Source organism: Nocardia salmonicida NBRC 13393 (assembly GCF_001613085.1).
Taxonomy (GTDB): Bacteria; Actinomycetota; Actinomycetes; order Mycobacteriales; family Mycobacteriaceae; genus Nocardia; species Nocardia salmonicida.
The window spans coordinates 1-55871 of sequence record NZ_BDBR01000017.1; the positions used below are offsets into that span (position 1 = coordinate 1).

A 55871-nucleotide genomic window follows, 5' to 3' on the forward strand; every position below is an offset into this window, starting at 1 on the left:
GCAGGCGCCACGACGGCAGGGGCCGCGGGCCCGGCGACGGCAGGGGCGGGGGCCACGGGCGTACCCGGCAGACCGATGCCCGAGGACGAGGATCCGGGCAGACCGGGGGCACCCGACGACGAGTTGCCGAGGCCGGTACCACTGGACGAGGAACCGCCGAGGCCGGGCCCGGTCGGCGAGGTGGCCGCCGGGTCACCGGGAACCTTCAGTCCGTCGCCGAGCCACTGGCCGTAGTCGTCGAGCTGATCGCCGACCTGGCCGACCTGCACGTCGACCTTCATCTGCGAGGTCGCCCATACTCCGTCGAGCCCGACGTGGACGTCGACCTGCCAGTCGGTGGTCACCATCGCGCCGACACCGTCGAACATGCCGTCCAGGTTGCCGATTCCGTCGAACATGCCGTTGGAGCCGCCTGGACTGCCCCCGGGCATACCGACGCTGTCATAGCCGGGGATGCCGAAACCCTGTCCGGGCAGGCCGTCGTAGCCCGGAATGCCGATGCCACCGCCCGGCAGACCGTCGAAACCGGGCAGGCCGTTGCCGACGCCGGGCAGGTCGAAACCGGGGAGGTCGAAGCCCGGGTCCGGAGTGGTGCCAGGTTGCGGGTGCGGGTTGTCGTTGTATCCGGGCCCGACCGGGGTGTGCCCGTAGCCGGGAATGCCGATGCCGCTGGACGACTCGTCGTTGGCGGGGATCCGGAACTCACGATCACCATCGGAGCCGGGAATCTCTGGGCGCCAGCCGGATTCGTCCGGCGCGGCGACCATCGAGACATCGGGATTCGTCGGCGTGAAGAAGGGCGTGTGCGGCACCACGGGGGCAGGTAGGGGCTCGACGGCCAGATCGGGGAAGGTCACGATCGGGCTCGGTGCGTCCGGGCTCGGATCGGTGGGCACGGTCTGCTGTGACCAGCCCGCGTACCGGCTGTCGGCATTACTGGTGCCCGGTTCACGCGAAGTTCCGTTGGCGGCGACCAACGCACCACCGGTGACGTAGGCGCCCGCCCTGGCCACCCTGGCTACGCCGTTGGCGATCCGGTAGGCCGTGTCCGACCCCTCTTCGCGCGCGGCACCGTCGTCGAAAGGCAGATCACGCGTCATCAAAGCTCCAACACTCGCATCGCTGTAGTTCCCCACCACAACAGCGGCGAAGTGAGGCCCATCCAACACTATTTTCCGAACCTCGGCCTGTCATTTCGTGCAGGCCGGTTGGTACTCACCTTATGGCGAACAACATGTTTCGGCGAGCCCGGGGAATCAGGGGCGCCGACATCCCAAGAGAACTCTAACGATTGCTCAACGGAGTGTGAAGTTCGGCGCCATAACGTCGGGGCTCGCCGGCCGAGGGGCCGGTGAAACTCCCAGTCAGGAGCCCGACCATGACCGTATTCTCGACCCGCAATCGCCGCGCGGCCCTCGCGCTGCTCGGTGGCGCCGCCGTGATCACCGCCACCTCGGCGGGCATCGCGACCGCCGATGCGGGCGCACCGTCGCACGGCGGTGAGCGCACGACGATCATCTGCACCGATCCGGGCGGCGGCGTGCCGGACCTGCCGCCGCTGCCGGACGGTCCGGACATCGGTTTCCACGACGCTGTTCCCGCCCAGCCGCGCGTCGAATTCCGCCACGTCGCACCCGGTGAGCCGGGCCGGGGGCAGTCGCGTCCCGCGCCGGGCAACCTCGGGCCGCAGGTGGACGGTCCGGTCGAGTGCACGCGGATCGACCCCGACGGAGGGCGGACCATCGTGATCGCGCCGCGCGAGTTCTCCGAGACGGTGCCCACGCCGGGTAGCGGCTCCGCCGACTCGACCCCCGCGCACCCTTTCTGACCAGCGAAAACAATGACCGACACTAGGGTGAGTGCATGACCGGACAGCAGATCTTGGTCGTCGACGACGAGGTCCGCGTGCTCGCGTCATTGCGGCGCGGCCTCGAGCTCTCCGGGTTCGACGTGATCACCGCACCCGACGGCGCTCGCGCGCTCACCCTGGTGGGGTCCGCCGCGCCGGACGCCATGGTGCTCGACGTGAACATGCCAGAACTCGACGGCGTCGGTGTGGTCACCGCCTTGCGCGCGATGGGCAACGACATCCCGATCTGTGTGCTCAGCGCGCGCAGCGCGGTCACCGATCGGATCGCGGCACTCGAACGCGGCGCCGACGACTACCTCACCAAACCGTTCGATCTGGGCGAGTTGGTCGCCCGGCTGCGCGCGCTGTTGCGTCGCAGACCGGTGACAGCGGCCGGCACGGCCGACACGATCCAGGTCGGCGAGGTGATGATCGATCTGGCCGGGCATCGGGTGCACGCGGGTTCGGCGCCGGTCGACCTCACCAAACGCGAGTTCGAACTGCTGGCGATGCTCGCGCGCAATGCCGGGATCGTGCTAGAGCGCGAACAGATCCTGTCGACCGTGTGGGGTTACGACTTCAGCACCGACACCAATGTGGTCGATGTGTTCGTCTCGTATCTGCGCCGCAAGCTGGAGGCCGACGGCGTCGCGCGGGTGGTGCACACTGTGCGCGGGGTCGGATTCGTGCTGCGGGATCAGCCGTGAAGGCCTCGTGGTCGTTGCGGGTCCGGGTGGCGCTGGTGTCGGCCGTGGTCGCCGCGATCGTGGCGGTCACCCTCGGCCTGACCTATGGCGCGTTGCTGAAGGTGGCGGGTACCAGCCAGCTCGATCAGACCGTGTCCAGCATGCGGGTGCAGGTCGCGCAACGATTCGACGGTGATCCGGAAAATCCAGGAGCTCCGTCCCTACCCGGACCCCCGGTCCCCGCACCGCCCTTCCCCCGTGAACACACGATCGTGGTCCCCGGCAGCCCGACGGACCAGTCGCTCGCGCAGGTGCAGGGCGCGCCGGGGCTGGTGGTCCGGCTCGACCCCGATCGCGAACTCGTCGCCGCCGCCATCACCCGCAGCCAGCTGATCGGGCTCGGCATCGGCGTGGCCGGGGTGATCGCCGCCGCCGTATTGGGTTGGGTGCTGGCCGGATTCGCCGCCCGCCCACTGCGCAGGCTGGCCACCGCCACCCACGAGATCGACACACTCGACGAGTTGCCACCGCTGTCCGGACGCGGCGCCAAGGAAGCCGAAGAACTCTCCGACGCGATCAACCGGATGCTCGCGCGTCTGGAGACCGCGCACGGCGAGACCCGGCAGGCGCTGGCGAGTGCCCGCGACTTCGCCGCCGTCTGCGCCCACGAACTACGCACCCCACTCACCGCCATGCGCACCGACCTGCAGGTGCTGGCGGGCACCGAATTGCCCGCCGCCCAGCGCGGCGCCGTGCTGGCCGACGTACTGGCCGCCGAGGGCCAGATCGAGCGCACCCTCACAGATCTGGAACGTCTGGCCGTCGGCGAGCTCACCGATCATGACGCGTTCGAAGATTTCGAACTGTGTGAAACCCTCGACCGCGCGGTGCAGAACGCGTGCCGCGCGAACCCCGGCGTCGAGGTCGCGCTCGCCGCCTGTGACCCGGTTCCGGTCCACGGGTTGCCCGGCGGGATCATGCTGATCGTGACCAATGCCGTAGCCAACGCGGTGCTGCACGGGCACGCCACCGAGGTCACCGTCGCCGCGCGGACCACCGGGAACGGCGCCGAGATCACCATCGACGACAACGGCGCCGGCATTCCGGAACACCTGTCCCCCACCGCTTTCGACCGTTTCGCCAAACGCCCCGGCTCCCCCGGTTCCGGCCTCGGCCTCGCGCTGGTTCGCCAGCAGGCCGAACTGCATTCCGGCACAGCCGAACTAGACCGCAGCCCGCTCGGCGGCGTCCGCTTGCGGGTGGAAATAGCTCAGGCGCCGGTGAGCACCGGCGCCTGAGAGTCGTTCTGGGACTTGCCTACTTACTTCTTCGGCTTGTCCGAATCCGAGGACAGTGCCGCCACGAAGGCTTCCTGGGGGACCTCGACGCGACCGATGGTCTTCATGCGCTTCTTGCCCTCCTTCTGCTTTTCGAGGAGCTTGCGCTTACGGCTGATATCGCCGCCGTAGCACTTGGCGAGAACGTCCTTGCGGATCGCCCGAATGTTCTCGCGGGCAATGATCTTCGCGCCGATCGCGGCCTGGATCGGCACCTCGAACTGCTGACGCGGGATCAGTTCGCGCAGCTTGCTCGTCATCTTGTGGCCGTAGGCCTGTGCGGCGTCGCGGTGCACGATCGCGCTGAACGCGTCGACGGCCTCGCCCTGCAGCAGGATGTCGACCTTCACCAGATCGGCTTCCTGCTCGCCCGCCTCTTCGTAATCGAGGCTGGCGTAGCCGCGGGTGCGCGACTTCAGCAGGTCGAAGAAGTCGAAGATGATCTCGGCCATCGGCATGGTGTAGCGCAGCTCGACGCGGGTCTCGGACAGATAGTCCATGCCGCCCAGCTCGCCGCGGCGCTGCTGGCACAGCTCCATGATCGAGCCGATGAACTCACTCGGCGAGATGACGGTGCACTTCACGATGGGTTCGTACACGTGCCGCGACTTGCCCTCCGGCCAGTACGACGGGTTGGTGACGACGTGTTCGGTGCCGTCCTCCATCTCCACCCGGTACACCACGTTGGGCGCGGTGGAGATGAGCTCGAGTCCGAACTCGCGCTGCAACCGCTCGCGGGTGATCTCCATGTGCAGCAGACCGAGGAAGCCACAGCGGAAACCGAAGCCGAGTGCCACCGAGGTTTCCGGCTCGTAGGTGAGCGCGGCGTCGTTGAGCTGCAGCTTGTCCAGCGCGTCACGCAGATCCGGGTAGTCGGAGCCGTCGACCGGGTACAGACCGGAGTACACCATCGGGCGCGGCTCGCGGTAGCCGGTGAGGGCTTCGGTGGCGCCGTTGCGGGCGCTGGTGACGGTATCGCCGACCTTCGACTGACGCACGTCCTTCACGCCGGTGATCAGGTAGCCCACCTCGCCGACGCCGAGACCCTGGGTGGGCTTGGGTTCGGGCGAGACGATGCCGACCTCGAGCAACTCGTGGGTCGCGCCGGTCGACATCATCTTGATCTTCTCGCGCGGGGAGATCTTGCCGTCGACCACGCGGATGTAGGTGACCACGCCCCGGTAGGTGTCGTAGACCGAGTCGAAGATCATCGCGCGGGCCGGTGCGTCGGCGTCGCCCACGGGGGCGGGGACGGCCTCGATCACCTTGTCCAGCAGTTCGGTCACGCCGACGCCGGTCTTGCCCGAGACGCGCAGCACGTCGCCCGGCTCGCAGCCGACGATGTGGGCCAGCTCGGCGGCGTAGCGATCGGGATCCGCGGCGGGCAGATCGATCTTGTTCAGCACGGGAATGATCGTGAGATCCTTCTCCAGCGCCAGATACAGGTTCGCGAGCGTCTGCGCCTCGATGCCCTGGGCGGCGTCGACCAGCAGGATCGCGCCTTCACAGGCCTCCAGCGCGCGGGAGACCTCGTAGGTGAAGTCGACGTGGCCCGGGGTATCGATCAGGTGCAGGACGTAGTCGGTGCCGTCGACCTGCCACGGCAACCGCACGTTCTGCGCCTTGATCGTGATGCCGCGCTCACGCTCGATATCCATCCGGTCCAGGTACTGGGCGCGCATGGCCCGCTCCTCGACCACACCGGTCAGCTGCAACATCCGATCGGCCAGGGTCGACTTGCCATGGTCGATGTGGGCGATGATGCAGAAGTTCCGGATCCGGGCGGGATCGGTGAACGTCGTGTCGACAAAGCTAGGCACGGGTCTCCTGGTCACAAGTGGGATTCGGCGTTGTCCATGATCCCACGGGGCTAGGCAGCCTCTGCCCGCAGGTCCGATGCCATCCCATTCTCATCCCATCGCTTCGCAGTAATGTCCTGGAGCGCTTCGTCCATGTCTTCCCTCAGAGCATCTTCCTGGCCGGGCCACAGGTGGACGTAAACCTTCCAGGTCATATTCGGAGAGGAGTGTCCTAGGAGTTCGCTGACCGTCTTTACATCACGGCCCTTGAAGATTAGCCGCGATGCGAAATAGTGGCGCAGGTCGTGCCATGACCAGCCCGTCCCGAGCCCTGCTTTGTCACACGCTCGACGGAAGTTGCCACCGAGCAAGGTGGCATACCAGCGACCACCTCGCGGCGCGGCGAAGATCAATTCGCCGGGACCACGGCTGTGAGCATCGTCGGCGAGGTAGGCGGCGAGGGTTTCCACAGCCGACTTGGACAGCGGGATGGTGCGGCGCGACGACTTGGTCTTGGGCGTGATCGGTTCCTTTTTGGGGCTGCGTGCAGCCTGCTGGACCACGTTGAGCTCTCGCCGCACGAAGTTCACGTCCTGGACGCGGAGGCCAGCGACTTCGCTGACCCGCAGGCCAGTCAGCGCGCTCAGCAGGATCATGATGGAGACGGTCTCGGAGGCGTGTTCCCGAACGCGACTGATTAGCTGTGGCGTGAGGAGCTCTGTAGCAGTCGGGCCTTTCAGCCCCTCTTCGTAGTCATCCCCGTCGAGCCTGAACTTCCTGGCCGCATTCTTAACAATCAGCTCATCGTCCACTGCGATTTGCAGAAGAGTCGTCAGATGCTGGAGGTACAACGAGGCAGTCGATAGCTGGACCGACTTTCCCTTACACCATGGTCGCCCGGTGAGGAGTAAGTCAGTCCAGTCACGGATATCACTGCGTTGAATCTGCGCCAGGCCGAGCTTTGCGAGAGGCCCCAGGTTGTTGATGAATTGCTGCCGAGCCTTAAACGTTCCATCCTTACGGGCACGGTCTCGCCATTTCTCGGCATACGATTTAATATTCTGCTTACCGAGGTCGGGATTAATATACTCACCGTCACGAAGCTTCGCCTCGATCTTGCTCTTGAAGTACTCGGCCGTGTCCGGAATATCAAAACGACCACGCTTGTCGAAGGTTTTCGAGTCAGGTATCCCGTTCTGATCCTCCCAACGAACGATGTACCGCTTTACCTTCTTCTTTGGGCCACCCCGCGGGCCCATCACGATTTCACGGACCTGGATACTTGCCATCTCTACGCTCTCGGGATCGAATTATCTTCCGCGCCTCCCTTGGATCGAGGCGCAGCAAACTATTGATTGCCAACCGAACATCCGTCTACCGAGAAAAGTTAGCCGACAGATAGCTGAACCTCGCCCTGCGTACGCGCTCCGACCCCCCCGTAGACCTATCGTCGTAGGGGGGTCGGAGATACCGGTCTCAACCGAGAACGAGTGTCCTTATGCAGCTCGCCGAGTGCGGCTGGTTTTTAGGAGATCCTGCTCCCACTCTTCGATGTCACTCAGCCGATATCGCCGGTACCGGCCGACCTTTATGTAGCGAGGACCTTTTCCGGCTGATGCCCATACGGATATCGTCTTCACTGGGACCTGAAACCGCCGGGCAAGATCTTCGGTGGTGAGCCATACCTCATCGGCGGTCATAAAACCGCTTCCTTCGCGAATCGATTCGCACACACATCGCCGTCACGCCACCTGACGGACGCCGTCGGCGGATCAGCGGCCGTGACTACTGATCGACCGGATGCGATAGCTGCACGAAGGGCCGTCTTCACCGGTCCGATTGCGACAAGAACGGCAGGCTGGCCTACCGCGATCCGGTTGACGTCAAGCTCATTAGTCGGCGGCAGTGAGGTGATGTCGTACTTACCGACGTTCAAGCCTGGCGAGAATTGGAAACCTAGCGCTCCGCGATACGACCGCCGGAGGGTTTCGAGGTACCGGTTTTCTACGTGCAATGGCTCGCCTGAATCTCCCAGACGGACAAGCTCATCAGGGTCGAGTGCCTGAATCATGCACACTGCCGCAAACAGGACATCCGGGTGATGGCGGGGCAGCTCCAACGTCGGCACGACGAGGACGAGCCTGCTTGCGGCGATGCCGGGCGGTCTCAACCTTCGCCGACTGGGATCAAAGATCGAAACGTTGCTGTCGGAGTGGGTTTTCATTTCATACCTGAGCTGTGTGGATGATGGCGACGATTGCGCGGGAGATCCCGAGTAGCGCGTGTGCGCCATTTGCAAGAACGCGTCAGCGAGGCCCCTGCGTCGATCAGGCAAGCCTCCGCCGATGCCTCAACTTGGAAGCGATCAGGCAACGTGACGACGGACATTGGCCTGGGCGATTTGCCGTCGAAGTTTCGCTTCGGCTCGTAGTCGGTCCTCCCACGCGATGATGTCGGCCAGGGCATAGCGGCGGATACGTCCCGGCTTGATGAAGTCGGGACCGGTGCCGGTGTAGGCCCAGTTGTCCAGCGTGCAGACCTCGACCTTGAGGCGTAACGCGACTTCCTTGCTCGTCAGCCAGATGTCGTTGGTGTTGTCCATTGCCTGTTTCCTTAGTTGAAGTGGTAGTCGGGTGACGCCTGTGAGCTAGCTCGGTACTGAGCAGGCTCCACTACACGGGCGTCACATCAGGGCCTGACATGTGGCTACCTGTCGCTGCAGCGCCATAGTACGCAGTTTGGTGCACAGTTTCAACCAACTAAGTACACACTCTCGGTACTATTCATATGTAGTTAACCGTTCCCGCGCCTGGATATGACGCAGGTAACTACGGATATCCCGACTAGGAAGTACCGACTCAGGTCATGTAGTATCGACAGCAATGTGGGTACAGCAGCCCGTTCTGCGAGCCCTTCTACACAGAGTCGAGGCGATGACTACACGACACCCCGAGTACCTAGGCCAAGTAGTGCAGGCACGGCGTGAAGAGCTGGGCTTGTCCAAGCAGGCGGTTCATGCGGCCGTCGGGCTGAACCCGAGGACGATCGACAAGATCGAAAGCGGCCAGGCCGGGCGAATCCGCAACGACACATTGCCCAGGCTGGACACGGTGCTGCAATGGAAGGACGGCTCCGCAGCGGACGCCTTCACCAAGCGCCTACCCCCAAGAGTCACCGACGTCGCCGACGCGCCCCAGCCGACGTCAAAGGTGCTCTACGTTCCGATCCCGGCCAACTTGTTCCAGGACACTGTGGCGATGGCACAGAGGGTGACCGAGGTCGCGGGTGATGATGAACGTCTCGCACCGCTGGTCGAAGGCATGAACACCATCGCTGACCGCATGCTGAGGGCGTGGACTATCGCCGATATCGAGCATCAGCGCTTCGACGGGACACTGAGCGCGGCCACCATCGAGATGCTGTTGGGCCACTATCTGCGCCGCGCTCCCCAGGCACCCACCGCCGACGATCACACAGAGTTGTTGTATCTGCGCTGGCTACTGGAGCGGCTGCCGGAATCGGAGTCCGAGCGCGCCGAGGAGTTCGCGCAGCGGTGGTCACAGATGCAGCAGACACTTTCGGCAACCCGACGGATCAACCGGTGAGGACTCTCATGGCACTGCCGTTAGCTGGGAAGATCGACCGCATGATCGCCTATTCGCACCGATGGGACGAACCGGCGATGAACAACGAGCAGATCGCCGCCGCGCTGACCGAGACGCTGGGGCGCATGGTGACGCCCGGGGACATCGCGGCTCTGCGCACCGGTGCGGTCCTGGAGGTCACGCGCGAGGTCGCGGACGCGCTGTGTGCACTATGCGGTGTCACCGATGTGGCCTACCTGCTGCCGGTCGGCGACGAGGATGTGGATATCGATTTGCGGCTACAGCTGTGGACCCTGGCGCGTGATCGCGGGGTGCAGCACGTTGCGGCACGAGCGTTGACACAGGACAAGCTCAGGGAGCTGATCGCCGATCTGCGAGCACTTCCTGCCCGCACGCGGTAATTCAGCCCCTGCGCTGGTCATTCGATGCGGCGGAACCCGACCTTCAGGTTCGCCGGGCGTAGCGTCAGATTCTCCTCGACATCGAGTTCGCCGTGTGCGGTGAGTTCGTAATCGCGCACCAACGAGGCGATCAGCAGTTTCGCTTCGTGTAGCGCGAACGCCTGGCCGATGCACGCGCGCGGGCCGGTGCCGAACGGTCGATATGCCCAGGGTTTCGGCCGGAATCCACCCATCCAGCGATCGGGGCGGAACTCGTTCGCGTCGCTCCCCCACACAGCCGGATCGCGCTGCACCGCCAACAGCAGCACGAACACCCATTCGCCCGCGGCGATGGGGTATCCGCCGAGCGTGGTGTCCTGGCGCGCTTCGCGGAAGAATCCCGGCGCGATGGGCCACAGTCGTAGCGCTTCGGCGATCACCGCATCGGTGACCTCGAGCTTGGCCACGTCCTCGTAGGCGATGCGGCCGTTGGTGGTCAGCGCGGTGGCCTCAGCGCGTACCCGCGCGGCCAGCTCCGGATCATTGGCCAGGAAGTGCGTCACGAAGGCCAATAGGTTGCCCGTGGTCTCGTGCCCGGCGACAAAAAGCGTCAACACCTGCTCGACGAGGTTGTCATCGGGCAGCGCCGGCCCGTCGACGGGGTACATCATGCGATCGAGCAGATCCGGGTACCGCTGGCCGGACTGTCGCCGCGCTTCGATCACCTCGGACACCACGCCCTTCATGAACGCGACATCCCGGTCGTTCTGGCGGGCGCGCTTGCCGCCGGTCAGCTTGCCCACCAACGGGATTGCCGATTCCTGAGCGTAGGCGAAGACCCGCGTCAGCGCGTCGGCGAACGGGTTGCGACCGTTCCCGCGGTCGGCGAACGCGCCGACTGAGTAGCCGAACCCAGCCAGCCCGATCGCCTCCAGCGCGACATCGCCCATCATCGCGGCAGTGTCATCGACGGTGCAGCCCTGCCCGAGCCACTGCGCGGTCTGCTCCGCCACGTGCACGAAGGCATCGTGGTAATCAGCAAGCGCGGCGGGCACGAATCCCTGAATCAGCGCCTCGTGCCCACGTTTCCACTCCATCGAATCATTCGAAGCGGTGAAAAGACCGTTCCCGGCGATGGCGCGTAGCTTCTCGTACGGGCGGGCGAAATGGCGCTGCCACGACTTCTCATCGATGACCTCGCGCATGAGGTCCGACGACCCGGCGAAGGTCAGATGGATTCCCCCGACGAACGTGCGCCGATACAACGGCCCCAGCTGGCTGAACTGCCACAGCGTCTTCTGGTTCGGGCGTTTGCGATCCATACCCAGCACGTCGCCCAGGATCGGCACCCGCTTTGGCGGATGCGGAATACTCTGCGCCGCAGTAGTTTTCGTCATGGTCATACGGTTACCTCTCCGGGATGCGGTTCTGTGGCCTGGTCAGGGCCGGGACGGGTCCTGCTCCAATGGCGGGCGATCTTGAGTACGAACGCTTCGTTTCCCACCCATTCCGGCGCGGTCGCGTCCTGGTAGTGGTGGCCCTCTTCGCCCGCGTCCAGGGCGGCGCGCAGCGCCTGGCACACCTGGGACGGGTCCGGGCGCGGGCCCAGACCGGCGAGATAGGGAGCGGCCGAGATCATCGTGTCTTCGATCTCGATCCGCATGCGGTGTTCGGTCACCTGGGGCAGCGTTTTGCGCGCTTTGACGTGCAGACGCATTTCTGGGCGAGCATCCATCATGTCCGCCCACATCGGCTCGAGAACCGCGATATTGCGCGAGGCGGGATCGCGGCGCAGCCGGATCGCCAGGGACGTGGCGATCGAGGGCAAAGCCAGCAGCATCAGCAGCGCGACCGGGGCCAGGAACAACAGATCATTGGTGCCCGCCCGATCGACGGTGAGTTCGTTCTGCACTCCTGCGGTGATCAACCAACCGGTAAGGATTCGAGTCCAGGCGTCGATCTGGGAGACGGCGATACAGACGATGAGGACACCCGCGAACACCGCGCGTGCGAGGCTCTGGCGCCAATGCCACACCAAACTCACGGCGGTGACCAAAATCATCAGCTCGGCGAGCACGGTAGGCAGCGAATAGGTCGTCAAGTAGACCCCGGGCCGCCAGCCCGAAAGCTCCTCGACCGCGATATTGGCCGTACGCGCAGGGGCCGAGATCCACGCCAGCGCGACGACGAGCACCGCGACGCCGACCCAGATCAGCACTATGGTGCTGTCGCGCACGGGTTTTCGCGCGTGCCACAACAGTCCGATCCACACGAGAGCGCCAGCCGCGCACAGTGCAGCCGCGTGGGTGGCAAGGCGGATGTCAGCGAGTGCGATCCAGCGTGTCAGCACCGATTGAACGGCGCGGTCCCGCAGCAGCGCGGTAAACCAGAACGACATCGCCAGCGTCGCCAATGCCCAGTCAAGGCTCAGGCGTTCGATGAGCACCGTCATGCGGGCCACGACCACGACTGCGATCCAGATCAGCAGCGCGGTCGCGACCGGTTCGGACAGCGAGGACGTGGCTTCGGCGACGAGTAGGGGGCTTGGGTGGGGACTCATCGCCACATCAGTTCGATTACAGATGCCGCGCGGTGGCGCGCGCCGCTGATGTCATCGGGCCGCCCGCGGCTCATCCCTGCAAGATGGGTTCCCAGCCATTCGGCTTCGCGCTCCGCGGTGGAGTCGAAGTGGCTCCGGTGCATGATCTCGCGAACTCGTAGCGGGTCCAGGCCATCGGCCAGCGACGAGTCGGTCACCTCGAATTGGTCGTCACCCCTGTGTTCGAGCAGGACGTGACCGACCTCGTGCATGATCTCCTGCCGCTGCCCGCGAGGTGATCTCGCGGGGTCGTACTTGACGACGAGCTCCTGCTGCGTGACCCACAGGGCGCCGCATCGCGACACCGACGGCACGTGCACCCGCCATGGGTCCAAGACGATCCGCTTGCCGAGACGCCCGGACAGGTACCTCGCGAACTCCCCGACCGTCCAAGGTGGCGTTAGAGGGATTCCGTCCAAGATGCTCTGTAACCGGCTCTCATCCACCGCAGTCCCGACCTCCAGGTTCTGTACACGATCTCCATCTGTGCACCCAACAGCGCACGCTTATAGAAGCGACCGTTCAACTAATAGCTCCCCAACATAATAGCTGGTACATAGCTGACACGCTCTGGCGATGTCTACAGCAGAAGCCCAGCCATAGAGCAGGCCGACGAGCTGACGCGACCACGGCACCGCAGTGATGACCTGGCAATTTCCACCAGAGAGCCGCGACGACAACCAGTGAATCAGCGTGCGAGATATCACATGGTTAGCCAGGGTTTCGATCCACATAACGAGAGCCGCTGGCCGCCCCCTGGGCTGATTTCGGTTTCGACAACCCCAATGCGTGATCTATATCACTCAATCCAACGTGATCGAGCCTGATCGAAGTTGGCCGTAGTAGCCCGTGCCGGATAGTTGCCATTACTTCGATTTACCCCTCTGAACTGCACATTGTCCGTTTGCCTAAGACCATTTACCTTCATTTCGCGGCCGGAAATCGGTCGCTGAACTGCAAGTGAGGGAGAAGTGCCGATGTGGGAGCGACCTAGTCGACAGGCTGCCGACTAGGCAGTCGCCCGCATCCTTCCGCGCGGCGCTACCAGCCGTCAGCGATAGCGATTCCGCGCGGTCACCGGATGACCCGCAGCACCAATTCAGCGCACATCCATACCTGGAATCGCCATGCCCACTTGCCTTTTGAAATGGAGCATCAACATGTCCACAATCCCGACAATGACCGTGCACGTGGAATTTCCCGGCGGCGCACGATTTTTCTACGATTTGCCCGCCTTTGAAATCGAGGAGTTCGTGACAGCGGCACGCCGAGTCGGCGCATCCGCGAGCATCGTGGGCAAATCGTCCCCGCGCGTCCTGTCGAGCGTGCCCGAGCAGGCCGCCGCATGACCGCGAACAATGTCGAACCCGACGCCAACCGCACTGCACCGATCTGGGATTGCGCCGTCGCGCACGGGGGGAAGAACGCCCGGATGACGGGACTGCTCGGACCGGGCACCGGCCTTGCGCGGGTCGCGATGACCTCGGCGGTAGCAGCGGCAATTGTCCTGGCCGCGAACTCGGCGTTGGCCCAAGCCGCGCCGACGCAGCAGCCCGGCCTTGCTGGTCCTGCAACAACGCAACCGGGTTTCGAGACCCGACCGACCGCTCCGGTCCATCCTCCTGCCGAGCAGTCCCCGTTGGGCAGAGCAATTCCCGCGCCCGCGCTACCGACCGATCCGAGTCAGTATCGCGACCCGCGACCGTCCACCGATCAGGGAACTGGCCCTGCGCTACCTCAGCAGCAGTCGAGCCCGCAGCGACTACACCAGCCCGCGCCAGAACCGGACCTGCCGGTCGTGGTGGAGCCCGCGCCGATCCCAGTCGAGCCGCCGAAGGTGATCACTCCTCCTGCCCCGGAGAAACTCGGGCTCGGTGATCTGACCATCGACCGCCCGGATTGGGTGCCCGCCGATGTGGCGTGGAAGGTCAACGGCCACGTCGCCCTCGCCCAGCGCGACACCAACGCCGCCCTTCAATCGGCGGGGATCAGCGCCTCCCGCGCCGACGTCATGTCAACCGCGATGGTCCTGGGCGGTGCGAGCGGACTCGGCATCGGCGCAATCACTCTGGGAGTTCCCGCTGCGGCGATCGGAGCGGTCGGCGGCGGTCTCGTCGGAGCTGCGATCGGCGGTGCTGCCGGTGCTGCGGCAGGCACGCTGGTCCCGGTGCCCATCGTCGGTGTCGTCCCCTCCGCGATGGCGGGAACCGCGCTGGGCGCGGCGACCGGCGCAGCGGTCGGCGCTGCGGTTCTCGGCGTCCCCGCTGCAGTCGCCGGTGGTGCGGCTGGCGGGGCAGTTGGCGCTCTGGTCGGCGGAGTGGCGACGGCGGGCGACGGCTCGGACTTCGTCGCCCCGCCGGAAGAAGTCCCCGGTCCCGGTGCACCCGACCTGTCGCTGCACGATCAGCTGCGCGCGGGCGCCGATACCGCACGATGCGCGGGCGAATCGGCGGTGGACTGGGTCCAGACCCAACCCGGTGGGGTCGAGGCTGTTCACACGGTCGCCTCCGCGCTCGAAAGTGGCGTGCAGGCGTGGCAGAACGAGCCGATGGCCGCGCCGGTCGATGCCGCGTTCGCCGAGGTGGCCTCTGATGCCCTCTCCGCTGCCCGTTCTACGCCGGGAACCTCGGGCGTCGCCGACGCGGTCACCTCGACGATCGGCGAGCAGGCTCCGTTCGAGTCCGGCCAGCTCGGTCCGCTGACCGAAGCGGCCAACGGTGCACTCACCGCCGCGCAGGGACTGGTGCGGTGATGTCGGCCGCGACGATCGGGCGGCGATCCGCGTGCACAGTGATGCTGGCGGTGGTGCTGACATCGGCTGCCTCGGTGCCCGCCTGGGCTGATCCCGAACCGGCACCGACGGCGACCGACTGCTCGGATGTGATCACGTTGGCGGTACCCGGCACCTGGGAGACCAGTGCCGACGCCGACCGTAACGTCGTACCGGGCATGCTCGGCCAGATCACCGGGCCGCTCCTGACGGCCTTGAATTCCACACCGCCCGCTGCGGCGGAGACGGTGCCGAAGCAGGCGGCCGGGTCCTCGTCGACCCGGAGCACCGCGACGAGCGCACCGAGGCCCAACGCGACGTCCGTGCGCGCCGAACAGGTGCCGTACGTGGCGCAGGTGGGCGGTCCGATCGCTGGCATCGCGACGGGAAATCCGTTGACACTCAGTCAGTCTCGCGCCAACGGCAAGTCAGCGCTTGAGGCGCGGGCCACGGAGTTGGCGCAAGCGTGCCCGTTGTCGAAGTTCGTCATTCTGGGCTATAGCCAGGGTGCGCTGATCGCGGGCGACTTCCTGTCCGAGGTTGGCAACCGCCGGGGCGTGGTCGACCCCGCGCGCATCCTGGCCGGCGGGTTGCTGTCGGACCCGAAACGTTCGGCGTCGACTGCTTCTTCCGCTTCCGATGGCGCCCCGTCGACGTCGTCGGTGAACACGAAGTCGTCGTCGGTGGTCGAAACGTTGGTCGGTGCCGACCCGGGCGGCGAGGGTGTCCTCGGTCAGCGCGACGGCGGGATGGGCGTGCTCGCAGAGCGAGTGACCACGATGTGCGCGCCCAACGACACGATTTGCTCGCTCTCGGGTAAGTCCAAGGTCGTCGCCGCAGTGGTACCGCTGCTCAACATCACGCCCGAGGATCTGCCGAACTATGCGATCGGCCGCGGCCTGGAGCTGGTCAAGAACGTCGCCGAGGCCGATCCACAGGTCATCGCGAAGGCCGCCAGTTCTGTGATCACCGAGCTGACGAAACTCGGTGTGGTCGCGGCGACTTCACCGTACTCGCTGCCGCTCACCCTGGCGGAGATGGTGTTTTCCTCGACGATGCTCGATGACGTCGCCCAGGTCATCAATATGCCCGAGTTCGATGCGCTGGTCAGCCTGACCAAACCCGACGAACTCGTTCAGCAGGCATCACAGGCCGTGTCCTATCTCCTACTGGACGCGCACCGGTCCTATGCGAGCAACTACACGGTCAATGACAGCGGCGACACCGCCGCGCAATGGATCGTGAAATGGCTGACCGCGAAGATTCAGGCCGGTCTCTGAATCGGTGACCACCTTTCCGCTTACGCCCGGCATCAGCGCGTCGGGCGTAAGCGGAAGAACCTAGCGACCGCAATTCTCTCGGCACCCGATGCCGAATAAATACCACTTCACCGTATTCCCAGTGAATACAGCCTTTCACGAAACATGCCCAAGGAGGTGTATCGCGATGAAATCAGTATCGAAATCGGTAGCGCTCTTGATGGCGCTCTTCATGATTCCGGTGCTGGTTGTCGCGATATTCATCGACAGCGACCGGGACAATCCGAGTTTCGCTCAAGGAAAACTTGCGACCGGCACTGTTCCACCCGAATTCGAGGCGTGGGTCATCCGGGCGGGCACTCTGTGCGAGGAGATCTCGGCCCCGCTCATCGCCGCCCAGATCGAGCAGGAATCGGGTTGGAACCCCAACGCGGTCTCCCCGGCCGGCGCCCAGGGCCTGTCGCAGTTCATGCCCTACACCTGGCCGTCCTATGGCGTCGATGCCGACGGCAACGGCGTGATCTCTGCCTTCGATCCGGCCGACGCGATCATGGCGCAGGCGAAATTCGACTGCGACACCGTCGCGCAGGCCAAGCAGGACCTGGCCAGCGGACGGATCAAGGGCGACCTGATCGACATCGTGCTCGCCGCCTACAACTGCGGGTATGGCTGTGTGATATCCGCTGGCGGGCCCCAGATCGTCAATGGGGAGACGGAGGGATACGCGCCTGGGGTCAAAGCCAAGATGGCCAAATACACCCAGTTCGGCACCGTCGAACTCACCCATTGCAGTCAGTTCCGCCCCGGCGCAGTCTTCGGCACGAACGTGGCCGCCGCGGCACTGTGCTGGCTGGGCACACCGTATGCGTGGGGCGGCGGCACTCTCGACGGGCCGTCACAGGGAATTCGAGACGGCGGCGTCGCCGATTCATTCGGCGACTACGAGAAAGTCGGCTTCGACTGCTCAGGGCTTGTCCTGTACGCCGTGGGGCAAGCGAGCGGCAAATCTATTCAACTTCCCCACTACACCACCTCCATCCTCAATGACACACGCGGCCACCCCGTGGACGAGGACGACATCCAGCCGGGCGACATCGTTTTTCCGAGCGGCGAAAATCCGCAACATGTCGCCATCGCGCTCGGCGGCGGACAAATGGTCGAAGCCCCCCAATCAGGTGATCAGGTGAAAATCTCCCCCTTATCGAATTTGGGGCCAGGAATCGAAATCAGACGAGTCGGAGCAGGAATCCAAAGACAATGATGCCGAAAATTACTTGGACGATGCAGGCTGTCGCATTGGCCGGGGCGGCGCTGGCAGTGGCGGCATGCTCCACGGGCCAGGCTAACCACAACGCGCCGACAACCACCCCGACACCGACGACTCCGGTCGCGACCCCGACCGAAACCACCTCGCGAGTTCCGGTAAGGCCGCCCTCGACACCGCTGGCGGTTCCGACCGCACTTCCCGTCGAGGTCGGCCCCGTCGAAGATACCGACGTCGATGCGGTCGCGGTCGCCGTGGCGCGGATCTGGTACGGGTGGGACACCACCCGCGATCTGTCTCCGCACGACGCCAAGCTGCGCGCGGCCCCGTTGCTCGAACCCCGGCTCACACAGCTGCTGCGCGACTATCCACCGATATCTGGCCCGGGAGCAGACTGGCTCGACCTGACCGCACATTCAGCGGTACTGAGCGTGCCCGCTGGCGGCGTGCGCCCCGGCGCGGAGGTCGGCGCGCCCGCCGACACCGCGATCTCCGCGACGCGACTACTCGAAGTCACCCAGAGGGTGAGCACCTCGAACGGGCCCCTTCCGGAGCGTCACTTGGTGGTCGGGCTCGCGCTGGTCAAGGTCGACGCCGGTTGGCGCGTGTCCCAGGTGGGCGCGCGATGAGCGCGCGACCGCGGCGCCCGGTGGTCGGTGGAATCGCCGGTGGCGTCGGCACGACCACGGTGGCGCATCTGCTCGACGGCATCGATGTCGGCGTCGTCGAAGCCAACGGCACCCAGGCCGTTGACGTCCTGGTGACCCGCGCGACCGCCGTCACGGTGAGCTGGGCCATCGCCACCGCCCAGCAGATGCCCATGCGCCCGGTCCTGGTCGTCGTCGCCGACAGCGAGGGTCGCTGGCCTTCGGTTGTCCGGCGCCGACTGAAGATGGCCGCCACCAATCTGAATACCCCGGTGCTGCGGCTCGGCTGGTTTTCACCGCTGGCCGCCAGTGACAACCCCTGGGACCTGCTGTCCACCGGCGTCTTCGACGCCGACCGCAAGACGTATCGGTGGGCCGAACCCGCCCGCAAGTTCCGCGACGAGCTGGTTCAGGCGGTGCGCACCGCCATTGATCGCGAAACCCCCACCACCACAGCCACCTCCGAGCCGTCCCCCATCGACGAGGACGAGCACGAGCGTCCCGTCCTGCGGGTGTCTTGACCCATCACGAGAAGGAAATCCCCATGTCCACATTGCTACTGGCCGCCGACTGGTTGGCGCAAGTCCCCAATCCACCCGCGAAGGAACTGCCCGGCGAATTGGGCAATCGCGTCAACGACACGCTCGGCTACGCCAAATCCCTCTGCTACGCACTGGCTTTCGCCGGACTGCTCGCGGTGGCCGGAATGTTGTTCGTCGGCCAGCGCGGTCGCAGCGACGCCGCCAAGAACGCTCTCGGACACCTGCCGATGGTAATCCTCGGCATCGTCATCACCGGCGGCGCGGGCGGCATCATCGAGGCGTTTCGGTGAAATTGGCGCTCTTGGCGTTCGCGCTCACCGCGACCCTGATCACTGTGGGTGCCGGAGTCGTACACGCTCAGCCGCCGACAACCACACCGGCCCCGCCGACCAGTCAGCAGCTCAGTCCCCAGAGTCCGGGTGGCGGCGGCACCGGAGAGCAGATTCCCATCCGCGACCCCACCACCGGCGGCGTGCAATGGGACCGATTCGGTGGAGATCCCGCCGACGCTCCCGAGGACCTGGATTCCTTCATCGCCGACTCGCTCGGCTGGATGCGCACCCTCGCCCTCGCCTGCGCGGTCGGCGGCGTGCTGATCACCGCCGCGGTGCTGATGGTGGGGATACGCGGGCGCTCCGAGCAAGCCAAGAAGGCCCTGCACTCGCTGCCGGTCGTGCTCGTCGCCACCGTCCTGTCCGGGTCGGCCTACACCGTCATCAACGCATTTCTTTGAAAGAGATTGAGCACCAATGTCTTTGACTACTTCCGAGTTCCGCGACACCGCTGGCTTGGCGAAAGCGCGCCGCGCGTATCTGATCGGGTCGATCAGCGCGGCGGCACTCGCCGTTGTCGGCGCGCTCGCCCTTGTCGGCGTGGGCTTCCACGGCGAGACCGATGCCCCAGGCGACGCAATCGCAACAGCCGCGCCGACCGTGATGACAACCGCCGCGAAGGGTTCGCTGGTCCCCCCGATCCCCGTCACCCACTCCCCTGCCGACCCGGACTGGCTGACCGCCTCGCCCCAGGGGCTGTCTTGGCAGCGCGTCGACGGCGTGCCACTGCCGTTCACCGGGTCGGATGGGCCCTCCCGCATCGACGGGGCGGTCGCGACCGGTTACGCCCGCACCCCGCAAGGCGCGACCGTCGCGGCACTGCAGATCGGCATGCGACTTCTCTACTCCCCCGATTTCGCCCGCGTCCTCGACATCCAGACCGCGATCTCGGCCGCCGACCGTACCCAGATCCTCACCGCCCGTATCAGCCAGCCTCGGCTGGACCCTGCCGCCGTGCAGGCCAGCACTGTGCAGCCCGCCGGCTTCAAGGTCGGCGGCTACACCGGCGACGCCGCAACCATCTATTACGCCTACCCCCGCGCCTCCGGCTCCTACCGAATCACCCGTCAAGCGGTGGTGTGGCGCGACGGCGATTGGCGCTACAGCAACGAGCTGAGCGCCCCGGCCCTGCCAGAAACGGCAGACCTGACCGGATTCACCCCGCTGTAGCAAGGAAACCCTGATGTTCACCACCCGAGAATTCGCCGAACACCCCGCACCCCGCGACCCACGCCCGCGACGGCGCTGGTTGCCGGTGGCCGTCGCCGCCGTACTGGTCGCAGTCGCCGCAATCATCGCGGTCGCCGTAATACGCGACCAGCCAAACGATTTCGCGACACCACTCGCGCCAGACGCACTCACCACCACGACACCACCACGCGAGCTGGACTGGAAGTTGATCAATGGCGTCCGCCTGCCCTTCGGCGCGGACGGGCCCACCGAGATCGATGGTCCGCGCGCCCACGGCTACACCCACACCCCGCAGGGCGCACTCGTCGCAGCGTGGCAGATCGCCACACGGGTTCTGACCGACACCCGCTACGAGCAGTTACTCGGTACCCAGGTGCGCGCCGACCTCGGCCAGCAACAGCAGGCACGCAACGCGGTCACCCAGACCCGCAATCTGTCCGCCGAAGAGTTCGAAGCAGCCTTCCGTCAGCCGGTCGCCTTCCAATTCGCCACCTACACACCGATGTTCGCGCGGATCTACTTCGCAGTGCCGTCCAACAAGGGTGGTTATGACTTCGTGCGCCGCGCCACACTCTGGGACGGCACCGACTGGGTCTACCAGGTCGATTCGGGCCTCCCCGAACTGCCGAACTCGACGGGCCTAACAGGGTTCACGACCTTCCATGACAGGGCAGGGCGATGAGCACGAACACCTGGTCGATTCTGCGGCCCATAGCGCTCGTGGGAATGCTGCTGGCGCTGATGATGGGCCCAGCGGCATTGGTCTCGGCCGAGCCGCCGCCACCGAACATGCCACAGAAACTCTCCGAACTCAGCTCCGAGCAGAAGAGCTGGCGCGACACCGACGGCGTGATCTGGTGCTCGCAGCACCCCCAGTTCCCTGGATGCGAGAACAAACCCGACACCGGTTACCTCTACCCGAACGACGACACCGCGTTCCGAGCTCAAATCAACAACGGCGCAACACAAACCACGATCGACCTGAACCCGGGCAGGGTCGCCGACAACACGATCGGCAAGGCGGTGGACTCGGCGTTCGGTAAGGCTGCCGAATCCATCGGAAAGTTCAGCGGTGACCTGCTGGTCGAGTCGATGACCTGGTGGATCGGTACCGACTCGATCAGCCTGTCCTATGCGGGCGTGATGGCGGACAAGGCACCGGTCCAGAAAGTCGTGTTCTTCATCATGATGGCCGGAATCCTCACCGGCTCCATGGTGATGATGGTGACCCGCCGCACCGAACCAGGCGCACAAATCCTGCTCGGCGGAGTCAAATACATCGTCATCTCCTCGATGGCGCTGATCGTGCTCTCCGGCGCGATCCACGCCGGAGACGACTTCGCCCACCAGATCATCGACACCGACGCCAACCAGTTCGGCCAACGAGTCCAAGCCATGCTGGGCACCTCCACCATCGGCAATCCAGGCGGCGTGCTACTGCTGGGCATCGTCGCCTTCCTCCTCGGCGCGATCCAGTGGGTGATGGGCTTCATCCGCCAAGCTGGAGTCGTCGTCTTGTACAACCTCATTCTCTTCGCGGCTGCTGGACAGCTCACCACGTGGGGCCGGAATTGGTTCCCCCGCATCGCCGCGACCTGTGTGGCGCTGGTGCTCTACAAGCCCATGGCCGCCTACATATACAGCCTCGGCTTCGGGCTCATCGGCCAGGAACAGTCACTGACCACTCTGGTCACCGGCCTGATGGTGGTCGCGCTCGCGGTGATCGCCTTACCCGCACTGCTGAAGTTCTTCGACTTCATGGGCATGAATGTGAGCGGAGGTTCCGGTGCACTCGGCCTCGCGGTGGGCGGGCTGGCGGGCGGCGCGCTCGGTGCTGCCGCAGCCATGGGCGGGAACGGTTCGGGTTCTTCCTCTGGTGGGGATGGATTCGCCAGCTTCATGTCCGCGACCGGTCCCGGCGGAGGCGAACCCGACCCGTCACCGGGCAATGGGGGCACCTCGGCGCTGACTGCTGGTGGTGGACAGGCCCAGTTGGAATCCGGGTCTTCGCCCAAGGCCCTCGGCACTGGCAGTTCCGGGCTCGAACTCGAAGCCGGCCCGAGCTCGCAGCCAGAGAATCCCGACGCCTCTGGCACACCCGCCGCACCCAACGGCAGCGGCGGAAGCGGCATCGACGTCGCCGGTGCCACCGATGCCGGTGGAGCCGTTGCGGCCGGGGGCGGTTCCTCCGCTGCCGCAGGAGCGGGCGCGGCTGCTACCGGCGGAGCCTCCATGGCGATCCAAGCAGGGCTCTCAGCGGCGAGTTCGGCCGCTGAAGCCGCCGACGATGTCGGCTCGGAAATGACCGGCGACGACCTCGGACCGGAGCGGCCATGAGCACCAACACATCTCACCCGATCAGCACACATCAGCACGCCGCACGACAGGCGGCACACGTTAGGGACACACAATGAACGACACACCCGGCTACAGCGGATTCCGCGAAGTCAAAGGCTTCGGGATGGGGCGTCTCGGAACCAGCGGCACGGCCATCATCCTGGCCACCGTGGTGGGACTCGCCTTCACCACGTTCATCGACCTGTTCCTGGCCTTCATCGGACTGTTCATCGCCATCCCCGTGCTGGCCCTGACGATCGTCCCGGTGGGCGACTCACAACGTACCGTCGTCGAGCACCTGACCTGGAATGTGCGGGCGTGGTGGGGTAACCGGCACAACAGCGACGCCTACGCCGCCGACGTCCTCGAAGAGGTCCCGCGCGGGGAGAACCTGCCCGGCGTGCTGGCCCCGCTGATGCCGTTGACTGTCGAAGACGGTCGCGGCGGCACACAGTGCCTGATCTGGAACAGGCGCACCGGCATCCTGTCGGCGGTGTTGAAGGTGTCCCCGGTAGGTATCACCCTGGCCGACAGCGCCGACACCAACGCCTGGGTCCGCAATTTCGGCAGCTGGCTGGCCGATCTCGGGTTCACACCGATCATCTCCTCGGTGGTTTTCACCTCGGAGTCCTCCCCGACCGGCGGCGTCGACCAGCGCGCCTACACCTTGGCTCGCATGGAGCGTGACGGCAAGAACGCTCCCGCACTGTCCAAGAAGATCATGGAGAAGGCCGTCAGCCAGTCACGCTCGACCACCGCCGACGTTCAGATGCGAGTCACGGTGAATTTCGATCTGTCCAAGGCATCGCCACAGCCCCAAACTCTCTCCGAAGGCGCGGCCGAGGTGGTGCGGTGGCTGCCCCGCATCGAATCCGCACTCGCCGCGGCCGGCGCGACGGTGACCGACCGCGCATCCACCGAGTCAGTGATCCGCAACATCCGCGCCGCGTTCGACCCTGCTGTCCGGGTTTTCCTCTCCGACACCCCAGACGACGACGAACTGCTGGCCTGGACCGACGGAAGCGCTCTGCGTACCGAAACCACCAAGGACGTCTACTGCCACGACTCCGGCTATTCGGTGACCTGGGTGTTCAAGGGAATGCCCAGTAGCGTTGTGCGCCAACACATTCTGCTCAAAATGGTCAGCCCAGGAAAGTACTACCGGCGTTTCTCGCTCGTCTACCGGCCCTACAGCGCCGCGGCAGCCGCCGACATCGTCGAGCGCGAGATTCAGGGCGGCAAGCTCCGCCAGGTCTGGAACACCAAGACGAAGAAGGACGAGACCCAGCGTGAATACGACGATCGTCTGCGCGCACGTAAGGCCGCGCAGGAGGAGTCGATGGGTGCGGGCCTCGGGCAATTCACGATGTATGTCACGACCACCGTGCGACGCGAGGAGACGCTGGCAGCTGCCTGCGCCGATGTCGAGGATCGAGTCAGCGCCACGAAACTGCGGTTCCGCCGGGCCCGTGGCGCCCAACCCGCCGCGTTCGCGTCCTCGCTCGGTTACGGCATCGAGCCGACCTCGGGACTCTCGCGCAGCGCCACGCAGAGGTGGCTGGCGTGACCGGCACCGGCCCGGTCACCGAAGCCGACGCGCGGCTACATCAGGCTGCGGCGCATGCGGGGTTGGCCGAGCGCTGGCTGGCGAAACTGGGAGTGATCCCGGCCTACCGCAAGCAGGAACCGCACGATCCTGACGAACCCGGCCAGGAACCGTTCAACCCGTTCGCCCCCTTCACGTCCTTGCCGCCGATTCCCGCTGCTCGCGGCGACTACCGGCCCTTCGGCGGGTACGCCCACAACGTCGATGCGGGGCGCCTGTTCGCGGGCACCACCAGTCAGGTCCAGGGCTTGTACCCCTTCCCAGCCGCCAGTGGTGCCAGGGTGCGAGGCGTCCCGTTCGGTCGCCATTTGCACACCGCAGAACCCATCGGGCTCGATCCCTCGCAATGGCTGGTCGACGGTTTGGTCACCAACACCGGCTTGTGGGTGCAGGGACAGCCCGGCATCGGGAAGTCCACCGCTATCAAGCGTCTGCTCGTCGGCCTCGTCGCGTTCGGATTCGCCGCGGTGATCCCCGGCGACATCAAAGACGAATACACCGCGCTCGTGGAAGCGTTGGACGGCAAGGTGTTCCGCATCGGTCGCGGTCTGCACAGCCTCAATCCCCTCGACCTCGGGCCATTGCGCGGCGCGATCGACGCGGCGGTCGGCACCCAACGCGACCAGCTGGTCTCCCAAGCTCGCGGCCGTCGCCTGGACTTGCTCGAATCGCTGATCACGATCGTCGGAGGCCAGGATCTCACCGCCACGGAGCGGCTGCTGCTGGCGATGACCGTCGACCAGGCCGACGCCGCCAACCAACGCCATGGTTTGCCCGACCCGACGATCCCCGAGTTGGTGCAGATTCTCGATTCCGCCACCGAGCCGCTGTTGCGCGTCGTGGCCGCCCGCGACGAACACGAGTACCGCCGCGAGACCCGCGAGCTGCGAAACACACTGGTATTGCTGTGCGAGGGCCCGATCAAGGGCATGTTCGACCGGCCGTCGAGCTTCTCCCTCGACGCTGATCTGCCAGCGATCTCGCTGTCGCTGGGAGCCGTAGAAGACGACGGTGACGACGTGGTGGCCGCCGCGATGATGTGCGCGTGGGCGTGGTCGGCGGGCCTGATCGAGGGCAAGCAGGCTGCCGGGCAACGTCGCAACGTGTTCCAGCCCCAAGACGAACTTTGGCGGGCGCTGCGCGCGGCACCTGGTTTGGTTGAGAAGTCCGACCGGATGACCCGACTCAACCGCAAACGAGGGGTCGTCTCGGCCCAGTCGACCCACACCATCACCGACCTCGAGGCGCTGCCCACCGCGTCCGACCGCGCCAAGGCCAAGGGCATGGTCGCTCGCAACGACATCAAGGTTATCGGCGGGCTCGATCACGCCGAAATGGAACGGCTGCACGAGATTTCGCCGTTCACCTCCGGCGAGAAGGAACTGGTGACGCGGTGGGCCGCGCCGCCGACCTGGGTGCCCGGTCAGCGTCACCCCGGCAGGGGAAAGTACCTCATCAAATCCGGCGCGCGCATGGGGCTGCCGGTGCATGTCGACCTGACACCGGAAGAACTCGAGCTCTACAACACCGACGGCGCCTTCGCCGGACTCAACAGCTCCACTTCTGAACAGAGCAGCCGTGCAGCATGAACGACCGACTCGGGAAAGGATCGTGATGCGGGAAGTCATCTCCGCACCGGATTGGAACCACGATCCCGGTAACACGACCACCGCCATGGTCGTGACGGTGAGCGACCATGTGGCGGCACTGCCGCACCGCTGGTGGGGGCACGCTCTGGTGTGGAACCCCGAAATGCGTGGCCCGGCAACCACCTTCCGCTGGGATCTGCTGTCCGGCATCGCCGATGCGACCGATGCTGACCGGATCGCCGAGGCACTGTTCTCCGTCGTTCGAGATGAAGCTGCGTTGTATTTCGTTCCAGAGGCATCGCTGCTGACCGCGAATCTGCTGCTGGCAGCCGTACGCGGAGGACGCACCCTCACCGACGTCCTCGATTGGATACACACCGGTGACCTGGGCGAACCTTATCGCCTGCTGGACATGAGCGGCGAGGACGGCCCGACCGCGGATCTGGATACCTTCCGCGAGGCACCGGCGGGGGAACAGGCCGCGATCTGGGCCGTGGCCCGCCAAGCCATGCTGCCACTTGATTACGACCCGATCCTCGCCGCACTGGGCGCGCACGCAGGAGCAGGGTCGACGATCGAACAGCTTCCGGTCCAGGGAGTGGGTGCGCTCGCCGCGCACCGGGAGATCTTCGTCGTCGAGGTGCCGGGCACCCGCAGCGCGGGCGTGGCCGCCGCACTGCGGGCCGAGCTGCTGCTAGCGGCTCAGGAGGCTGGCCTATCGATGCACGTAGTGAACATCGGCGCCGAGCGAAGGAGTGCGTGATGCAGGATTCCGCGCTGGCCTGGGTGTGGATCGCGGCGTTCGCTGTCGCCGGAATCGGCTACGGCGTCTCCCGAATCCACGCGCAGGGAACGTCGTGGCTGGTAATCGGTCTGGTCACGGCAGTGCTGATCCTGATGTTGGCCGTCCTGGGCTGGACAGTACACAAGGCGTGGCCGCGCGAGACGCCGGACAGGCTACTGCGCGACAAGCGCCAGATCTCCGACATGCTCGCCAAGCACGCCGCCCAGCGCGGCGCGGGTCTGCGCGCCTCCATCGAATCCACCGCGGGTGTGTCCATGCGGGAGCTGGCTCCGTTAATCGGTCGCCTTGTGGGCAAATCGATCTACGCCTCCTGGGAGGACTTCACCATCGTGCTGATGGGCCCGCGCAGCAACAAAACCTCCGCCGTCGCGGTCCCGCGCATCCTGTCCGCGCCCGGTGCGGTGATCGCCACCTCGAACAAGCCCGACCTGTGGATTCTCACCGCAGCCCTGCGCGAGGCCGTCGGACCGGTCTACGTCTTCGATCCCGGAAAGATCGCCTACGCTCCCCAAAAATGGTGGTGGAACATCCTTTCCGGCATCACGACGTTGCGCGAGGCCAAGATGATCGCCGAGCACTTCATCGAGGAGAACCGCGCCGGAGGCTCCGCACAATCCGAAGACCCGTTCTTCGCGCCAACCGGAAAGAACTTGCTCGCTTGGGCACTACTGGCCGCCGCGCTGAGTGGGCGCACCATGCGCGATGTCTTGGACTGGATCGACACCTACTCCGACAAGCCGATCGACATCCTGCACCAGCACGGAAATCGCCGCGCGGGCAACGCCTTCGCTGCGGTACTGGACCTGCCGCCCGAGACCCGAGGCGGTGTCTACGGTGAAGCCCAGACCGCGCTGGCCCCGATCCAGGACGAAGAAACCCTGCGCTGGATCACCCCGCCACACACGTGGGAACAACAGACCACGGAAAAGATCATCGAACTCGACCTGTGGTCGCTGTTCGCCTTCGAAGACGACAAGGCTCCAACCCTGTACCTGATGACTCAAGAAGGATCGGGCAGCGCTGGCGCAGTGATCGCCGCCATGGTCGCCAAGATCTTCGAACTCGGCGACCTCGCCGCATCAGCTCATGGCGGACGCGTCGACCCACCCTTGACTCTTGTCCTTGATGAGTGCGCCAACATCTGCCGGATCAAGCGCCTGCCGAAACTTGCTTCGCATCTGGGCTCGAAGTCGATGTGCGTCACCGCGATCTTCCAATCCGAAGCACAGATCATCTCCACCTGGGGCGCCGACGAAGCGGCTGCGTTGTGGGGCGCGTCGACCGTGCGCATTCTCGGCGCCGGATTGCAGGACGAACCATTCCTGCGCAAGATCTCCGGTCTCGTTGGCCAGTACAAGCCCCGCGAGCGCCGCCGCTCGCACGGTCCCGGTGGTGTCACCACCTCCAACGACCGCGGATCACTTGAGCCGATCATGCCCGTCGAAGACATCGCCGCGATGAAGAAACACAACGCGTTGCTGATCCGGCAGTCCTCGCGACCGGTGTTGATCGACCTCATTCCCTGGTACACCGAGCCGGATAAGGGCGACATCGAACGGGTCCGGGACAAGGCCACCCAGGAGGTACAGAACGCCGCGATCGAGCATCTAGGTCCGGCCAACCCGGTCGCTAAGACACTGCGGCGGCGACTCGACGACAACGCGGAGGCGAGTGCGGCGTGAGCACTGACGGGTCTCCGGACACGCGTCTTGGAGAAATGTGCGAACAGCTCGCGATGCTGAGCGAAGCGATCGTCGAGATGCGCACCCAAAACCGGTTGCTGTCAACGAAAGTCGAGCGTATCGACGCTACCGCCGCCCGCTCCGCCCAGGGACTCGACGAGTTCGAAACAGCGCTCGGAGTACTCGCTGACCGGATGACCGCGAGCGCCGCCCCGCCCAACACAGTCACCGGCGCATCACCGGGCCCAGCCGAAACGGTGGCAACCCCCGCGATTACTCCCCCTGGCGCGGCCATGGACCAGATCGACATGGAAGTGCTGCTGGACTGGGTGATCGCCAACATCGGTACGTGGGCCCAACGCAAACTACCGCGCTCGGCGACAAGCACTGCCAACGGCGCGATCTGCTGGTGCTCACAATGGTACGAACACCCCGAAGCGGTCACGGTGCTGTGGTCGCTACGCCGCGCGTGGCTTGAAGCGGTCGTCCAGCCCGGTGCCGCCATGGCCGTGTACTTCCGTGACTTCTTTTATCCGCTGTTAAACATCCTGACCAACCCAGTCGGAGCGTTCTACGCCTGTACCCCCGATAACCACGATCCTGACGCCAAGTTCATCCCAGTCACCCCAGCAGAGTTCAACCCCTTAATCACTTCTCGCCGGCCCCACTGAATCGAACCTGGGTGATTGCCTGCCATCGACTTCGCTCAGGTAGGCTCCGATCCTGCGCCGCTTTTACGCAGTTCGGATTGGATCATCGAGTGTTCCACGATGATCAAGTAACGGCTCGACCGGGCGCGACACCGCCTCATCGTAGATGATGGCCTGAATTCGCGCGGACAAGCGGCGTGGCGGGTCAAGTCCAAATGCATGGTGTAACGGGATAATCCCCGCGTGACCACAGTTGGTCAGGCGGTCAACGCTTCAACACCGTCTCCTTCCTACTCGTCAGCCAGCTCGCCGACCCCGCGCGAGCGGGCCAAAACATCGAGTCCGAGGTAGCGGTGGCCTTCGATCCACTCGTCGTGCTGCTCGGCCAACACCGCCCCGACCAGACGGATGATCGCGGTCCAATCCGGGAAGATCCCGACGACATCGGTTCGGCGACGGATCTCTTTGTTTAACCGCTCTTGGGGATTGTTCGACCAGATCTGACGCCAGATCTGTTTCGGGAACGCAGTGAAAGCGAGCAAGTCCGCGCGCGACGCATCGAGGTGAGCGGCCACTCTCGGCAGCTTCTCAGCCAACGCTTCGAGCATCCGATCATATGGTGCAGCAACCGATTCCGGGTCAGCTTGATCGAACACCGAATGTAACAAGGTCCGAACCCACGGCCACGACGACTTCGGCGTGACCGACATCAGGTTCACGGTGTAGTGCGTGCGGCACCGCTGCCACGACGCCCCGGGCAACGTCGCTCCGATCGCGGCAACCAACCCGGCGTGGGCATCCGAGGTCACCAGCTCGACCCCGAACAAACCCCGTGCGACGAGATCACGGAAGACCCCCAACCAGCCGGCCCCGTCCTCCCCGGAAGTGACTTGCAAGCCCAGGATCTCGCGGAAGCCGTCGGCGTTTACGCCGGTCGCGACGAGGGCGTGGACGTTGACCACGCGCCCGTTCTCGCGGACTTTCAACACCAGGGCGTCCGCGGCGACGAACGCGTAAGGGCCTTGGTCGAGCGGACGAGTGCGGAAGGCTTCGACCTGGGCATCCAGATCCGCGGCCATGATCGAGACGGGACTTGGAAAGCTTTGTGACACCGAGTGATTCGACGAGTTCATCCATCCTCCGGGTCGAGACACCGAGCAGGTAGCAGGTCGCGACCACGCTGGTCAACGCTCGTCCGGCGCGTTTGCGGCGCTCGAGCAGCCAGTCGGGGAATTAGGTTCCCGAGCGCAGTTTGGGGATCGCGACGTCCATGGTCCCGACTCGGGTATCGAAGTCGCGGTGGCGGTATCCGTTTCGGGAGTTGACTCGGTCGTCGCTGCGTTGGCCGTAGTCGGCCCCGCACAGGGTGTCGGCTTCGGCGTTCATGATCGTGTGGACGAAGCTGGGACTGCTGCACGAGGAGGTGACGTTGTGACCTGCCCCACCGGTTAGGTTCCAGTCTGACCTGCCCCACCGGTTAGGTTCCAGTCGCGGTGGCTAACTGACTGCGCGGATGGTGTCGTTGTCGAAGGATAGTTCGTATTCGATCGGCGTGGAATAGCCCAGCGCTGAGTGGCGGCGCTGACGGTTGTGAAAGATCTCGATGTAGTCGAAGATCGCGTTGGCGAGCTCGATCCGGGTCTTCCACTTCTTGCGGTTGAGCAGCTCGATCTGCATGGAGCCCCAGAAGCTTTCCATCATCGCGTTATCGAGACCATCGCCGACGGTGCCGAACGAGGGCAGCAGGCCTGCGGAACGGATCTTCTCGCCGAAAACCCAGGACGTGAACTGCCCTGGGTTCCGTGGTCGGCATGCACGATTCCGCCCGTATCGGGACGCCGATTGCGGATGGCCATGTCCAACGCGTTCACGACCAAGGTCGCGTCCTGCTTGGAATCGATTGACCAACCCACGATTCGACGGCTGAAAGCGTCGAGAACGGCGGCGCAGTAGACCCATCCTTCTCGCGTTCTGTGTTGCGTTATGTCGGTGACCCACAACTTATTTGGAGCTAGTCGGTGGAACTTGCGGTTGACCAGATCGTCAGCTGTCACGACACCGCGAAGGCGCTTGACCCGCGCTGGTCCGGGCAGCCCGTAGATGCCGGCTTGTGTCATGAGGACCGACACTGTTCTCGTGCAGACGGTCACGTTCATGGCGAGGGTGAGTTCGGCGTGGATTCTGCGGTACCCGTAGGTGCCGCGTGATGCCACGTGGACTTCGCGGATCAGCCCGGTCAGCCACTGGCGGCGCAGCTGGGTGGGTGTGGTCGGGGTTCGTTTGTGTTTGTAGTAGTTCTGGCGAGTGATTCCGAGGATGCGGCAGCATCGGTCCACGGGTGCCCCGGCAACGACGAGGGCGTCGATTACCGGGTAGACCCTTTTGGGCGTGGCTTGTCCTCGCCAAGGAACTTCGCGGCCTGGCGGATGATCGCCAACTCGCTTTCCAGTTCGGTGATCCGCCGTCGCGCGGCGCGCAGCTGCACGGACTCGGTAGAGGATATGCCGGGTCGGAGGCCGCGGTCGATCTCGTCTTGGCGGACCCATTTCGACAGCGTCACTGGATGAATGCCTAGCTCGACGGCGGTCTGCTTGGCTTGCTTGCCTGCGCGGACCAGTGCGATCGCGCGGGCACGGAACTCGGCAGGGTAAGGACGGGCACGGTGTTCAGCCTTCGTACAGGCTGTCAGTTAGCCACCGGAAGTGGAACCCGACTGGTGGGGCAGGTCACATTGTCACCGGATCGTGCAGCAGTCCCAGACGATGCCCGGTGGGGATCTACAGGCCGACCTTGGCCGGTGCCCGGTTGATGTGGGCGGCCAGCGCGGTGATGGCGTATTCGGCGTCGCGATGGACCCCGCGCAGGGTGTTGGAGGAGAACGACCGCTGGAACTCCAGCCCGACGTAGACCAACCCGGGGTGGGTGGTCGATACCCCGGCGCTGTGGAGGGGGTAGCCGTTGGCGAGTGCGCCGAGCTCGGTGAGGTATTCGAGGTTGGGTCGGTAGCCGGTGGCGAACAGCACGGTGTCGACCGTTTCGACGGTGCCGTCTGACCAGACGATTCTGTCGGTGTCGAAGCTGGTGAACATGGGTCGCCGGTCCATGCGGCCGGTGGTGAGGGCGTGCTGATAGTCGCCGGTGTCCATGACCAGGGTCCCGCCGACGTAGCGGATGAGCCATTCCGGTGGGAGCTGGTCGAATCCGGTGGAGACGAGCCAGTGGTGGACGTCGTGTCCGTCGCGGTGTTGGGGCAAGAAGTTGATGGGGTTGTGGGTGGCCAGGGTGACGGTGGCGTGGTCGGCGCGTTCGTAGGCGACCTGTACCGCGGAGTTGCCCGCGCCGACGATGATCACCCGTTGACCGGTGTAGTCCTCGGGGCGGCGGTAGTCGGCGACGTGCAGCACGTTGCCACCGAACTGGTCTTGTCCGGGAATTTCAGGCAGGTGCGGGTTGCCGAAAGAGCCTGTGGCGGCGACGATTCCGGCGGTGTGGAGTTGTTGTCCATCATCGGTATGGACGACGAACCCTTCCTCGGCGTGGGCCGCAATCGTGGTGACGGTGGTGTTGGTGCGGATGTCGGCGTCGAGGGTTTTGGCGTAGCGGCGCAGGTAGTCGACGACTTCGTCGCGGTGGGGGTAGTGGTCGGGATCGGCGGGAAAGTCCAGGCCCGCCAGGCTGCTGTGCTGGGCGGGCGAGAACAGGGTGAGGCTGTCGTAATAGTGCGGCCAAGACCCGACAGGATCAGGCCCGGCTTCCAGGACGACCGGGTCGAGATGGTGGTCGGTGAGGGTGCGAGCGGCGGCGAGTCCGGATTGGCCAGCGCCGATGACGAGTGCATCGATCACGAGTGTTGTTCTTTCCGTGAGGGTTTCGGGATGGTGGTCAGCGATAGGGCCGCTGCGGCTGCGGCGGCGAGGCTCAGGATCAAGAAGGTGCCCGGGTAGCCGCCCAGGCCCGAGGCCAGGGCGGTGGCGGCGAACGGTGCCGAGGCCACGGTGATGGTCATCGGTGCCGAAAGCAGTCCGGTGAGTTGCCCGTAGTGGGTCGAGCCCCAGCGGTCGGTGATCGCGGTGGCTTGGAGCAAGGTGAAGACCCCGCGTGCCATGCCCGACAGCACGGCCGCGACGGTCAGTGCTGCTGCGGTGGTGAAGATCCCGAGCAGCATCGTGGTAGCCGCGATCGCGACCAGGATCACCGCCGTACGAGTACGAACACTGGTGCGGGCGGCGAACGCGCTGTAGCCGATCCGGCTGACAACCTGCCCGACACCACCGAGCCCGAGGGCGATCGCAGCGGTGGTGGTGGAGATCCCGCGCTCGGTCATCAACGGCACGAGGGTCACCACGACCGCGAACGAGGCGAACCCGGTGACGCTCAACGCGATCGCCAACGTGAGGAAGGCGCGGCTACGCGCGATCGTGCCGGGATTACCGAGATGGACGTGATCGGTTTCGGCGTCGGGTCGGTCAGGCCAGGGCACTCGCAAGCCGAACCAGTGGCCGGGAACGGTCACGACCGCGAGGATCACCGCGAGCACCAGATAGGTTGCACGCCAATCGAACCGGGATGCCAGTGCTGCGGTCAACGGTGCGAACACCGTCGAGGCGAGTCCGCCGGCGAGTGTCAGCACCGTCAGCGCCCTCACCCGGTCGGGCCCGTACCAGCGAGTCAGCGCCGCGAACGCCGGTGGATACAACACCGCACCCATCGCCACCCCGACCAGCACCCAGCCGAGGAGAAACATCATCAAGGTCTGGGCGGTAGCCACGATGATCAGTGCCGTGACCGCGAGCACCGAGCCTGCGGTCATCACGGCTCGTGGTCCGTGTCGGTCCAGTCGGCGACCGACGAAGATCCCGGTCAGCGCGGTGAGCAAGTGCCCGGCCGAGAACACCCCGGTCAACGCGGTGGCAGACCATCCGGTGTCGGCAGCGATGGAGCCGAGCAGGACCGGGAAGGCGTAGAACAGGATTCCCCAGCTGGTGATCTCGGTGACGCACAAGACCACCAGCACCCGCCGCAACCCGGCCGCGGCGGGTGCCGCTGATGTCGAAACAACCTGCATCGCAGTGGATCAGCGCACAGGCGAGGAGATCAGGGGCAGTTCCTGGATCGCGGTCGGCACGCTCAGGGTCAACTCCTGCGCCGCAGCCGGAGCCGCGCAGCACCCGCCCGCAGATTCTTCGGCCGGGGCATCGAACAGGCCGGATCCGCCGCAAACACCGGTGTCGGGCAAGGTGAGCTCGACCCGTTGGGCGGCTTCGTGGTCACCGGCGAGAGCGGCGACGATGGAGCGGACCTGCTCGTAGCCGGTCATCGCCAAGAACGTCGGCGCGCGGCCGTAGCTCTTCATTCCCGCCAGGAAGACACCGAATTCGGGGTGGGACAGTTCGGTGACTCCGTGCGGGTAGACGGTGCCACACGAGTGGGCGTTCGGGTCGATCAGCGGCGCCAGCTGAGTCGGCGCCTGCAAGGTCGCATCGAGATCGAGGCGGACCTCCGAGAGCCACGACAGGTCCGGGCGGAAACCGGTCAACACGATGACTTCGTCGATGCCTGTCACCGGGTCACCTTCGGCCGGAATCAGCGTGAGCTGGCCGTTCTCGTTCTGCTCGACGGTCTCGGTGCGGAATCCGGTGACCACGGAGATGTGTCCGGCTTCGACGGCGGCTTGCGCGCGCAGCCCGAGTGCGCCGCGGGCGGGCAGTTCGTCGGCTTGTCCACCGCCGAAGGTGGATCCGATCGCACCACGGCGCAGCAGCCAGGTAATACGGGTGTCTGGGTGCTCGGCGGCCAGCTCGGCGAGCACGATCAGCGCGGTAAGCGCGGAGTGCCCGCTTCCGGCGACGACGACGTGGTGACCGGCGTGGCGAGCGGAGGTGCCGGGGTCGGTGAGGTCGGGCACCCGGTAGGAAATATGTTGCACCGCAGCGATTTCCCCGATCGCGGGCAGACCGTCACCGCCGAGCGGGTTCGGTGTGGTCCAGGTACCGGAGGTGTCGATGACCGCGCGAGCGGTGATCCGCTCCTCGCGGCCGTCGGCGGTGCGAATGTGCACGGTCAGCGGTTCGGTGTCGCGTCCGGCGTCGACGACGCGGTCGCGGCCACGGCGTGCCACACCGGTCACTTCGGTGTTGAACCGAGCCTGCTTGCCGAGCGATTCGCCGAGCGGGCGCAGGTAGTTGGCGACCCACTCCGCACCGGTCGGATAGCCCTCGAGGTCGGGTTCGGTCCACCCCTGAGCGTCGAGCAGGGGGCGGGCGGCGGGGGCGATCAGCTCGGCCCAGCGGGAGAACACCCGCACGTGATGCCACTGCGCGACGGCGGCACCGGCGTGCTCACCGCGTTCGAGCAGCAGGAACGGCAGTTCGCGGCGGGTGAGTTCGGCGGCGGCGGCCAGACCGACCGGGCCAGCTCCGACAACGACTACGGGCAGGGCGTTCATCACGAACCTCTTTCATCGACTTGGATCGATTAACTACGGCCGAGAGTATCGACTGAGGTCGATGAATGCAACCATCGATCTGCGCCGATATACTGGCGGCATGCCCATCGCCCTGCCCCAAGCCCAGGTCCTGCCTACCGGCGAGGCCACCACCTACGCCGAATGGTTCGCCTGCCTGGCCGAACCGGTACGAGTGCGATTGCTCCATGCCGTAGCGACGACCCCGAAAGGCATCACGGTCGGCGCGCTGACCGAGATCTTGGGCACCAGCCAGTCCACGACCTCCCACCACGTCCGCAAGCTCGCCGACGTGGGTTTCGTGCGCCTGCACAAGGAGGGCACCGCCACCATCGTCACCGTCAACGAAGCCTGCTGCGCCGGGCTCCCGCACGCCGCCGATGCCGTGATGGGCCTACTCGCACCGCGCCCGTGCTGCCCCGCCGACCTTCCCGTCGACGTCACCGTCCGCGCCCTGGAACCCGGCGATTGGGCCGACGTGCGGCGCATTTACGGCGAGGGCATCGCCACCGGGATCGCGACTTTCGAGACCGAGGTCCCGACTCGTGCGCATCTGGACAAGCACTGGCTGCCCGGGCACCGTTGGGTCGCCGAGCTCGACGGACAGGTCGTGGGCTGGACCGCCGCGAGCGCGGTGTCGAGCCGTGAATGCTACGCCGGGGTGGCTGAGACCTCGGTCTATGTCGCGGACTCCCATCGCGGTCGCGGCGTCGGCAAAGCCCTGCTGCACAAGCAGGTCCTGGCCGCCGATGACGACGGCTTGTGGACATTGCAGACCTCGATCTTCACCGACAACCGCGCCTCACTCGCCCTGCATCACAGCGCCGGGTACCGCACCGTCGGGGTGCGCGAACGTATCGCCCAACGCGACGGCGTGTGGCGCGACACCGTTCTGCTCGAACGCCGCTCGCCGGTTCGGTAACCCCGGGGCGGCCGGGTGGTGTTCACCGGTTGTTCGTTTGCCTCGCTGTATCGATATCGGTCAATATAGGCGTATGTCGAAGTCGAAGTTGGTGGTGACGCCCGTGCAGGCGTGCTCCGCCGCGCCCCTGGTGCGCGAGCCCCTGACCGAACCCCACGCCACCGAACTCGCGAGCGTGTTCAAAGCACTCTCCGATCCCGTCCGGTTGCGCCTGCTGAGCGCCATCGCCTCCCGCGAGAGTCAAGAAGCGTGCGTGTGTGACCTGTCGGTCGGGATCGAGCTGACCCAGCCCACGATCTCGCACCACCTCAAAGTGCTGCGCGAAGCCGGGCTGCTCGACAGCGAACGCCGCGCCTCCTGGGTCTACTACCGAGTGGTCCCCGCAGCCCTGCAACGACTCTCCGAAGTCCTGCTCGTCGAGAGCGGCACAACCCAGGGAATCAACGCATGAACGCGACCACCACCGACCACCCCGCCGTCGTCGGCAAACTGTCCACCCTCGACCGATTCCTGCCGGTCTGGATCGGCATCGCGATGGCCGCCGGACTACTACTCGGACGCATGATCCCCGGCCTCGGCGACACCTTGTCGGCCGTGGAGATCGACGGCATCTCCCTGCCGATCGCGATCGGGCTGCTGATCATGATGTATCCGGTGCTGGCCAAGGTGCGCTACGACCGCCTCGACTCCGTCACCGGCGACCGCAAACTCCTGATCAGCTCCCTGGTCCTGAACTGGATCCTCGGCCCGGCCCTGATGTTCGCCCTGGCCTGGCTGTTCCTGCCCGACCTCCCGGAGTACCGGACCGGGCTGATCATCGTCGGCCTCGCGCGCTGCATCGCCATGGTCATCATCTGGAACGACCTCGCCTGCGGTGACCGCGAAGCCGCCGCTGTCCTCGTCGCCTTGAACTCGATCTTCCAGGTCTTCATGTTCGCTGTTCTGGGCTGGTTCTATCTCGCGGTCCTGCCCGGCTGGCTGGGCCTGGAACAAACCACCATCGACGTCTCCCCCTGGCAGATCGCGAAATCGGTGCTGATCTTCCTCGGCATCCCTCTGCTGGCAGGGTTCTTGACCCGCCGCCTCGGCGAACGCGCCAAGGGCCGCGAATGGTACGAATCGAAGTTCCTGCCCAAGATCGGCCCGTGGGCGCTCTACGGTCTGCTGTTCACCATCGTGATCCTGTTCGCTCTGCAAGGCGACCAGATCACCTCCCACCCGGTCGACGTCGTCCGCATCGCGATCCCGCTGCTGGCCTACTTCGCGATCATGTGGGGCGGCGGCTACGCCATGGGCGCGGCCCTGGGCCTGGGCTATGAACGCACCACCACCCTCGCCTTCACCGCTGCGGGCAACAACTTCGAACTAGCTATCGCCGTCGCGATCGCCACCTACGGGGTCACCTCCGGCCAAGCGCTCGCCGGGGTCGTCGGCCCGCTGATCGAGGTCCCCGTCCTGGTCGGGTTGGTCTATGTCTCCCTGGCGCTACGCAAGCGATTCCGACCCACGACCGCTGCAGACGCCTCCACCGGAGTGGTGGCACCGCGGTGAGCACAACACCGTCCGTGCTGTTCGTGTGCGTCAAGAACGGTGGTAAGTCCCAGATGGCCGCAGGTTTGATGCGCGCCGCCGCCGATGATCGGGTCGAGATCCATTCCGCTGGAACCAAACCCGGCACCTCGGTCAACGCCCTGTCAGCGCAATCGTTGCTCGAAGTCGGCGTCGATATCCGCGCCGAGATCCCGAAACCGATCGATCCGGCCCTGCTCCGCACGGTCGACCTGGTCGTCACGCTCGGCAGTGAAGCCCACGTCGAACCAGTCGAGGGCGTGCGAATCATCAACTGGGACACCGACGAACCCTCCGAACGCGGCATCGACGGCATCGAACGCATGCGCCTGGTCCGCGACGACATCGCCGCCCGCGTCGAAACACTGCTCACCGAACTCACCACACCCGCCTAGCAACGGACACCCTCATGAGCGACAGCCCTCTCGCCCCCTTCCACACCCACCACGACCTGACCATCGACCAGCAACTCGCCCTCAAAACCGCCGCCACCCACCTGCAACGCGAGTTCGACGGCACCTTCGGCATCGAAACGATCGAACGGTTCCTGCACTCGTCCTACGACCAGTTCGCCGGACGCGCGACCGTGATCAACTACCTGCCCCTGCTGGCCGAACGCTTCGCCCGCCAACGCCTGCACGCCCTGGCCCGCGTCGAAGGCAAAGCCCACACCGGCACCCCGACCGTGCTGTTCCTGTGCACCCACAACGCCGGACGTTCACAGATGGCGCTCGGGTACTTCACCCACCTCGCCGGAGACCGCGCCGTGGCCTGGTCCGGCGGCAGCGAACCCGGCGACGAGATCAACCCCGCCGCGATCGCGGCGATGGCCGAAGTCGGCATCGACATCACGACCGAATTCCCCAAGCCCTGGACCGAGGAGATCATCCAGGCCGCCGACGTGGTCATCACCATGGGCTGCGGCGACGCCTGCCCCCTCTACCCCGGCCGCCGCTACGAGGAATGGAACCTCGACGACCCCGCCGAACTCGACCTCACCGCGATCCGCCCCATCCGCGACGAGATCGAAACCCGCGTCCGCCACCTGCTCGCCGAACTCGACCTCCCAGCCACCTGAAAGGGATTGCCCACATGAGCACCAAGCCCAGCGTGTTATTCGTCTGCGTCCACAACGCCGGACGCTCCCAGATGGCCGCCGGATTCCTCTCTCACCTCGCCGGTGAGGCCATCGAGGTCCGATCTGCGGGCAGCGCGCCCGCTGAGACCATCAACCCCTCCGCCGTCGAGGCGATGGCCGAACTCGGCATCGACATCTCCGATCAGACGCCGAAGATCCTGACCTACGACGCCGTGGAAACCTCCGACGTCGTGATCACCATGGGCTGCGGTGACACCTGCCCGTCGTTCCCTGGTGTCAGCTACCGCGATTGGGTCCTGGAAGACCCCGCAGGCAAGGGTGTGGACTCGGTCCGGCCGATCCGCGACGAGATCAAGACCCGCGTCGAAGCCCTCATCGCGGAATTGGTGTCGGCCCGAGCCTGACACGCAACATCAGGCAGGATCTGCCGCCGCAGCCTCGCACCGACGTCCATCGAGGTGCGAGACTCGGGGGATCCTCGACGTCTGCAGCCAAGCAATCCAGCGCATGATCGAATGTATGTGCGAATCGGTTCGGCCCTATATGGGCGCCGGGCAGTGGACGGAACCCGCTCCCCTCTTCTGCCTGCCTGGGCACCGCTGGGGCTGGGTAGATCACTCGATGCTTGCATAACGAAGTGCGGCCTCCACACTTGCCGCCTCGCGTGACAATCTCGCGACCATTTCGTAATATTGCGCGAGTTCCATTTCGACGCTAGCTGGTGATTGAAACGTCCGGTCAACATCGCACTCCTGCGGCGCCCACAGGCCGCGCCTCCCTGGTTGTCTGCAGCCTCGCCGCGACCGTACCCGCGATGATCTGGATGGCGTTGCGGCCGAGTGGGTCTGAGGTGCAGCAGGTCAGCGCGATTGCGCCGCAAGCGCCGACGGCGATCGAGCTCGATACGCTGCCTATTTTGGCGCATGACGCGCCGGAGCCGGGACCGGGGTTGCCCCCGGTCGCCGCAGACGACGAAGAGGCGAAACTGTCTGCCCTCAAGGCGAAATCCCCGTGCGGAACGGTGTGGAAGGGCACTCGGCCGCATGTCGCGCAGGTCAGTAACATGGTGCAGCAGATGTTCGGGATTTCCGACATCGGTGGCGCGCAGGGGCGCTACGACGGTGATCACGGTGCTGGTCTCGCGCTCGACATCATGACGCCGAATCCGGCCCAGGGCGATGCGATCGCTGCTTTTGTTCTGGCCAACAAGGCGCGGTTCGGCGTCAACTACGTGATCTGGCAGCAGCGTTACAACGATGGCGGCGGGTGGTCGTACATGGAGGATCGTGGTAGCCCGACCCAGAATCACTACGACCATGTGCATGTTTCGTTCGCCTCGTCCGGGGCAGCGAATCTTATGTGCTGATCAGGGGTTTGGTGTGTGATTCGGCTCTACCGAGTGCTCCGGATCTGTTGAGCAGGCCGAGTGCTGTCGTGGTGATCGCGCCTATCACGATCAGTCCTGTCCACGCCAGCGCGTCGAGCCCGGCACGATGGGCAGCGCCCAGCAACGCACCGGTCCCGAGGTTGCCCAGCAGGATTCCGATTCCCACGATGGTGTTGTAAAACCCGTAGTGTGTTGCCACTAGACGTCCGCCTGACAGTGAGACGATCGTATCCATCTCGAACGGGAAGACCGCGGCGCTGGCTACCGCCAGGATTGCCGCCGATACCAGCAACGCGATGATCGCCGCAGCGGGACCGAACCGGCCTGGGTCCGGTACCAGCAGCAACGGCAAGAAGGCGGCGGCGAGTGCGCCCACGCCGACCACCAGCCCGAGTCTGCTGCCGAAACGGGCCTCGAACCACCGCGTGATCCGAAGTTGGCCCGCGACAGCGACTGTCGCGTTGACGACAAACAATGCGGCCACCAACGGTGCGGCGGCACCATCGCTGATGTACTCGGCGTGCAATGGCAATGCCAGATACACCTGAAAAGACAGGACGTAGGAGCCGGTCATCGCTACCGCGAACCACATAAAGGCGCGGTTCGATGTGATGCTCGCCCAATCCTTCCAGACCGATACTCGGTCTATGACGGGTTTTCCACGACCAGAGGGTAGGGCTGCCAGTTGTCCGATGGTCAGCACAGCGAAGACACCGGCGGCCGCTGCGGCGGTCACGCGGAAATCCAATGCCAGCAAGGCGATTCCGACCAGTGGGCCCGCCAGAATTCCGGCTTGGTAGAACACGTTGAACATCGCGAAGGCCGGAACCCGGCGTTCACCGGCCTCGGCAGCTAGATAGGCACGCACCGCCGGATTGAACAGAGCGCCCGCGAATCCGGTTGCGGCGGAGGCGATCAGCAGTGCGGGCAGTGTTTCGACGACGGCCAGTAGCCCGAAGCCCGCTGTTCGCAGCAGGCAGCCCGCGACGATGAGTGGTTTGTAGCCGAGGCGGTCGGCGAGGGTTCCGCCGATCAGGAACATTCCCTGTTGGGAGAAGTTTCGTACGCCGAGCACCAGCCCGACTGTCCAGGCGGCGAGGCCGAGCGATGCGGAGAGATAGCCGGCCAAGTAGGGCATCAACATGTAGAAGCCGAGGTTGATCGCGAACTGATTGATCATCAGCATGCGGGTGACTTTGTTGTAGCTGCCGAAGCTGCGGACGATTTCGATCATCGCGCGCTCCACGAGAAATGCTGCGGTGCAGTCTGTTCCAGCTCGCGAGGGTCTATGACGTCGGTGCAGCGCGTCCATTCCTGAACCACGTGATCGGCGGGATGTGCGATGGTGGCGGGCTCGATCGGAGGGTTGTGGTGAAGCAGCCCGTGTTGGTAGCAGTACTCGTCGTTGAACACGGTGTCGTAGTAGCGGTGCGGGCCATCGGGGAACACGGCCGCGATTCGGGTATCAGCCGAGTATTGCCCCGCTGCCCAACCCGCGACCAGGGCGACCGCACCTACGCTCCAGCCGCCGGTGGCATGGTGGGTGCTTGCCAGGGCGCGAGCCGCCCAGACGGCTTCGGCGGGCGCGACCCAGTGCACTTCGTCGAAGGCGTCGTAGTCGATGTTGCTGGGATAGATGCTCGAGCCGAGCCCGCGCATGAGCCGGGTCGCCGCGGGTTGTCCGAATATGGTCGAGGAAATGGTATCGACGCCGATCAACTGCAAGTGCGGGTGGAATCGGCGCAGCACTCGGGCGATGCCGGCGGAATGCCCGCCGGTGCCCACCGAGCAGACGAGGACATCCACGCGGCCCAGTTGCGCGACCAATTCGAGAGCCAAGCAGTCATAGGCGTCGACGTTGTCGGGATTGTTGTACTGGTCGGGGCACCAGGCTGTCGGGTCTGCGGCGAGCAGTTCGGAGACCCGGTCACAGCGCGCCCGCTGCCAGCCGCCGTCGGGGTGTGGCTCGGTGACGAGTTCGATGTTGGTGCCGTAGGCGGCGAGCAAGCTGCGCATCAGAGGTTCCATACCCGGATCGGTGACCAGGGTGACCGGATGGTTGAAGAACGTGCCTGCCAGCGCCAATCCCAATCCAAGCGTGCCGCTGGTGGATTCGATGATCCGTGCCCCCGGCTGGAGCTCGCCGCGGGAGCGGGCGCGCTCGACCATGTGCAGACCGGGTCGATCTTTCATACCGCCGGGGTTCGCCCCTTCGAGTTTTGCCCAGAACCCGCGGCCGCGCGGGGCCAGCGGAGCCCCGACCCACAAAACCGGGGTGTTGCCGACCAAGGCGTCCGGCCGCAGGCACCGTGCACCGGTAGTGAGCAGATTGGCGGGGGTGATGCGCAGATCGTCGAGCAAAGCGTCGTCCATGAAGGTTTCCGTTCTGTTCGCCAAGCGTGTCGACCAGGCCACGACCACCGGCCGACACCGCGAAGGTGTCGGCCTGGCGCTTGCCTGTCAGCGACGGCAAATACAGTTCCGGAGGAGGAGATCGGCTCCGCTGTCAGCCCGAACGGCGCTCGAATGCGGTGGTCCACGTAGCCGGGACATCGGCGCAGGGTCTGTGCCGAACAGCAGGTCTGTGGCCGCGGGTGGCGGATGCCCGGTTTCGTCGGTGCGGGTCAGGACCGCGTCTATGCGGACACCGCCGTGCGGGCAACGGGTCGCACCGTCGAGATCGGTGTGGCTGCAACCTGATTCGGCGATCGCACTGCTGGGGTCTGCGAACGCCGCAGCGTGGTGATGCGGGGTGAAAGCGGTGTTGCGAGCTTCGAGGAGTCTGCAGTCTGCGATTCCGAGGGCCAGGACGAGACCCGCGAGGAACAGCACCGCGCTGCACCACACGCTCGGGACGCGCACCCTGTGCCACACGGCAACCGATCGTACGCCGTGGTGATCTTGAAGAGGCCAGACGCGTTGTCGCGGCGGCATGCCGTGCCCATTCCCTCGGAGCCGGGCTCAGGCGTCCCGGTGGACGCCTGAGCCCGGCCGTTGCGATGCTCGGTCAGACGTGCACAGTGTCCGGTGTGAGCTCGTCGTGGTGTTCGACTGTTTCGGTTCCGACGTGCCACACGGTGGCCGTAGCGATGTCGAAGAACAATCCCGCGATATGCACCTGCCCGGTGTCGGCTGCGGCGGCCACGACCGGATGCCGACGCGCGGTGTCGACTTGGATCGCGACGTTGACCATGCTCAGCTGGTCACGTGCCTCGAATCCGGCCGCAGCGGCTGCGGCGGCGACCGGGTGTCCGGTGAGGTAGGCGTGCAGGCTGGGCTCGGCGTGGTCGAGCCACTCGCGGATGCTCGGTGACACCGCGGCGTCGCCGAGCAGAGCACCCATCGCACCGCAACCGGAGTGACCGCAGATGATGATCGAGGAGACGGCGAGCTCCTCCACCCCGAAGGCCAGTGCCGCTTCGACGGAGGTGTCGGCGAGATCGGCGGGTATCAGGTTGCCGACGTTGCGGACGGTGAACAGGTCGCCAGGTCCACTGTGGGTGATGACATTGGGTACCACCCGCGAATCCGCGCACGTCAGGAACAGTGACGTAGGGGCTTGGCTGTCGCGCAGTTCGTTGAGGTGGGTGCGGACCACGGGCGCGTGGCGGCGGTGATAGCGCGAGATTCCGGCGAGCATGGGTCGAAGAGGGCCGACGGACAGCAACGCTTTCGGGTCGGTGTCGGTGTTCTGCCACGCTTTCCACGGCTCCAGGCCTCGAGCCTGCGCAGACGATGCGCGCTGGGGCGGGCCCTGTGTGGTGGCCGAGAGTGTGTCGGAACCGAGTTCATCGATGAGGACGGTGCCGCCGCCTTCCCGGTGGCGGCGTTCCCATTCGTGCAGTACCTCGGTTGCCGCGTGGTCGATGAAGTCGACGGTCAGTTCGACCGTCACATCGGCGCCTTCGGGCACGGAGTCCAGTGCGCTCGAGAGCTTGGGCAGCGACAGGAAACTGCAGGTTCCCTCGATGACAACTCGCCAGTGCCGAGAATCCGCGTCACCCACATGCTCGGCGTGAATGTCTGCGCGCCCGGCACGCCAGACGACGAGGGCGATCGCGACGACAAGGCCGATCAGGACGCCTTCGAGGAGGTTGAGGAACATCACTCCGGCCACGGTGATCAGATAGACCCACAGGTCGCCGGTGCGGTGTGCGAGGCGGATGTGGGCAAGCTTGACCAGCTGGATCCCGATCACGATCAACAGTCCGGCGAGCGCGGCCTTGGGAATCTGCTGCACGACACCGGCCAGCAGAACCGAGAACAGCAGAATCCAGACACCGTGCAGGATGGTCGATGCCTTGGTTTTCGCTCCCGCCGCGACGTTGGTCGCACTGCGCACGATGACACCGGTTACGGGAAGCCCGCCCAACATGCCGGAGGCGATGTTCGCGGTGCCCTGGCCGACGAGTTCGCGGTTGAGATCAGTCCGCGCACCGGAGTGCATCTTGTCCACCGCCACCGCTGAGAGCAGGCTCTCCACGCTCGCGATCAACGCCACGGTCAACACGCCGGTCGCTACCGCCAACCACTTGCCATCGGGCAACGCAGGCAAGGCGATCGCGTCGAACAACGACCCGTTCATCACGATCCGTTCGACGCCCAGCGGCGCCACCAACGACACGACGGTCGCGGCAACGACGGCGACCAGCGCACCGGGGACACGACCCAATGCGCCAGGCATCTTCTTCCACGCCAGCAACGTCACGATGACGATGAGCCCGATCGCCAGATCACCCCAGTGAAGACGCGTCAGCTGTGCGGGCAGCTGACTGAGGTTCTGCCACACCGAACTTCGCGATGTTCCACCAAGTAGAACATGCACCTGCTGCAGCGCGATCGTGATGCCGATTCCGGCGAGCATGGCGTGCACGACCACGGGGGAAATCGCCAACGCCGCACGCGCAATTCGACTGAGCCCGAACAGAATCTGCAGGACACCGGCGGCGACAGTGATCGCGCACGTGACCTGCCACCCGAACTCGGCGACCAACTCTGCGACGACAACAGTCAGTCCCGCGGCCGGACCGCTGGCGAGCATCGGCGAGCCGCCGACCGCACCTGCGACGATGCCGCCGATAACCGCGGCGATCAGGCCGGCCATGATCGGTGCGTCGGAGGCAATCGCGATGCCCAGAGACAACGGCAGCGCCACCAGGAACACCACCACCGATGCGGGCAGATCATGGCGCAGCACGCCACGAAGCCGATCGCCGAGTAGGGGCGGTGATCCTTGCAGGTCGCCTGCGCGCTCGGGCGGCTCGGCCTGGGACATGGTTGTTTCCTCCACCGGTGTCGGAGTGCGGGGGCCGTCGACGGTCTGCGTCAACGGTCGAAGATCAGGGCGGATCGATGCAGTACCGACCGCTCCCTCGAGGCCCGACGGGCGATGGTTCCCTGCCGGGGGAAGTCATTGTGCCCGTCGGGCGTGCCTGAACCTGATGAGGGGACGTACGGCACGACCGGAACCATAGGGCTTCGGCAGCGTCGAGAACCGTTGCCCACGTCACAATCCAGCTATCTCTAAGTCAATTATCAGAATCAACTATGTTGCATAGTATTTAGCTAGGCGTATATCTGGGATCGGTCCCAGCGGGCGGTGTGGATCGCTCGTCGACGATCAGCGATAGTTGATCGGTGGCGTCTGCACCCGCACAAGCGAACGGTATGAAGGAGGGCAGGCGATGAACGGATTGGGCACCTTGGAAGCCCGCGTGATGGACGTACTATGGGGTACCTCCGAGGCGCTCACGGTGCGCGACATCCTGGAACGCCTTCCCGATCCCTACGCCTACACGACCATATTGACGGTCCTGACTCACCTCCACGACAAGGAGTGGGTAGTGCGAGTGATGCACCGCCGGGCGTACCTCTACCGGCCCACGCGATCACGGGCCGAAGCGACCGCCGAGGTCGTGCGCGGCATTATCGACTCCAGCAACGACCCCGAGTCCGTGCTACTCCACCTGGCATCGATCGTGACCGAGGCCGAATCCGAGGCGTTCCACCGCGGGCGCACCCGCCCGAAGAAGCGCTCGAAGAAATGATCGTCGCTGTGGGTGCGGCGTGGGCTGCGGCACTGTTGTGCGTTGCAGCGCCGGGCATGCTGCAACGCATCACACCAACGATGACGCCTCGCGCCGCGGTCGCGTCCTGGCTGATCTGCCTGTGTTCGGTCGTTGCGCTCGCGGGCACAGCGGTAACTGCAGCGGTCTGGCCTGGACACGCGCCCGGAGTGGGCGTTGCCGAAGCCGCAACACTGTGTCTGACCCGGATCGTCCACTCGGTGCCCGGCTGGTTGACCGATCCGCTGACCGACTTGGTCCTGGTAGCCGTCGTCGGCCTCGGTACCCGGGTGGCGGCCAGCGCACGGCGGCATGCTCGGGCCGGGGCCCGCGTGCGCGCCTACCACCGCGACGTGGTCAGCGTTGTTGCTCGTCGCGGCAGCGAGGATGTGCCGGTGATGTGGCTCGACCATCCCAAGCCGATGGCGTACAGCGTCGACGGTCGCCCCGGGATCATCGTTGCCACCGAAGGACTGGCCAGCAAGCTCAGCGATGGCGAGCGGCGCGCAGTGCTGGCACACGAATACGCCCATCTGCAAGGTGGGCACCATCGCCTGATCAGAGGCTGCGAAGTCCTGGCTGCGGCACTGCCTTGGATCCCCCTCTTCGCGAGTGCGCCGAAAGCGGTCGCCGCCTTGGCCGAGTTCGCCGCCGACGACTCCGCCGCAGCAGCCACCAGTCCCGCGACGATCCGGTCAGCCCTGTGCGTGGTCGCTGCCTCGACCGGCAGTGAGCCTTCCGCCACGTTGTCGCTGGGCGGACAGGTTCTTCGGCAACGTTTGCACCGGCTGGAAACCTCGAACCCGTCTCTGCGGCCGTCGCGGTGGATGGCATTGGGCCTGTCCCCGATCCTTGCCGCGGCCGCCGCACCGGCCGGAGTGCTCGCCTGTGCCGCGATTGCCTGCCTGGTCATGTCCTGACCTCGACTGGACGCCCGATATCAACTATGTAGCATAGTTGACGGCGCCGGGTCATCGTCAGCGCCGCGCGGCGACGAATGCCTCCGCGGAACGCGCACCATTCGGGAGGCCGGGAATGATTCGACGAAGTGTTGTCGTCGCGATGCTGACAGCGTTGGGGTTGGCGCTGATGGCAAGTCCCGCACAGGCGCACAGCAAGCTCGACATCTCGGTTCCCGCTGCGGGGGCAACCGTCAACACCCCCCTGACCTTGATCGAGTTGACGTTCAATCAGCAGATCGGGACCGAATTCGCCACCGTCGGCCTGACCGATTCCAGTGGCACCAGCTGGGCCGCCCAGGTGTCCAAGGTCGAAGGTAAGACAGTGCGCGTCGCCGTGAGTCCGACGATGCCGCCACAGCAGTACACCGTGGCCTACCGGGTTGTCTCCGATGACGGACACCCCATCACCGGCTCCTACGAATTCACCTACACCGCCGTGTCTACCGCGCCGACCGACGCCAAGCAAAATGCGCCATCGGCTCCATCGCCCGCTGCAGTTGGTGAACCTCCAGCTACCTCTTCATCGTCGGGTGGGTTGCCTTGGCCACTGATCGGCGTGCTGGCCGCGCTCGTCATCGGTGGTGCCATTGTGACGCTGCGCGCAGGCAAACGATCCAAGAGCTGATGCCGACACCGAGAGCCTCGTCGCCATGATCAACTCGGATCTGCTCGCAACCTCGATCCACGTGCCGGACGCGCCGCCTTCGATCGGCTCGATGCTCGCGTGGTATCCCCAGCCGATTCCCTTGCTTCCCGCGTTGGCCTGCGCGGCGGCGGTGATCTATCTGATCGGTCTCGCGCGGCTACGCCGGTTGGGACGCACCTGGCCGTGGTGGCGTACCGCCTGCTTTCTCGGCGGCTGTTTGCTACTTGCCGCGACGACCGGTTTGGGAATCGAAGGCTACGGATACAAGCTTTTCAGCGTCTGGATGTTTCAGCATCTGACCCTGTCGATGACGATCCCGCCGCTGTTGGTATGGGGTAGCCCGGGGTTGATGCTGCTACGGGCGACGCCACACCATGGCCTCGGCCGCGTCGTCCTCGCCGTGGCGGTCAGCGGGTTACGCAGCCGCACAGCGCGATTGCTGCTCCATCCCGGTTTCACTATTCCCCTGTTCTTGTTCAGCTATTACGGGATCTATCTGACACCGGTATTCGACACTGTCGGGTCCACCGTTCTCGGCCACCAAGGGCTCGAACTGTTCTTCCTGCTCAGTGGTCTGCTGTTCATCGTGCCGATCCTGTCGGTCGGACCACTGCCCATCCGTCAGACCAACCTCGGGCGGTTCTTCGACCTGTTCGTGGAGATGCCGCTGCACGTGTTCTTCGGCGTAATTCTGATGATGGCCACCACTCCGTTGGTCGAACTGTTCGCCGCTCCGCCGCCGGGCTGGGGTATCGACGCGATGCGGGACCAATATCTGGCCGGAGCGCTGGCGTGGTCCTACGGCGAGCCGGTCGCCCTCGTCGTGGTCATCGTCTTCGCGATCCGCTGGCGTCGTGACGAACAGCGCGAGAACACTGTCGCCGATCACCGCGCCGACCGAGTCGGCGATGCCGAACTCGCGGCCTACAACGCCTTCCTGAAAGACCTCCACTCGCCCGGCGACACCACCCGTGCCGGTTCGACAGCACGAAGGAACCCCGCATGAACAACAAAGCCAGCCGCACACCGAAGAGGCCCGCCGTCGGCAACGTCGGCCGCAGGCAACCGCCGTGGGCACTGATCGGGGCCGCAGTCGCGATTATTGTGCTGATTGCTGGGCTCGCATGGCATTTCGTGCCTAAGTATCGAGAGTTCACTGAAGCCAAGCGCTACGTTCCCGGCAGTAGTCAACCCGACCCTTCCGACCTCATCGACGGGGTGACCAAACAGGAATACCCGGCAGGCAGTCACGTGCGGGCAACCCAGCGGGTCGCCTATGACCAGGCCCCGCCGTTCGGCGGCCCCCACGACCAAAGCTGGGCGACCTGCACAGGCGAGGTCTACACCAGCCCGATCCGCAGCGAGAACGCCGTCCATTCGCTCGAACACGGCGCCATCTGGATCACCTACAACGCCGATCGCCTCGACGCCGAGGACATCGCCACCTTGCGTGCCGAAGTCGACGGCAAGCCCTACATGTTCATGTCGCCCTACCCGAATCTGGATTCTCCTGTGGCACTGCAGTCTTGGGGCCACCAGCTCGAGCTCGACAGCGCCGATGATCCCCGCATCCGACGATTCGTCACCGCCTTGCGGCAGAATCCCAACACCCACCCCGAGCCGGGTGCCAGTTGCGCCACCTCGGGAGGGGGTTTCGATCCCGACGCGCCGCCGCCGTTCGACCCCTCCCCGCCGGGACCCGACGCCGTACCGCTCGCTCCGGCGGGCGGACCCGCCGATCCTTCCGGAGCCCCCCGATGACACCTGTAGCGCCCAACACCTCATCCGCCACGCCGGAAAGGCCCCGATCCACCGAGATGGTGGTCGCGATCGTGGCCGTCACGCTGATCGTCGGTCTGCTCGCTGGACTCTGGCTACGAGGAGTAGTCACTTCCGATACTCCGCAACCGGCGCTCGGTGTGGTTGATGTGGGGTTCGCCCAGGACATGTCGACTCACCACAATCAAGCCGTCGAGATGTCGGCGACAGCATTGGAACACGCCGTCGACCCCGCGGTACGGACATTGGCGTTCGATGTGCTGACCAGCCAGCAGAGCCAGCTGGGGATGATGCGCGGCTGGCTCATGCTGTGGGATCGACCGATGTCGGCCGAGCAACCGATGCAGTGGATGAGCCGCGCCGACTCGCACGCCGCGGGGTCGGACCATCCGATGCCGGAGCAGAAGTCGATGCAGATGCCTGGCATGGCCACGACCGAAGAACTCGCGCAACTGCGCCGAGCGCGCGGTACCGCTTTCGACACCCTGTACCTGCAATTATTGATGCGCCACCACGAAGGCGGCCTGGCGATGGCCCGCGCGGCTCGCGAAACCGCTACGGTCCCGGCGGTGGCGACCCTGGCCAAACAGATCGACGGCGCCCAGACTGCCGAATCGCGGGCCCTTCGAGACATGCTCGCGCAACGTGGCGCGCGCCCGCTGCCGATGAATTGAGCGCACGAACCGCTCCGACCTACCAGGACATCTTCCTGCAGTCCTCGGCTATGCCGACCGGTTCGATCTGAAGGGTGGCGTGATGAAGCTCGAACGAGTTGGCCAGCAGGTGCTGGGCCGCGCTCAGCACGGCGTCGGGGTCGGCGTCATCGTCGATCGCCAGATGCGCCGACGCGACTTCCATACCGGGAGTAAGGGTCCAGACGTGCAGGTCGTGCACTTCGCGCACGCCGTCGATGCCGTGCAGTGCAGCGCTGACCTCGGCGACGTCCAGGCCGGTCGGCGCGTGTTGGAACAGGATTCGCAGCGCCTGCTTGCCGAGGTTGTAGGCGCGCGGCAAGACGAACAGGCCGATCAGTACGCCGATTACCGGGTCGGCGTAGCGCCAGCCGAAGATCATCGTGACCAGGCCGCTGATCAGCACGCCGATCGATCCGAGCATGTCGGCCATGACCTCCAGGTACGCGCCGCGCACGTTGAGGCTGTCTTTCGCGCCGCTGCGCAGTACCAACAGGGCTGCCACGTTCATTGCGAGACCCACGATCGCCACGATCACGACCGGCAGACCCGGCACCTCCGGCGGCTCCGACAGGCGGCCCGCAGCTTCATAGAGCACCCACATCGCCACGCCGAACAGCAGGACCGCGTTGAACAACGCGGCAAGGACCTCGGCGCGGTACATCCCGAACGACCGGTCGCTTCGGCGCACTGTCCGGCGGGCGACCAAGATCGCCACCAAGGCCATGGCGACACCGAACACGTCGGTGAACACGTGCGCGGAATCCGACAACAGGGCCAGCGACGAGGTCGACAGACCCACTACCAGTTGGATGACGAAGGTAATCAGGCCCAGCCCGATTGCTATCGCCAGCCGCCATACGTACTTGCTGGAGGCGCTGGTCGCCTCCGTCGCCGAGACCCCGTGGTCGTGGCTGTGCCCCATGATCAACCCTTCCTCCGAACCCGCCTCAATTCATATTAACATGCGCATGCAGCAATGTTTCCAACGGATGCGGTGTCAGTACCGCTAAACTTCGGCCTATTGAATCAATTTTTTCGGTGTGCCAAACTGTGCAGGTTATGAGTGAACCGAACCGCCGATTCCTGTTGGGTAGCGCGCTGGCAGGGACCGCCGGACTGGCGCTCGCTGGGCGCGCAGTGCTCGACGCGTCACCGGCAAAAGCACAGGCACACCCCACTGCCGGACACAGCGGTGCCCATGGCGGAGGCACCAGCGGTCCGACCTTCCGGATCGGCCAGGTCGTCGATCACGAGGCCAACGGCTTCAATCCGACCCAGGTACTGCGCGACTTCGACTACGGCAAAACCACGCGGCTGCCTGACGGGCGGACCCTGCGTGAGTGGGAGGTGTACGCCAGCGACGAAGACATCGAGGTCGCACCGGGTGTCACCTTCCCGGCGTGGACGCTCAACGCCCGCATCCCCGGCCCGACCCTGCGCTGTAAGGAAGGTGAGCTGCTGCGGGTGCACTTCCGCAACGGCTCCGAACATCCGCACACCTTGCACTTCCACGGGATCCACCCGGCCGAGATGGACGGCATCGCCGGGCTGGGCGCCGGGATCATCGAGCCGGGACAGTCCACGACCTACGAGTTCGACGCGACGCCGTTCGGATTGCACCTGTTCCACTGCCACGTCGGTCCGTTGGCCGAGCACATCGCCCGCGGCATGTACGGCACGTTCATCGTCGACCCACCCCAGGCGCGCCCGCCCGCGGACGAGATGGTGATGGTCATGCACGGGTACAACACCACCTTCGACGGCGAGGGCAACCAGCTCTACGCGGTCAATGGGATCCCGTTCCACTACATGCACGAACCGGTGCGGGTGAAGCGCAACGAACTCGTCCGGATCTACCTGGTCAACGTGCTCGAGTACGACCCGATCAACAGCTTCCACGTGCACGGCAACTTCTTCGACTACTACCCCACCGGCACCCGGCTGCAGTCCTCGGAATTCACCGACACGATCGTGCAGGGGCAAGGCCAACGTGGGATCTGCGAGATGCGTTTTCCGCATCCGGGCAAGTACATGTTCCACGCCCACAAAACCGAGTTCGCCGAACTGGGCTGGATGGGGTTCTTCGAGGTGAGTGACTGATGAGTACTCCCGACACCCGCAAACCTGCCTGGGCCCTCGGGCTCGGCACCGGCGTGCTGCTGATCCTCGCCTTGGCCGGCCTCGCCTTCGTCGGTGGACGGAGCCTGCCCGAACGAACCGGCCCCCCGATCGAGGAGATCGGCGTCGAACGCGTTGTATTGCAACCTGGTTCGATCGAGCTCGGCATCCGCAACACCGGCGCGGATCCGATCAGTATCGGGCAGATCTTCGTCAACGACGCCTACGTCGATTTCACCGGGCCGGTCAAGGAGATCGGGCGACTGAGGTCGGCGCAGTTCCGCTTGGACTATCCCTGGCAGGACGGTCAGCCCTATAAGATCTCGATGCTGACCTCCACCGGGCTGGTGATCGAGCACGACATCGCCGCCGCGGTGCAGACCCCGCAGGCGGGTGCGTCGTTCTTCGGGTTGATGGCCTTGCTCGGCACCTATGTGGGCATCATTCCTGTCGTGCTCGGGATGTTGTTCCTGCCGTTCCTGCGCACGGTCGGTGGAGCAACCGTGCGGGTACTGCTCGCTTTCACCGTTGGGCTGTTGGCATTTCTCGCTTGGGAGGGCACCAGCGAAGGCTTCGAGCTGGCAGGCGCCTCCGGAAGCCCGTTCGGCGGTGCGGAACTCGTCGTGCTCGGTGCGGCACTGGCCTTTTTGACGCTGACCGCGATCGATCACTGGCTGCGAACCCGCAGGCAGCAAGCCGCCGCGAGTGGACATGCCAGCGGCTTGCGGTTGGCGCTGATGATCTCGATCGGTATCGGGTTGCACAACCTCGGCGAAGGGCTCGCCATCGGATCCGCTTACGCAGTGGGCGAACTCGCGCTCGGCGCCTTTCTGGTCATCGGCTTCACCATCCAGAACACCACCGAAGGCTTGGCTGTCGTCGCACCGCTGACCGAGCGGCGGCCACCGCTGCTCAGGCTGCTCGGACTGGGGTTGATCGCCGGAGCTCCCGCCATTGTGGGCGCGGTCATCGGTGCGGGAGCCAACAACCCCGAGCTGTCGGCATTGCTGCTCGGTATCGGTGTCGGCGCCATTGTCCAGGTCATCGTGCAGATCGCGCCGAGCTTGCGCGAACCAGGTACCACCTCGGTCACCGCCCGAACCCTCGCCGGAATCGGAGTGGGCATGCTGACGATGTACGCGGCCGGGCTGCTGGTGGCCGGATGAGCACCGAACCCACCACAGCGATCACCCGCCGAACCGCCATCGCCGGATGCTGCACCGTCTGCGCGATCGTCGCCACCGGGTGCGCCACCGGACGAGCCGACCAGGAACGACAACCGGCCAGAATTCCGGCCAGCCGCGTCGAAATCGGCGGCGCCACAGCATTTCCCGAACATCGGATCGTGGTCACCCAGCCCAGCACCGGGGTGTACAGAGCCTTTTCGGCGATCTGCCCCCACCAGGGGTGCAGCGTCACCGACATCGCCGGTGACGTCATGAAGTGCCCGTGCCACGGAAGCACCTTCAAACTCGCCGACGGATCCGTGGCCAAGGGCCCGGCACGGGAACCGCTGGCCGAGCTCACCGTGACCGTTCAAGGCGACACGCTGACGGTGCAGTGACCTCCTCGCCTCCGAATATTGCGAGCTTGATGACGGTCCCCAATACGGTCGCAAATTGGTCACGGCCAGGTACAGTTTGTGTCACGTCGTAGCAGGCAGTTGACGTTTACCACCCCGACTCGGCTGCATCACGACCACTCTGATCGACGTTAGGACCCCGCTGTGCCGCACCATCGAATGACCTCCGGTTCCATCAGCGTCAAGGAGCTGCTCGGCGGCGTCACCGACGAGCCTCGGGCCAAGCACCGTCTGGCCACGGACTCCACGGACAAGTTCAAGGGAATGGCAGGCGTAGCGGTCGCCGCCGGGGCTCTACTCGGCACGATGGCCCAGGCCGCGCCCGCGATGGCGACCACAGACCTTGGCGCCGAAGGAATTTCCGACTCGGTCGACCTTCCCGCCCCGGCTCCTGTCGCAACACCGGTCGCCGCCCCGTTTGGCCTGGCGGGCCTCCCTGCCGAACTCGCCGGACCACTCGCGCAGGCCGAGCAGATCATCAAGGACCTCCAAGCGGTCCCGTCCGCGGTAGCACCGCCCGCCGCGGCCCCCGCACCTGCGGTGCTTCCCGTCGGTGGTGAGATCAGCTCCGCGTACGGCAGCCGTTGGGGCGCGTTCCACTACGGTGTCGACATCGCCGACGCGCTGGGCACCCCGATCCAGTCCGCGATGGGCGGCACCGTGATCGAAGCAGGCCCGGCGTCCGGCTTCGGCCAATGGGTGCGCGTGCAGCAAGACGACGGCACGATCGCCGTCTACGGCCACATCAACGAGTACTACGTGCAAGCCGGAGACCGGGTCAACGCCGGTGACGTGATCGCCGCCGTCGGCAACCGAGGCCAATCCACCGGACCCCACCTTCACCTCGAGATCTGGGACCAGAACAGCAACAAGATCGACCCCGTCGCTTGGCTGGCGGACAACGGCGTTATCACCGAACAGCGTTGGGGCACCGACTGATCAGCGTGAATAGCCGATGCACTTGGCAGGTACCGGCCGGGCAGATCGGTAACACTTCAGCTCTCACCTTGACCAGGGTCGCCGTGCGGCCCGACGCCACAGCCGAGTGACGACTGAACTCTCCGGGTAGGGCGGGCCGATCGACGCCGGGACCGTCCAGAGTCGATCGGCCCGCCTGGCTTGCGGGAGCCGTCCTGCTGTCACATGGGACAGCAGGGGCCCATCATGCTGCACATCCAGTCGCAGATCATCTTCAGCGGGTTCACGTATATCACCTCCTGGGTTGCGTGTTCGGACTCGTCGGCGGCGCGATCGGTGGTTTATTGATACCGGTGCCGTCGTCGTGGTTCCCAGAGCCGCCAAGACAATCTCAGCTGACCCGTGGACCACAGCGATGCTAAACCTTCCATTCGGGTGGAAGGTCAAGTTGCACAAGGGGCTGGTGGTCGGTTGATCGGGCCAGGCGCGCCGAAAGGTTAGCGATGGTCAGGGTCCGGGATCGTTACGAGTCGACCGTGGCGGTATAGCCGAGTTCGGCTATGGCCGCAATGACATCCCCGGGGGTGGCGTAGTCGAGGTCGACGGTGGTGCGGTTGTGCCTCCGGGACGTGCGGGTCTCGCGCACACCGGGTAGGTCTTGCAGGGTGTCGTCGATGAGCAATGCGCAGCTACCACAGTGCATGCCATCTACCCGGAAAATGTGTGTGCCCATAGGC

At 65.4% G+C, this 55871-nt stretch carries 56 protein-coding genes and 3 pseudogenes; 38 read left to right on the forward strand and 21 right to left on the reverse strand.

What is annotated here, in order from left to right; all coding sequences use genetic code 11:
- A pseudogene (locus NS1_RS18915) lies at nucleotides 1-1100 on the reverse strand (hypothetical protein); the annotation flags it as partial.
- A gap of 278 nt (nucleotides 1101-1378) precedes the next feature.
- On the opposite strand from NS1_RS18915, the gene NS1_RS18920 reads away from it, so the two are divergent.
- The 3 genes from NS1_RS18920 to NS1_RS18930 are packed head-to-tail and all read left to right on the forward strand — an operon-like array spanning nucleotide 1379 to nucleotide 3833.
- Nucleotides 1379-1828 carry a hypothetical protein gene (locus NS1_RS18920; RefSeq protein ID WP_062986467.1) on the forward strand — a complete coding sequence of 150 codons (450 nt, stop codon included), beginning with the start codon at nucleotides 1379-1381 and terminating at the stop codon, nucleotides 1826-1828.
- Nucleotides 1829-1863: 35 nt separating this feature from the next.
- Complete coding sequence (locus NS1_RS18925; protein ID WP_056821450.1) at nucleotides 1864-2556, forward strand: response regulator transcription factor; 693 nt, start codon at nucleotides 1864-1866, stop codon at nucleotides 2554-2556.
- Entirely contained in the window at nucleotides 2553-3833 is a 1281-nt protein-coding gene (locus tag NS1_RS18930) for a HAMP domain-containing sensor histidine kinase (RefSeq protein WP_062986473.1), read from the forward strand. Before NS1_RS18925 ends, NS1_RS18930 begins: the two co-directional genes overlap by 4 nt.
- A 23-nt stretch (nucleotides 3834-3856) precedes the next feature.
- Here NS1_RS18930 and lepA read toward each other — a convergent pair whose 3' ends face one another.
- The 4 genes from lepA to NS1_RS18945 all read right to left on the reverse strand — a co-directional run bounded on the left by lepA (nucleotide 3857) and on the right by NS1_RS18945 (nucleotide 8273).
- The gene (gene lepA / locus NS1_RS18935) at nucleotides 3857-5707 is read right to left on the reverse strand and encodes a translation elongation factor 4 (RefSeq protein WP_373864345.1); all 1851 of its coding nucleotides are present in this window, start codon (nucleotides 5705-5707) and stop codon (nucleotides 3857-3859) included.
- A gap of 35 nt (nucleotides 5708-5742) precedes the next feature.
- Nucleotides 5743-6960 (reverse strand): tyrosine-type recombinase/integrase, encoded by a 1218-nt coding sequence (locus NS1_RS18940; RefSeq protein WP_062986477.1) that lies wholly within the window; start codon nucleotides 6958-6960, stop codon nucleotides 5743-5745.
- Nucleotides 6961-7167: 207 nt separating this feature from the next.
- A complete protein-coding gene (locus NS1_RS39095; protein WP_084503829.1) occupies nucleotides 7168-7371 on the reverse strand; it encodes a helix-turn-helix domain-containing protein in 204 nt (67 codons plus the stop codon).
- A gap of 665 nt (nucleotides 7372-8036) precedes the next feature.
- Nucleotides 8037-8273, reverse strand: coding sequence for a helix-turn-helix transcriptional regulator (locus NS1_RS18945; protein ID WP_062986479.1), 237 nt, complete (start codon nucleotides 8271-8273; stop codon nucleotides 8037-8039).
- Nucleotides 8274-8604: 331 nt separating this feature from the next.
- Between NS1_RS18945 and NS1_RS18950 the strand changes: the two genes are divergently transcribed.
- Together NS1_RS18950 and NS1_RS18955 are read left to right on the forward strand one after the other, a co-directional pair.
- Entirely contained in the window at nucleotides 8605-9276 is a 672-nt protein-coding gene (locus NS1_RS18950) for a helix-turn-helix domain-containing protein (protein ID WP_255284596.1), read from the forward strand.
- A complete protein-coding gene (locus NS1_RS18955) occupies nucleotides 9273-9677 on the forward strand; it encodes a hypothetical protein (protein WP_157125298.1) in 405 nt (134 codons plus the stop codon). Before NS1_RS18950 ends, NS1_RS18955 begins: the two co-directional genes overlap by 4 nt.
- A gap of 17 nt (nucleotides 9678-9694) precedes the next feature.
- Here the strand turns inward: NS1_RS18955 and NS1_RS18960 are convergent, their stop codons facing one another.
- Genes NS1_RS18960 through NS1_RS18970 form a run of 3 tightly spaced genes read right to left on the reverse strand, consistent with a single transcriptional unit; the run spans nucleotide 9695 to nucleotide 12575 of the window.
- Nucleotides 9695-11053, reverse strand: a complete 1359-nt coding sequence (locus tag NS1_RS18960) for a cytochrome P450 (protein WP_063816191.1) — start codon at nucleotides 11051-11053, stop codon at nucleotides 9695-9697.
- A gap of 2 nt (nucleotides 11054-11055) precedes the next feature.
- Nucleotides 11056-12216 carry a DUF6545 domain-containing protein gene (locus NS1_RS18965; RefSeq protein ID WP_062986489.1) on the reverse strand — a complete coding sequence of 387 codons (1161 nt, stop codon included), beginning with the start codon at nucleotides 12214-12216 and terminating at the stop codon, nucleotides 11056-11058.
- Nucleotides 12213-12575: an ImmA/IrrE family metallo-endopeptidase gene (locus tag NS1_RS18970; protein WP_169812801.1), complete on the reverse strand. Its 363-nt coding sequence runs from the start codon at nucleotides 12573-12575 to the stop codon at nucleotides 12213-12215. Before NS1_RS18970 ends, NS1_RS18965 begins: the two co-directional genes overlap by 4 nt.
- 858 nt (nucleotides 12576-13433) lie before the next feature.
- Between NS1_RS18970 and NS1_RS40110 the strand changes: the two genes are divergently transcribed.
- The 16 genes from NS1_RS40110 to NS1_RS19045 all read left to right on the forward strand — a co-directional run bounded on the left by NS1_RS40110 (nucleotide 13434) and on the right by NS1_RS19045 (nucleotide 28950).
- The gene (locus tag NS1_RS40110) at nucleotides 13434-13604 is read left to right on the forward strand and encodes a hypothetical protein (RefSeq protein WP_157125299.1); all 171 of its coding nucleotides are present in this window, start codon (nucleotides 13434-13436) and stop codon (nucleotides 13602-13604) included.
- Nucleotides 13601-15007, forward strand: a complete 1407-nt coding sequence (locus tag NS1_RS18975) for a hypothetical protein (RefSeq protein ID WP_062986493.1) — start codon at nucleotides 13601-13603, stop codon at nucleotides 15005-15007. Before NS1_RS40110 ends, NS1_RS18975 begins: the two co-directional genes overlap by 4 nt.
- Nucleotides 15008-15204: 197 nt before the next feature.
- Complete coding sequence (locus NS1_RS18980; protein ID WP_255284613.1) at nucleotides 15205-16305, forward strand: cutinase family protein; 1101 nt, start codon at nucleotides 15205-15207, stop codon at nucleotides 16303-16305.
- Between the two features lie 166 nt (nucleotides 16306-16471).
- Nucleotides 16472-17545: a C40 family peptidase gene (locus tag NS1_RS18985; protein WP_062986497.1), complete on the forward strand. Its 1074-nt coding sequence runs from the start codon at nucleotides 16472-16474 to the stop codon at nucleotides 17543-17545.
- On the forward strand, nucleotides 17545-18177 hold the full coding sequence (locus NS1_RS18990; protein ID WP_255284597.1) for a hypothetical protein: 633 nt from the start codon (nucleotides 17545-17547) through the stop codon (nucleotides 18175-18177). Before NS1_RS18985 ends, NS1_RS18990 begins: the two co-directional genes overlap by 1 nt.
- Complete coding sequence (locus NS1_RS18995; RefSeq protein ID WP_062986501.1) at nucleotides 18174-18716, forward strand: hypothetical protein; 543 nt, start codon at nucleotides 18174-18176, stop codon at nucleotides 18714-18716. Before NS1_RS18990 ends, NS1_RS18995 begins: the two co-directional genes overlap by 4 nt.
- Nucleotides 18717-18739: 23 nt before the next feature.
- Nucleotides 18740-19027 carry a hypothetical protein gene (locus NS1_RS19000; protein WP_062986503.1) on the forward strand — a complete coding sequence of 96 codons (288 nt, stop codon included), beginning with the start codon at nucleotides 18740-18742 and terminating at the stop codon, nucleotides 19025-19027.
- Complete coding sequence (locus NS1_RS19005; RefSeq protein WP_062986505.1) at nucleotides 19024-19470, forward strand: hypothetical protein; 447 nt, start codon at nucleotides 19024-19026, stop codon at nucleotides 19468-19470. Before NS1_RS19000 ends, NS1_RS19005 begins: the two co-directional genes overlap by 4 nt.
- Before the next feature lie 16 nt (nucleotides 19471-19486).
- On the forward strand, nucleotides 19487-20239 hold the full coding sequence (locus NS1_RS19010; protein ID WP_062986507.1) for a DUF8175 domain-containg protein: 753 nt from the start codon (nucleotides 19487-19489) through the stop codon (nucleotides 20237-20239).
- 13 nt (nucleotides 20240-20252) lie between these two features.
- On the forward strand, nucleotides 20253-20942 hold the full coding sequence (locus tag NS1_RS19015; RefSeq protein WP_062986509.1) for a DUF8175 domain-containg protein: 690 nt from the start codon (nucleotides 20253-20255) through the stop codon (nucleotides 20940-20942).
- The gene (locus tag NS1_RS19020) at nucleotides 20939-22597 is read left to right on the forward strand and encodes a hypothetical protein (protein WP_062986511.1); all 1659 of its coding nucleotides are present in this window, start codon (nucleotides 20939-20941) and stop codon (nucleotides 22595-22597) included. The genes NS1_RS19015 and NS1_RS19020 overlap by 4 nt, the downstream gene beginning before the upstream one ends.
- A gap of 73 nt (nucleotides 22598-22670) precedes the next feature.
- Nucleotides 22671-24164: an SCO6880 family protein gene (locus NS1_RS19025; RefSeq protein ID WP_062986513.1), complete on the forward strand. Its 1494-nt coding sequence runs from the start codon at nucleotides 22671-22673 to the stop codon at nucleotides 24162-24164.
- Nucleotides 24161-25792, forward strand: coding sequence for an ATP-binding protein (locus tag NS1_RS19030; protein WP_084503850.1), 1632 nt, complete (start codon nucleotides 24161-24163; stop codon nucleotides 25790-25792). Before NS1_RS19025 ends, NS1_RS19030 begins: the two co-directional genes overlap by 4 nt.
- A gap of 25 nt (nucleotides 25793-25817) precedes the next feature.
- Nucleotides 25818-26555 (forward strand): type IV secretory system conjugative DNA transfer family protein, encoded by a 738-nt coding sequence (locus NS1_RS19035; RefSeq protein ID WP_062986516.1) that lies wholly within the window; start codon nucleotides 25818-25820, stop codon nucleotides 26553-26555.
- Nucleotides 26555-28279 (forward strand): type IV secretory system conjugative DNA transfer family protein, encoded by a 1725-nt coding sequence (locus NS1_RS19040; protein ID WP_063816193.1) that lies wholly within the window; start codon nucleotides 26555-26557, stop codon nucleotides 28277-28279. The genes NS1_RS19035 and NS1_RS19040 overlap by 1 nt, the downstream gene beginning before the upstream one ends.
- Nucleotides 28276-28950 (forward strand): DUF4913 domain-containing protein, encoded by a 675-nt coding sequence (locus NS1_RS19045; protein WP_084503832.1) that lies wholly within the window; start codon nucleotides 28276-28278, stop codon nucleotides 28948-28950. The genes NS1_RS19040 and NS1_RS19045 overlap by 4 nt, the downstream gene beginning before the upstream one ends.
- 269 nt (nucleotides 28951-29219) lie before the next feature.
- On the opposite strand, the pseudogene NS1_RS19050 reads toward NS1_RS19045, so the two are convergent.
- The 7 genes and pseudogenes from NS1_RS19050 to NS1_RS19075 form a co-directional block, all read right to left on the reverse strand.
- Nucleotides 29220-30315 (reverse strand): annotated as a pseudogene (locus NS1_RS19050) (IS256 family transposase); the annotation flags it as partial.
- Between the two features lie 111 nt (nucleotides 30316-30426).
- Complete coding sequence (locus NS1_RS42440; RefSeq protein ID WP_373864346.1) at nucleotides 30427-30630, reverse strand: IS3 family transposase; 204 nt, start codon at nucleotides 30628-30630, stop codon at nucleotides 30427-30429.
- On the reverse strand, nucleotides 30627-31475 hold the full coding sequence (locus NS1_RS19055; RefSeq protein ID WP_373864347.1) for an IS3 family transposase: 849 nt from the start codon (nucleotides 31473-31475) through the stop codon (nucleotides 30627-30629). The genes NS1_RS42440 and NS1_RS19055 overlap by 4 nt, the downstream gene beginning before the upstream one ends.
- Nucleotides 31421-31618, reverse strand: a pseudogene (locus tag NS1_RS42445) (transposase); the annotation flags it as partial. The gene NS1_RS19055 and the pseudogene NS1_RS42445, both read right to left, overlap by 55 nt.
- A gap of 88 nt (nucleotides 31619-31706) precedes the next feature.
- Nucleotides 31707-32774 (reverse strand): flavin-containing monooxygenase, encoded by a 1068-nt coding sequence (locus NS1_RS19065; RefSeq protein WP_062986523.1) that lies wholly within the window; start codon nucleotides 32772-32774, stop codon nucleotides 31707-31709.
- Entirely contained in the window at nucleotides 32771-33994 is a 1224-nt protein-coding gene (locus tag NS1_RS19070; protein ID WP_062986525.1) for an MFS transporter, read from the reverse strand. The genes NS1_RS19065 and NS1_RS19070 overlap by 4 nt, the downstream gene beginning before the upstream one ends.
- Nucleotides 33995-34003: 9 nt before the next feature.
- On the reverse strand, nucleotides 34004-35374 hold the full coding sequence (locus NS1_RS19075; RefSeq protein WP_062986527.1) for an NAD(P)-binding domain-containing protein: 1371 nt from the start codon (nucleotides 35372-35374) through the stop codon (nucleotides 34004-34006).
- A 100-nt stretch (nucleotides 35375-35474) separates the two neighbouring features.
- On the opposite strand from NS1_RS19075, the gene NS1_RS19080 reads away from it, so the two are divergent.
- The 7 genes from NS1_RS19080 (at nucleotide 35475) to NS1_RS19110 (ending at nucleotide 40348) form a co-directional block, all read left to right on the forward strand.
- Nucleotides 35475-36314: a helix-turn-helix domain-containing GNAT family N-acetyltransferase gene (locus tag NS1_RS19080; protein ID WP_255284598.1), complete on the forward strand. Its 840-nt coding sequence runs from the start codon at nucleotides 35475-35477 to the stop codon at nucleotides 36312-36314.
- Between the two features lie 73 nt (nucleotides 36315-36387).
- Nucleotides 36388-36765 (forward strand): ArsR/SmtB family transcription factor, encoded by a 378-nt coding sequence (locus NS1_RS19085; protein ID WP_062986530.1) that lies wholly within the window; start codon nucleotides 36388-36390, stop codon nucleotides 36763-36765.
- Nucleotides 36762-37865, forward strand: coding sequence for an ACR3 family arsenite efflux transporter (arsB, locus tag NS1_RS19090; protein WP_062986532.1), 1104 nt, complete (start codon nucleotides 36762-36764; stop codon nucleotides 37863-37865). Before NS1_RS19085 ends, arsB begins: the two co-directional genes overlap by 4 nt.
- Nucleotides 37862-38278: an arsenate-mycothiol transferase ArsC gene (locus NS1_RS19095; protein WP_084503833.1), complete on the forward strand. Its 417-nt coding sequence runs from the start codon at nucleotides 37862-37864 to the stop codon at nucleotides 38276-38278. Before arsB ends, NS1_RS19095 begins: the two co-directional genes overlap by 4 nt.
- A gap of 14 nt (nucleotides 38279-38292) precedes the next feature.
- Nucleotides 38293-38961 carry an arsenate reductase ArsC gene (locus tag NS1_RS19100; protein WP_062986536.1) on the forward strand — a complete coding sequence of 223 codons (669 nt, stop codon included), beginning with the start codon at nucleotides 38293-38295 and terminating at the stop codon, nucleotides 38959-38961.
- A gap of 14 nt (nucleotides 38962-38975) precedes the next feature.
- Entirely contained in the window at nucleotides 38976-39386 is a 411-nt protein-coding gene (locus NS1_RS19105) for an arsenate reductase ArsC (protein ID WP_062986538.1), read from the forward strand.
- A gap of 410 nt (nucleotides 39387-39796) precedes the next feature.
- Nucleotides 39797-40348, forward strand: a complete 552-nt coding sequence (locus NS1_RS19110; protein ID WP_084503834.1) for a VldE C-terminal domain-containing protein — start codon at nucleotides 39797-39799, stop codon at nucleotides 40346-40348.
- On the opposite strand, the gene NS1_RS19115 is transcribed toward NS1_RS19110, so the two are convergent.
- The 4 genes from NS1_RS19115 to NS1_RS19130 form a co-directional block, all read right to left on the reverse strand.
- A complete protein-coding gene (locus tag NS1_RS19115) occupies nucleotides 40338-41603 on the reverse strand; it encodes an MFS transporter (RefSeq protein ID WP_062986786.1) in 1266 nt (421 codons plus the stop codon). The two genes, NS1_RS19110 and NS1_RS19115, sit on opposite strands and share 11 nt — an antisense overlap.
- Complete coding sequence (locus tag NS1_RS19120) at nucleotides 41600-42742, reverse strand: PLP-dependent cysteine synthase family protein (RefSeq protein WP_062986540.1); 1143 nt, start codon at nucleotides 42740-42742, stop codon at nucleotides 41600-41602. The genes NS1_RS19115 and NS1_RS19120 overlap by 4 nt, the downstream gene beginning before the upstream one ends.
- 87 nt (nucleotides 42743-42829) lie before the next feature.
- On the reverse strand, nucleotides 42830-43303 hold the full coding sequence (locus NS1_RS42700) for a hypothetical protein (RefSeq protein ID WP_507762135.1): 474 nt from the start codon (nucleotides 43301-43303) through the stop codon (nucleotides 42830-42832).
- Between the two features lie 73 nt (nucleotides 43304-43376).
- Nucleotides 43377-45644 (reverse strand): SulP family inorganic anion transporter, encoded by a 2268-nt coding sequence (locus NS1_RS19130; protein ID WP_062986790.1) that lies wholly within the window; start codon nucleotides 45642-45644, stop codon nucleotides 43377-43379.
- 409 nt (nucleotides 45645-46053) lie between these two features.
- Here NS1_RS19130 and NS1_RS19135 point away from each other — a divergent pair, with 409 nt between their 5' ends.
- The 6 genes from NS1_RS19135 (at nucleotide 46054) to NS1_RS19160 (ending at nucleotide 50495) form a co-directional block, all read left to right on the forward strand.
- Nucleotides 46054-46416 (forward strand): BlaI/MecI/CopY family transcriptional regulator, encoded by a 363-nt coding sequence (locus NS1_RS19135; RefSeq protein WP_062986543.1) that lies wholly within the window; start codon nucleotides 46054-46056, stop codon nucleotides 46414-46416.
- Nucleotides 46413-47354, forward strand: coding sequence for a M56 family metallopeptidase (locus NS1_RS19140; protein ID WP_062986545.1), 942 nt, complete (start codon nucleotides 46413-46415; stop codon nucleotides 47352-47354). Before NS1_RS19135 ends, NS1_RS19140 begins: the two co-directional genes overlap by 4 nt.
- A gap of 142 nt (nucleotides 47355-47496) precedes the next feature.
- Nucleotides 47497-48021, forward strand: a complete 525-nt coding sequence (locus NS1_RS19145) for a copper resistance CopC family protein (protein WP_062986547.1) — start codon at nucleotides 47497-47499, stop codon at nucleotides 48019-48021.
- Nucleotides 48022-48049: 28 nt separating this feature from the next.
- Nucleotides 48050-49048: a cytochrome c oxidase assembly protein gene (locus NS1_RS19150; RefSeq protein ID WP_373864349.1), complete on the forward strand. Its 999-nt coding sequence runs from the start codon at nucleotides 48050-48052 to the stop codon at nucleotides 49046-49048.
- A complete protein-coding gene (locus NS1_RS19155) occupies nucleotides 49045-49803 on the forward strand; it encodes a thioredoxin-like domain-containing protein (protein ID WP_062986551.1) in 759 nt (252 codons plus the stop codon). Before NS1_RS19150 ends, NS1_RS19155 begins: the two co-directional genes overlap by 4 nt.
- On the forward strand, nucleotides 49800-50495 hold the full coding sequence (locus tag NS1_RS19160) for a DUF305 domain-containing protein (protein ID WP_062986553.1): 696 nt from the start codon (nucleotides 49800-49802) through the stop codon (nucleotides 50493-50495). Before NS1_RS19155 ends, NS1_RS19160 begins: the two co-directional genes overlap by 4 nt.
- Before the next feature lie 19 nt (nucleotides 50496-50514).
- Here NS1_RS19160 and NS1_RS19165 read toward each other — a convergent pair whose 3' ends face one another.
- Entirely contained in the window at nucleotides 50515-51438 is a 924-nt protein-coding gene (locus NS1_RS19165; protein WP_062986554.1) for a cation diffusion facilitator family transporter, read from the reverse strand.
- 137 nt (nucleotides 51439-51575) lie between these two features.
- On the opposite strand from NS1_RS19165, the gene NS1_RS19170 reads away from it, so the two are divergent.
- The 4 genes from NS1_RS19170 to NS1_RS19185 all read left to right on the forward strand — a co-directional run bounded on the left by NS1_RS19170 (nucleotide 51576) and on the right by NS1_RS19185 (nucleotide 55155).
- Complete coding sequence (locus NS1_RS19170; protein WP_062986556.1) at nucleotides 51576-52616, forward strand: multicopper oxidase domain-containing protein; 1041 nt, start codon at nucleotides 51576-51578, stop codon at nucleotides 52614-52616.
- On the forward strand, nucleotides 52616-53800 hold the full coding sequence (locus tag NS1_RS19175; protein ID WP_062986563.1) for a ZIP family metal transporter: 1185 nt from the start codon (nucleotides 52616-52618) through the stop codon (nucleotides 53798-53800). Before NS1_RS19170 ends, NS1_RS19175 begins: the two co-directional genes overlap by 1 nt.
- Nucleotides 53797-54198, forward strand: coding sequence for a Rieske (2Fe-2S) protein (locus tag NS1_RS19180; protein WP_062986565.1), 402 nt, complete (start codon nucleotides 53797-53799; stop codon nucleotides 54196-54198). Before NS1_RS19175 ends, NS1_RS19180 begins: the two co-directional genes overlap by 4 nt.
- 162 nt (nucleotides 54199-54360) lie before the next feature.
- The gene (locus NS1_RS19185; RefSeq protein ID WP_062986567.1) at nucleotides 54361-55155 is read left to right on the forward strand and encodes a M23 family metallopeptidase; all 795 of its coding nucleotides are present in this window, start codon (nucleotides 54361-54363) and stop codon (nucleotides 55153-55155) included.
- Between the two features lie 502 nt (nucleotides 55156-55657).
- Here NS1_RS19185 and NS1_RS19190 read toward each other — a convergent pair.
- Nucleotides 55658-55867 carry a heavy-metal-associated domain-containing protein gene (locus NS1_RS19190; protein ID WP_062986569.1) on the reverse strand — a complete coding sequence of 70 codons (210 nt, stop codon included), beginning with the start codon at nucleotides 55865-55867 and terminating at the stop codon, nucleotides 55658-55660.
- Nucleotides 55868-55871 lie beyond the last annotated feature (4 nt).

Coding starts and splice junctions, on each gene's coding strand:
- NS1_RS19180 (WP_062986565.1), top strand. CDS start 53,797: ATGAGCACCGAACCCACCACAGCGATCACCCGCCGAACCGCCATCGCC.
- arsB (WP_062986532.1), top strand. CDS start 36,762: ATGAACGCGACCACCACCGACCACCCCGCCGTCGTCGGCAAACTGTCC.
- NS1_RS19020 (WP_062986511.1), top strand. CDS start 20,939: ATGAGCACGAACACCTGGTCGATTCTGCGGCCCATAGCGCTCGTGGGA.
- NS1_RS18975 (WP_062986493.1), top strand. CDS start 13,601: ATGACCGCGAACAATGTCGAACCCGACGCCAACCGCACTGCACCGATC.
- NS1_RS18940 (WP_062986477.1), bottom strand. CDS start 6,960: ATGGCAAGTATCCAGGTCCGTGAAATCGTGATGGGCCCGCGGGGTGGC.
- NS1_RS19055 (WP_373864347.1), bottom strand. CDS start 31,475: ATGGGTCCGCCAAGACGAGATCGACCGCGGCCTCCGACCCGGCATATC.
- NS1_RS19135 (WP_062986543.1), top strand. CDS start 46,054: ATGAACGGATTGGGCACCTTGGAAGCCCGCGTGATGGACGTACTATGG.
- NS1_RS19035 (WP_062986516.1), top strand. CDS start 25,818: ATGCGGGAAGTCATCTCCGCACCGGATTGGAACCACGATCCCGGTAAC.
- NS1_RS19130 (WP_062986790.1), bottom strand. CDS start 45,644: ATGTCCCAGGCCGAGCCGCCCGAGCGCGCAGGCGACCTGCAAGGATCA.
- NS1_RS18945 (WP_062986479.1), bottom strand. CDS start 8,273: ATGGACAACACCAACGACATCTGGCTGACGAGCAAGGAAGTCGCGTTA.
- NS1_RS19105 (WP_062986538.1), top strand. CDS start 38,976: ATGAGCACCAAGCCCAGCGTGTTATTCGTCTGCGTCCACAACGCCGGA.
- NS1_RS19075 (WP_062986527.1), bottom strand. CDS start 35,374: ATGAACGCCCTGCCCGTAGTCGTTGTCGGAGCTGGCCCGGTCGGTCTG.
- NS1_RS19155 (WP_062986551.1), top strand. CDS start 49,045: ATGAACAACAAAGCCAGCCGCACACCGAAGAGGCCCGCCGTCGGCAAC.
- NS1_RS19115 (WP_062986786.1), bottom strand. CDS start 41,603: ATGATCGAAATCGTCCGCAGCTTCGGCAGCTACAACAAAGTCACCCGC.
- NS1_RS19110 (WP_084503834.1), top strand. CDS start 39,797: ATGATCTGGATGGCGTTGCGGCCGAGTGGGTCTGAGGTGCAGCAGGTC.
- NS1_RS19170 (WP_062986556.1), top strand. CDS start 51,576: ATGAGTGAACCGAACCGCCGATTCCTGTTGGGTAGCGCGCTGGCAGGG.
- NS1_RS18980 (WP_255284613.1), top strand. CDS start 15,205: ATGCTCGGCCAGATCACCGGGCCGCTCCTGACGGCCTTGAATTCCACA.
- NS1_RS42700 (WP_507762135.1), bottom strand. CDS start 43,303: ATGCCGCCGCGACAACGCGTCTGGCCTCTTCAAGATCACCACGGCGTA.
- NS1_RS18990 (WP_255284597.1), top strand. CDS start 17,545: ATGCCGAAAATTACTTGGACGATGCAGGCTGTCGCATTGGCCGGGGCG.
- NS1_RS18950 (WP_255284596.1), top strand. CDS start 8,605: ATGACTACACGACACCCCGAGTACCTAGGCCAAGTAGTGCAGGCACGG.
- NS1_RS19025 (WP_062986513.1), top strand. CDS start 22,671: ATGAACGACACACCCGGCTACAGCGGATTCCGCGAAGTCAAAGGCTTC.
- NS1_RS40110 (WP_157125299.1), top strand. CDS start 13,434: ATGACCGTGCACGTGGAATTTCCCGGCGGCGCACGATTTTTCTACGAT.
- NS1_RS19085 (WP_062986530.1), top strand. CDS start 36,388: ATGTCGAAGTCGAAGTTGGTGGTGACGCCCGTGCAGGCGTGCTCCGCC.
- NS1_RS19100 (WP_062986536.1), top strand. CDS start 38,293: ATGAGCGACAGCCCTCTCGCCCCCTTCCACACCCACCACGACCTGACC.
- NS1_RS19120 (WP_062986540.1), bottom strand. CDS start 42,742: ATGGACGACGCTTTGCTCGACGATCTGCGCATCACCCCCGCCAATCTG.
- NS1_RS19015 (WP_062986509.1), top strand. CDS start 20,253: ATGTTCACCACCCGAGAATTCGCCGAACACCCCGCACCCCGCGACCCA.
- NS1_RS19175 (WP_062986563.1), top strand. CDS start 52,616: ATGAGTACTCCCGACACCCGCAAACCTGCCTGGGCCCTCGGGCTCGGC.
- NS1_RS19190 (WP_062986569.1), bottom strand. CDS start 55,867: ATGGGCACACACATTTTCCGGGTAGATGGCATGCACTGTGGTAGCTGC.
- NS1_RS18960 (WP_063816191.1), bottom strand. CDS start 11,053: ATGACGAAAACTACTGCGGCGCAGAGTATTCCGCATCCGCCAAAGCGG.
- NS1_RS42440 (WP_373864346.1), bottom strand. CDS start 30,630: ATGATGGAAAGCTTCTGGGGCTCCATGCAGATCGAGCTGCTCAACCGC.
- NS1_RS19000 (WP_062986503.1), top strand. CDS start 18,740: ATGTCCACATTGCTACTGGCCGCCGACTGGTTGGCGCAAGTCCCCAAT.
- NS1_RS18995 (WP_062986501.1), top strand. CDS start 18,174: ATGAGCGCGCGACCGCGGCGCCCGGTGGTCGGTGGAATCGCCGGTGGC.
- NS1_RS19010 (WP_062986507.1), top strand. CDS start 19,487: ATGTCTTTGACTACTTCCGAGTTCCGCGACACCGCTGGCTTGGCGAAA.
- NS1_RS18925 (WP_056821450.1), top strand. CDS start 1,864: ATGACCGGACAGCAGATCTTGGTCGTCGACGACGAGGTCCGCGTGCTC.
- NS1_RS19070 (WP_062986525.1), bottom strand. CDS start 33,994: ATGCAGGTTGTTTCGACATCAGCGGCACCCGCCGCGGCCGGGTTGCGG.
- NS1_RS19165 (WP_062986554.1), bottom strand. CDS start 51,438: ATGGGGCACAGCCACGACCACGGGGTCTCGGCGACGGAGGCGACCAGC.
- NS1_RS19160 (WP_062986553.1), top strand. CDS start 49,800: ATGACACCTGTAGCGCCCAACACCTCATCCGCCACGCCGGAAAGGCCC.
- NS1_RS19040 (WP_063816193.1), top strand. CDS start 26,555: ATGCAGGATTCCGCGCTGGCCTGGGTGTGGATCGCGGCGTTCGCTGTC.
- NS1_RS18985 (WP_062986497.1), top strand. CDS start 16,472: ATGAAATCAGTATCGAAATCGGTAGCGCTCTTGATGGCGCTCTTCATG.
- NS1_RS18965 (WP_062986489.1), bottom strand. CDS start 12,216: ATGAGTCCCCACCCAAGCCCCCTACTCGTCGCCGAAGCCACGTCCTCG.
- NS1_RS19080 (WP_255284598.1), top strand. CDS start 35,475: ATGCCCATCGCCCTGCCCCAAGCCCAGGTCCTGCCTACCGGCGAGGCC.
- NS1_RS39095 (WP_084503829.1), bottom strand. CDS start 7,371: ATGACCGCCGATGAGGTATGGCTCACCACCGAAGATCTTGCCCGGCGG.
- NS1_RS19145 (WP_062986547.1), top strand. CDS start 47,497: ATGCTGACAGCGTTGGGGTTGGCGCTGATGGCAAGTCCCGCACAGGCG.
- NS1_RS18920 (WP_062986467.1), top strand. CDS start 1,379: ATGACCGTATTCTCGACCCGCAATCGCCGCGCGGCCCTCGCGCTGCTC.
- NS1_RS19140 (WP_062986545.1), top strand. CDS start 46,413: ATGATCGTCGCTGTGGGTGCGGCGTGGGCTGCGGCACTGTTGTGCGTT.